38 protein-coding genes and 1 pseudogene are annotated in these 45,126 nt (G+C 73.1%); 22 read left to right on the plus strand and 17 right to left on the minus strand.

Features of this window, described 5'->3' with window-relative positions; all coding sequences use genetic code 11:
• Positions 1–119: 119 nt before the first annotated feature.
• Positions 120–1,394, minus strand: coding sequence for an extracellular solute-binding protein (locus ACFWVV_RS32665; RefSeq protein WP_384344987.1), 1,275 nt, complete (start codon positions 1,392–1,394; stop codon positions 120–122).
• Between the two features lie 339 nt (positions 1,395–1,733).
• Between ACFWVV_RS32665 and ACFWVV_RS32670 the strand changes: the two genes are divergently transcribed.
• From ACFWVV_RS32670 to ACFWVV_RS32680, 3 genes are all read left to right on the plus strand, one after another.
• On the plus strand, positions 1,734–2,753 hold the full coding sequence (locus ACFWVV_RS32670) for a LacI family DNA-binding transcriptional regulator (RefSeq protein ID WP_384344990.1): 1,020 nt from the start codon (positions 1,734–1,736) through the stop codon (positions 2,751–2,753).
• Positions 2,754–2,829: 76 nt separating this feature from the next.
• Positions 2,830–3,705 carry a phosphatase PAP2 family protein gene (locus ACFWVV_RS32675; protein WP_384344993.1) on the plus strand — a complete coding sequence of 292 codons (876 nt, stop codon included), beginning with the start codon at positions 2,830–2,832 and terminating at the stop codon, positions 3,703–3,705.
• A gap of 215 nt (positions 3,706–3,920) precedes the next feature.
• Positions 3,921–6,911: a bifunctional [glutamine synthetase] adenylyltransferase/[glutamine synthetase]-adenylyl-L-tyrosine phosphorylase gene (locus tag ACFWVV_RS32680; RefSeq protein ID WP_384344996.1), complete on the plus strand. Its 2,991-nt coding sequence runs from the start codon at positions 3,921–3,923 to the stop codon at positions 6,909–6,911.
• 91 nt (positions 6,912–7,002) lie between these two features.
• Here ACFWVV_RS32680 and ACFWVV_RS32685 read toward each other — a convergent pair whose 3' ends face one another.
• From ACFWVV_RS32685 to ACFWVV_RS32695, 3 genes are all read right to left on the minus strand, one after another.
• On the minus strand, positions 7,003–7,518 hold the full coding sequence (locus ACFWVV_RS32685) for a DinB family protein (RefSeq protein WP_384344998.1): 516 nt from the start codon (positions 7,516–7,518) through the stop codon (positions 7,003–7,005).
• A gap of 5 nt (positions 7,519–7,523) precedes the next feature.
• Positions 7,524–8,261: an SAM-dependent methyltransferase gene (locus ACFWVV_RS32690; protein WP_384345001.1), complete on the minus strand. Its 738-nt coding sequence runs from the start codon at positions 8,259–8,261 to the stop codon at positions 7,524–7,526.
• Positions 8,262–8,437: 176 nt separating this feature from the next.
• The gene (locus ACFWVV_RS32695) at positions 8,438–9,799 is read right to left on the minus strand and encodes a glutamine synthetase family protein (RefSeq protein ID WP_384345004.1); all 1,362 of its coding nucleotides are present in this window, start codon (positions 9,797–9,799) and stop codon (positions 8,438–8,440) included.
• Between the two features lie 311 nt (positions 9,800–10,110).
• Here ACFWVV_RS32695 and ACFWVV_RS32700 point away from each other — a divergent pair, with 311 nt between their 5' ends.
• The 3 genes from ACFWVV_RS32700 to ACFWVV_RS32710 all read left to right on the plus strand — a co-directional run bounded on the left by ACFWVV_RS32700 (position 10,111) and on the right by ACFWVV_RS32710 (position 11,844).
• On the plus strand, positions 10,111–10,437 hold the full coding sequence (locus ACFWVV_RS32700; protein ID WP_384345007.1) for a hypothetical protein: 327 nt from the start codon (positions 10,111–10,113) through the stop codon (positions 10,435–10,437).
• 73 nt (positions 10,438–10,510) lie between these two features.
• Positions 10,511–11,164 (plus strand): DUF3105 domain-containing protein, encoded by a 654-nt coding sequence (locus tag ACFWVV_RS32705; protein ID WP_384345010.1) that lies wholly within the window; start codon positions 10,511–10,513, stop codon positions 11,162–11,164.
• Positions 11,161–11,844, plus strand: coding sequence for a DUF305 domain-containing protein (locus tag ACFWVV_RS32710; RefSeq protein WP_384345013.1), 684 nt, complete (start codon positions 11,161–11,163; stop codon positions 11,842–11,844). The genes ACFWVV_RS32705 and ACFWVV_RS32710 overlap by 4 nt, the downstream gene beginning before the upstream one ends.
• A 64-nt stretch (positions 11,845–11,908) precedes the next feature.
• Here the strand turns inward: ACFWVV_RS32710 and ACFWVV_RS32715 are convergent, their stop codons facing one another.
• Positions 11,909–12,379, minus strand: a complete 471-nt coding sequence (locus ACFWVV_RS32715) for a DUF5990 family protein (RefSeq protein WP_384345016.1) — start codon at positions 12,377–12,379, stop codon at positions 11,909–11,911.
• Positions 12,380–12,457: 78 nt separating this feature from the next.
• Positions 12,458–13,366 (minus strand): alpha/beta fold hydrolase, encoded by a 909-nt coding sequence (locus ACFWVV_RS32720; RefSeq protein ID WP_384345019.1) that lies wholly within the window; start codon positions 13,364–13,366, stop codon positions 12,458–12,460.
• A gap of 935 nt (positions 13,367–14,301) precedes the next feature.
• Here ACFWVV_RS32720 and ACFWVV_RS32725 point away from each other — a divergent pair.
• Positions 14,302–15,957, plus strand: a complete 1,656-nt coding sequence (locus ACFWVV_RS32725) for a multicopper oxidase family protein (protein WP_384345022.1) — start codon at positions 14,302–14,304, stop codon at positions 15,955–15,957.
• Between the two features lie 163 nt (positions 15,958–16,120).
• Positions 16,121–17,107, plus strand: coding sequence for a DUF4190 domain-containing protein (locus tag ACFWVV_RS32730; protein WP_384345025.1), 987 nt, complete (start codon positions 16,121–16,123; stop codon positions 17,105–17,107).
• A 104-nt stretch (positions 17,108–17,211) separates the two neighbouring features.
• On the opposite strand, the gene ACFWVV_RS32735 is transcribed toward ACFWVV_RS32730, so the two are convergent.
• Positions 17,212–18,159, minus strand: coding sequence for an endonuclease/exonuclease/phosphatase family protein (locus ACFWVV_RS32735; RefSeq protein ID WP_384345126.1), 948 nt, complete (start codon positions 18,157–18,159; stop codon positions 17,212–17,214).
• A gap of 590 nt (positions 18,160–18,749) precedes the next feature.
• On the opposite strand from ACFWVV_RS32735, the gene panB reads away from it, so the two are divergent.
• From panB to ACFWVV_RS32750, 3 genes are all read left to right on the plus strand, one after another.
• Positions 18,750–19,670: a 3-methyl-2-oxobutanoate hydroxymethyltransferase gene (gene panB, locus ACFWVV_RS32740; RefSeq protein ID WP_384345027.1), complete on the plus strand. Its 921-nt coding sequence runs from the start codon at positions 18,750–18,752 to the stop codon at positions 19,668–19,670.
• Between the two features lie 215 nt (positions 19,671–19,885).
• Complete coding sequence (locus tag ACFWVV_RS32745) at positions 19,886–20,941, plus strand: ATP-binding cassette domain-containing protein (protein WP_384345030.1); 1,056 nt, start codon at positions 19,886–19,888, stop codon at positions 20,939–20,941.
• Positions 20,938–21,786, plus strand: coding sequence for an ABC transporter permease (locus ACFWVV_RS32750; protein ID WP_384345033.1), 849 nt, complete (start codon positions 20,938–20,940; stop codon positions 21,784–21,786). Before ACFWVV_RS32745 ends, ACFWVV_RS32750 begins: the two co-directional genes overlap by 4 nt.
• A 16-nt stretch (positions 21,787–21,802) precedes the next feature.
• Here ACFWVV_RS32750 and ACFWVV_RS32755 read toward each other — a convergent pair whose 3' ends face one another.
• Positions 21,803–25,294 carry a BTAD domain-containing putative transcriptional regulator gene (locus ACFWVV_RS32755; protein WP_384345036.1) on the minus strand — a complete coding sequence of 1,164 codons (3,492 nt, stop codon included), beginning with the start codon at positions 25,292–25,294 and terminating at the stop codon, positions 21,803–21,805.
• A 688-nt stretch (positions 25,295–25,982) separates the two neighbouring features.
• Here ACFWVV_RS32755 and ACFWVV_RS32760 point away from each other — a divergent pair.
• The gene (locus ACFWVV_RS32760) at positions 25,983–26,777 is read left to right on the plus strand and encodes a site-2 protease family protein (protein ID WP_384345039.1); all 795 of its coding nucleotides are present in this window, start codon (positions 25,983–25,985) and stop codon (positions 26,775–26,777) included.
• 43 nt (positions 26,778–26,820) lie between these two features.
• On the opposite strand, the gene ACFWVV_RS32765 is transcribed toward ACFWVV_RS32760, so the two are convergent.
• On the minus strand, positions 26,821–27,018 hold the full coding sequence (locus ACFWVV_RS32765) for a hypothetical protein (protein WP_384345042.1): 198 nt from the start codon (positions 27,016–27,018) through the stop codon (positions 26,821–26,823).
• A gap of 122 nt (positions 27,019–27,140) precedes the next feature.
• The gene (gene npdG, locus ACFWVV_RS32770; RefSeq protein WP_384345045.1) at positions 27,141–27,866 is read right to left on the minus strand and encodes an NADPH-dependent F420 reductase; all 726 of its coding nucleotides are present in this window, start codon (positions 27,864–27,866) and stop codon (positions 27,141–27,143) included.
• Between the two features lie 93 nt (positions 27,867–27,959).
• On the opposite strand from npdG, the gene ACFWVV_RS32775 reads away from it, so the two are divergent.
• Positions 27,960–28,697, plus strand: a complete 738-nt coding sequence (locus ACFWVV_RS32775) for a hypothetical protein (protein ID WP_384345048.1) — start codon at positions 27,960–27,962, stop codon at positions 28,695–28,697.
• 220 nt (positions 28,698–28,917) lie between these two features.
• Positions 28,918–30,231, plus strand: a complete 1,314-nt coding sequence (locus tag ACFWVV_RS32780; protein WP_384345051.1) for an MFS transporter — start codon at positions 28,918–28,920, stop codon at positions 30,229–30,231.
• Between the two features lie 196 nt (positions 30,232–30,427).
• On the opposite strand, the gene ACFWVV_RS32785 is transcribed toward ACFWVV_RS32780, so the two are convergent.
• Positions 30,428–30,661 (minus strand): hypothetical protein, encoded by a 234-nt coding sequence (locus ACFWVV_RS32785; protein WP_384345054.1) that lies wholly within the window; start codon positions 30,659–30,661, stop codon positions 30,428–30,430.
• Positions 30,662–30,749: 88 nt separating this feature from the next.
• Here ACFWVV_RS32785 and map point away from each other — a divergent pair, with 88 nt between their 5' ends.
• Together map and ACFWVV_RS32795 are read left to right on the plus strand one after the other, a co-directional pair.
• A complete protein-coding gene (map, locus tag ACFWVV_RS32790) occupies positions 30,750–31,607 on the plus strand; it encodes a type I methionyl aminopeptidase (protein ID WP_384345057.1) in 858 nt (285 codons plus the stop codon).
• Positions 31,608–31,769: 162 nt separating this feature from the next.
• The gene (locus ACFWVV_RS32795) at positions 31,770–32,420 is read left to right on the plus strand and encodes a heme oxygenase (biliverdin-producing) (protein WP_384345060.1); all 651 of its coding nucleotides are present in this window, start codon (positions 31,770–31,772) and stop codon (positions 32,418–32,420) included.
• A 77-nt stretch (positions 32,421–32,497) separates the two neighbouring features.
• Here the strand turns inward: ACFWVV_RS32795 and ACFWVV_RS32800 are convergent, their stop codons facing one another.
• Entirely contained in the window at positions 32,498–33,223 is a 726-nt protein-coding gene (locus tag ACFWVV_RS32800) for a PhzF family phenazine biosynthesis protein (protein ID WP_384345062.1), read from the minus strand.
• A 29-nt stretch (positions 33,224–33,252) separates the two neighbouring features.
• Between ACFWVV_RS32800 and ACFWVV_RS32805 the strand changes: the two are divergent.
• Positions 33,253–33,697, plus strand: a pseudogene (locus tag ACFWVV_RS32805) (hypothetical protein); the annotation flags it as partial.
• A gap of 39 nt (positions 33,698–33,736) precedes the next feature.
• Complete coding sequence (locus ACFWVV_RS32810) at positions 33,737–34,792, plus strand: hypothetical protein (RefSeq protein WP_384345065.1); 1,056 nt, start codon at positions 33,737–33,739, stop codon at positions 34,790–34,792.
• Positions 34,793–34,962: 170 nt separating this feature from the next.
• Here the strand turns inward: ACFWVV_RS32810 and ACFWVV_RS32815 are convergent, their stop codons facing one another.
• Complete coding sequence (locus ACFWVV_RS32815; RefSeq protein ID WP_384345068.1) at positions 34,963–35,769, minus strand: bifunctional DNA primase/polymerase; 807 nt, start codon at positions 35,767–35,769, stop codon at positions 34,963–34,965.
• 107 nt (positions 35,770–35,876) lie between these two features.
• The gene (locus tag ACFWVV_RS32820; RefSeq protein ID WP_384345070.1) at positions 35,877–36,491 is read right to left on the minus strand and encodes a TetR/AcrR family transcriptional regulator; all 615 of its coding nucleotides are present in this window, start codon (positions 36,489–36,491) and stop codon (positions 35,877–35,879) included.
• A 347-nt stretch (positions 36,492–36,838) separates the two neighbouring features.
• On the opposite strand from ACFWVV_RS32820, the gene ddaH reads away from it, so the two are divergent.
• Positions 36,839–37,663, plus strand: coding sequence for a dimethylargininase (ddaH, locus tag ACFWVV_RS32825; RefSeq protein WP_384345073.1), 825 nt, complete (start codon positions 36,839–36,841; stop codon positions 37,661–37,663).
• A gap of 13 nt (positions 37,664–37,676) precedes the next feature.
• On the opposite strand, the gene ACFWVV_RS32830 is transcribed toward ddaH, so the two are convergent.
• Positions 37,677–38,732 carry a small ribosomal subunit Rsm22 family protein gene (locus ACFWVV_RS32830; RefSeq protein ID WP_384345076.1) on the minus strand — a complete coding sequence of 352 codons (1,056 nt, stop codon included), beginning with the start codon at positions 38,730–38,732 and terminating at the stop codon, positions 37,677–37,679.
• 146 nt (positions 38,733–38,878) lie between these two features.
• Between ACFWVV_RS32830 and ACFWVV_RS32835 the strand changes: the two genes are divergently transcribed.
• Complete coding sequence (locus ACFWVV_RS32835) at positions 38,879–40,198, plus strand: hypothetical protein (protein WP_384345079.1); 1,320 nt, start codon at positions 38,879–38,881, stop codon at positions 40,196–40,198.
• Positions 40,199–40,289: 91 nt separating this feature from the next.
• The gene (locus ACFWVV_RS32840; protein ID WP_384345082.1) at positions 40,290–40,664 is read left to right on the plus strand and encodes a hypothetical protein; all 375 of its coding nucleotides are present in this window, start codon (positions 40,290–40,292) and stop codon (positions 40,662–40,664) included.
• Between the two features lie 110 nt (positions 40,665–40,774).
• Here the strand turns inward: ACFWVV_RS32840 and ACFWVV_RS32845 are convergent, their stop codons facing one another.
• Together ACFWVV_RS32845 and ACFWVV_RS32850 are read right to left on the minus strand one after the other, a co-directional pair.
• Positions 40,775–42,226: a Bcr/CflA family multidrug efflux MFS transporter gene (locus ACFWVV_RS32845; RefSeq protein ID WP_384345129.1), complete on the minus strand. Its 1,452-nt coding sequence runs from the start codon at positions 42,224–42,226 to the stop codon at positions 40,775–40,777.
• A gap of 159 nt (positions 42,227–42,385) precedes the next feature.
• Positions 42,386–44,041: an alkaline phosphatase D family protein gene (locus tag ACFWVV_RS32850; RefSeq protein WP_384345084.1), complete on the minus strand. Its 1,656-nt coding sequence runs from the start codon at positions 44,039–44,041 to the stop codon at positions 42,386–42,388.
• Between the two features lie 106 nt (positions 44,042–44,147).
• Here ACFWVV_RS32850 and ACFWVV_RS32855 point away from each other — a divergent pair, with 106 nt between their 5' ends.
• The gene (locus ACFWVV_RS32855) at positions 44,148–44,909 is read left to right on the plus strand and encodes an SDR family oxidoreductase (protein ID WP_384345086.1); all 762 of its coding nucleotides are present in this window, start codon (positions 44,148–44,150) and stop codon (positions 44,907–44,909) included.
• Positions 44,910–45,126 lie beyond the last annotated feature (217 nt).

The following is a 45,126-nucleotide window of genomic DNA, read 5'->3' on the forward strand; positions in this document are numbered from 1 at the left end:
GGGCCCCGCCCGTTCGTGGGTTGGTGCGGGGGGGCGGGCCCGGGCGGGGGGGGGGGTGCGCCCCCCCCCGCGCCCGGCGCCGCCGACCGGCTGGTGTCAGCAGCAGTCATCGGTGCTTCCTAGTTCCAGCCCTTGAGGAGCTTGCGGTACGACTCGCCGGTGGTCTTCACGCCCGCCTCGGGCGTGGTCTGGCCGGTGAGGACCTTGGTGTACTCGGTGACCAGCGGGGCGAACAGGCTGCCGGTCTCCGGGATCCACGGGCGCTCGACGGCCTTGTCGACGACCGGCTTGAAGAACGTGACGATCTCGTTCTTGGCGACCTCGGGCTGCGAGTAGACCGCGGTGCGGGTCGGGAGCAGGTTGAGCTCCTTGGTGACCTGCGCCTGTACCTCGGGCGAGGACATGTACTCGACGAAGGCGTAGGAGGCGTCCAGGTTCTTGGAGCCCGCGTACACGGCGAGGTTGTGGCCGCCCTGCGGGGCGCCCTGTCCGGCGGAACCGGCCGGGACCGGGGCGATGCCCAGGTTGGACTTGTCCTTGAACTGGTCACCGGCGTAGGTGTCGGCGATCGCCCACGGGCCGTTGATCATCATCGCGACGTCGCCGGACTTGAACGCCTTCTGCATGTTGTCGAAGCCGTCGGTGGCGTCGGTCCTGGCGGCCCCGGAGGTCACCAGGTCCTTGGCGACGTTCATCGCCTTGACGCCGGCCGGGCCGTCGATGGTGACCTTCTTGTTCTTGGCGTCGACCAGGTCGCCGCCCTCGCCGTAGAGGAAGGAGAGGAACCAGTACGCGTCGTCGCCGCGCAGGTACATGCCGGTCTTGCCGGTCTTCACCTTGATCTTCTTCGCGGCGGTCTTCAGCTCGTCGATGGTCTTCGGCACCTCGACGCCCGCGTCCTTGAGCATCTTCTTGTTGTAGAAGATGCCCATGGAGTCGATGACCTGCGGGACGGCGTAGGTCTTGTCCTTGTACTTCGTGGAGGCCGCGGCCTGCTTCAGGAAGTCGCCCTCGTTCTTCAGGGCGGTGGTGCCGTCCAGCGGGGCCAGGTAGCCGAGGTCCGCGAAGTCGGGGGTCCAGGCGACCTCGGCGCGGATCACGTCCGGGGCTCCGGCGCCGGCCTGTGCGGCGTTCTTGAACTTGTTCTGGGCGTCGCCGAAGGGCACGTTGACGTACTTGACGGCGACCTTGGGGTGCTTCTTCTTGAAGTCCTCGGCGATCTTCTTGAAGACCTTGTCCTCGCTGCCGACGGTGGAGGTGTCCCACCAGGTGACCTCGCCGGCGAGCTCGCCGCCCGAGCCCTTGGTCTGACCGCTGTCACTGTCGCCGCTGCACGCGGTCGCCGCGAGCGCCAGCGTCGCGACCAGGGCGGTGGCTGCTATGCCACGTCGCATCTGAACTCCTTCAACTGCCGTACCGCTCCGTCGCGGCGCCGGGTCGTCAGGAACGTAACAAGCCTGAAAGAAGTCCGAAAGAGTTTGCGTGAAATTTCTGCAAGGGGGGTCGATCGTTACGTCCGCGTGTCCTCCGGGTTGCCCTCCGCTCCCCTTGTCCCGCACGCCGGAGCCGTGACAGGGCGGCTGTACGGGGTGCGGCAGGGCGTTCGCAAGAAATTGCAAGACTGTCATTCCCGAGGAGGGATCCGGGTCCGCCGGACCCGGCGGCCGTCCCCCTTCCGGCCGAATCCTGCGCCTGGTGGGCAAGGGGACAGGAGCCCGGTAAGGTCCCACATCATGACCGCACGGCTAGCCGACATCGCAGCCCAGGCGGGGGTCAGCGAAGCGACGGTCAGCCGGGTCCTCAACGGCAAGCCGGGTGTTGCCTCGGCCACCCGCGAATCCGTACTCGCCGCTCTCGACGTCCTCGGGTACGAGCGACCGGTCCGGCTGCGCCGGCTCAGCGCCGGCCTCGTCGGGCTGATCACCCCCGAGCTGGAGAACCCGATCTTTCCCGCGCTCGCGCAGGTGATCGGCCAGGCCCTGACCCGCCAGGGCTACACCCCGGTGCTCGCCACCCAGACCCCGGGCGGCTCCACCGAGGACGAGCTCACGGAGATGCTCGTCGCCCGCGGCGTCTCCGGCATCATCTTCGTCTCCGGTCTCCACGCGGACACCACGGCGGACACGCAGCGCTACGAGCAGCTGCGCGCGCAGGGCGTTCCCTTCGTCCTGGTGGACGGGTTCTCGCCGAAGGTGCAGGCACCGTTCATCTCACCGGACGACCGCGCCGCGATGCGGCTCGCGGTCACCCACCTCGCGGCGCTGGGCCACACCCGGATAGGGCTGGCCGTCGGGCCGAAGCGGTTCGTGCCCGTGCTCCGCAAGATCGAGGGCTTCCGCGGCAGCATGCAGGAGCGGTTCGGGATGTCCGCCGAGGAGGCGGACGACCTCGTCCAGCATTCCCTCTACACCCTGGAGGGCGGCCAGGCGGCCGCCTCCGCGCTGATCGAGCGGGGCTGCACCGCGGTGGTCTGCGCCAGCGACATGATGGCGCTCGGGGCGATACGGGCGGCCCGCAGGCTGGGTCTCGAGGTGCCGCGCGACATCTCCGTGGTCGGCTTCGACGACTCCCCCCTCATCGCGTTCACCGACCCGCCGCTCACCACCATCCGCAAGCCGGTCACCGCAATGGGGCAGGCGGCGGTCCGGGCCCTGCTGGAAGAGGTCGGCGGGACGCCGGCCCCGCACAGCGAGTTCGTGTTCATGCCGGAACTGGTCGTACGGGGGTCAACCGCCTCAGGACCTCGTCCTTGAGGGGGACCCCGGCCCCCTCTCAAACCCCCCCCGAGGATGATCGGTGCAGGACAACGGTCTGGCAGACTTCCGTCCCATGGGTGAAGCGACCACGAGAACAGAGGCAGGCCGGAGCGCCGTCACCGCGTCACCCGAGGTGAGCGAGGAGGAGACGGCACCGGCCCGGCTCTCGCTCCTGCAGCGGATCCGGTCGCCGCGCAGGCCCCGGTTCTGGTTCGAGATCCTGCTGATCGCGGTCAGCTACTGGATCTATTCGCTCGTCCGCAACGCGGTGCCCGAGCAGAAGGCGAAGGCGCTCGCCAACGCCGACTGGATCTGGAAGACCGAGCAGCAGCTCGGGATCGCCGTGGAGAAGTCCGTCAATCACGCGATCGACTCCGTGACCTGGCTGATCGTCTCGATGAACTACTACTACGCGACGTTGCACTTCCTGGTCACGCTGGGTGTGCTGGTGTGGCTCTACCGGTGGCAGCCCGGCCGGTACGCGGCCTCCAGGACCATCCTCTTCGCCACCACGGGCGTCGCCCTGGTCGGCTACTACCTGTACCCGCTGGCCCCGCCCCGGCTGATGAACGGCGGCGGCTTCGTCGACACGGTGCTGGTCCACCACACCTGGGGCTCGATGGCCTCCGGCGACCTCAAGCACATGACGAACCAGTACGCGGCGATGCCCTCGATGCACATCGGGTGGTCGACCTGGTGCGGGCTGACGATCTTCTTCCTGGCGTCGGCGCCCTGGGCGCGGATCCTCGGGCTGCTGTACCCCACCCTGACCCTGGTCGTCATCGTCGCCACCGCGAACCACTTCTGGCTGGACGCCGTCGGCGGGATCATGTGCCTGGCCTTCGGGTACGCGGTCGCCTTCGCCTGGTACGGCTCGATGCCGCACCGGCTGCCGAAGCTGGTCGCCCCCGGTGGCAGGCCCCCGGGTCCGCTGCCCGCACGCGCCTGACCCCCACCGCCCCGTCCCCGTCCCGGCCGCCGAGCGCCCGCTGCCCGCACGCGCCTCCCCCCCCCGTCCCCGTCCCGGCCGCCGCGCGCCCACCCGCCGCGCGCGCCCGACCCCGCTCCCCTCGCGGCGGGCATGCCCGGGCGTGCGCGGCGGGCGGCGCCCCATAGGCTCGGTACGCGTACCGCACGTACCGAGCGAGAGGGCGGGGAACCGACATGACCGTGCCAGGCCGCCGCAGCAGCACTTTCACGCGTCTCATCCGGCACGGGTTCACCGACCCCTCCACCGCCGAGCGCCTCCTCGACGAGGAGGCGCTCGCCCCCGTCCGCCACGACCCGGTCCTGCTGGACGCCCTGGGTGCGACGGCCGACCCCGACCTCGCCCTGCTCGGGCTCCTGCGGCTGGCGGAGGCCCAGCCGAGCGACGAGGAACGCCAGGACCTCCTGCGCACCCTCGTCTCCGCGAAGCCGTTCCGCGACCGGCTGCTGGGCGTCATGGGCGCCTCCGAGGCACTCGCCGACCACCTCGCCCGGCACCCCGGTGACTGGCACGCGCTGCTCACGTACGAGGCCGCCGACCTGCATCCCGGGGTGGCGGAGTTCGAGCACGGGCTGTCCGGCGCCGACGACCCGGTGACCCTGCGCGTCGCCTACCGCAGGTGCCTGCTGTCGATCGCGGCCCGCGACGTGTGCGGCAGCACCGATGTGGCCCGCACGGCGGCCGAGCTCGCCGACCTCGCGACGGCCACCCTGCGCGCCGCCCTCGCGATCGCCCGCCGGGCCGCCCCCGACGACGACGCGATCTGCCGGCTCGCGGTGATCGCGATGGGCAAGTGCGGCGGTCACGAGCTGAACTACATCTCCGACGTCGACGTCATCTTCGTCGGGGAGGCCGCCGACGGCGCCGACGAGGAGAAGGCGGTACGGGCCGCGACCCGGCTCGCCTCGCACCTGATGCGGATCTGCTCGGAGACCACCGTCGAGGGCACCATCTGGCCGGTGGACGCCAACCTCCGCCCCGAGGGGCGCAACGGCCCCCTGGTCCGCACCCTCTCCAGCCACCTCGCGTACTACCAGCGCTGGGCCAAGACCTGGGAGTTCCAGGCCCTGCTGAAGGCCCGCCCGGTGGCCGGCGACCTCGCCCTCGGCGAGGAGTACGTCGCGGCCCTCTCGCCCCTGGTGTGGCAGGCCGCCGAGCGGGAGAACTTCGTGCCCGACGTGCAGCGGATGCGCCGCCGGGTGGTCGACAACATCCCGCCCGGGCAGCTGGAGCGCGAGCTGAAGCTGGGCCCCGGCGGGCTGCGGGACGTCGAGTTCGCCGTACAGCTGCTCCAGCTGGTGCACGGGCGCAGCGACGCGACGCTGCACAGCGGCAGCACGCTGGAGGCCCTGCGGGCGCTGGCCGACGGGGGGTACGTCGGCCGGGCGGACGCCGCCCAGCTCGACGAGGCGTACCGCTTCCTGCGGCAGATGGAGCACCGCATCCAGCTGTACCGGATGCGCCGCACCCACCTGGTGCCGGAGTCCCAGGCGGATCTGCGCAGGCTGGGGCGTTCGCTCGGGCTGCGCGGCGAGCCGGTCACCGAGCTGCAGAGCGTCTGGAAGCGGCACGCCTCGGTCGTCCGGCGGCTGCACGAGAAGCTCTTCTACCGGCCGCTGCTGGACGCCGTCGCCCAGCTGTCTCCCGGCGAGATCAGGCTGAGCCCGCGCGCGGCCGGCCAGCGTCTGGAGGCGCTCGGGTACGCGGACCCGGTCGGCGCGCTGCGGCACCTGGAGGCGCTGTCCTCGGGGGTCACCCGCAAGGCGGCCATCCAGCGCACCCTGCTGCCGGTGCTGCTGGGCTGGTTCGCGGACTCCGCCGACCCGGACGCGGGACTGCTGGGCTTCCGCAAGGTGTCGGACGCGCTCGGCAAGACCCCGTGGTACCTGCGGCTGCTGCGGGACGAGGGGGCGGCGGCGGAGAACCTCGCCCGGGTGCTCTCCGCCGGGCGGCTCGCCCCCGACCTGCTGCTGCGCGCCCCGGAGGCGGTGGCGATCCTCGGCGATCCCAAGGGGCTCAACCCGCGCGGCCGCGAGCACCTGGAGCAGGAGGTGCTGGCCGCGGTCGGGCGCGCGGACGGGGCCGAGGCGGCGGTGGCGGCGGCGCGCGGGGTACGGCGCAGGGAGCTGTTCCGCACCACCGCCGCCGACATCATCGGCAGTTACGGCACGGAGGAGAGCCCCGCCGAGTCCGACCCGGGGGCACTGGTGGACCGGGTCGGCGACGCGGTGACGGCGCTGAACGCGGCGGCCGTGGCGGGTGCGCTGCGGGCGGCGGTCCGCGAGCAGTGGGGCGACGAGCTGCCCACCCGGTTCGCGGTGATCGGCATGGGCCGTTTCGGCGGGCACGAACTGGGCTACGGCTCCGACGCGGACGTGCTGTTCGTGCACGAGCCGCGCGAGGGCGTGGACGAGCAGGAGGCCGCCCTGGCCGCCAACAAGGTGGTCACCGAGATGCGCAGGCTGCTCCAGCTGCCCACCGCGGACCCGCCGCTGCTGATCGACGCGGATTTGCGCCCGGAGGGCAAGAGCGGACCGCTGGTGCGCACCCTGAACTCCTACGGCGCCTATTACCGGCGCTGGTCGCTGGTCTGGGAGAGCCAGGCGCTGCTGCGGGCGTACCCGATGGCGGGCGATGTGGACCTCGGGCAGCGCTTCATCGAGCTGGTGGACCCGCTGCGGTACCCGATGGAGGGCCTCGGCGAGGACGCGGTCCGGGAGATCCGGCGGCTCAAGGCCCGGATGGAGTCGGAGCGGATGCCGCGCGGCGCGGACGCGACCCTGCACACGAAGCTGGGCCGGGGCGGGCTGAGCGACGTGGAGTGGACGGTGCAGCTGCTGCAGATGCAGCACGGCTGGGCGGAGCCGGGCCTGCGCACCACCCGGACCCGGGAGGCGCTGGCCGCCGCGCACGCGGCGGGCCTGATCCCGACGGAGGAGGCGGCCATCCTCGACGAGGCCTGGGTGCTGGCCACCCGGGTGCGCAACGGCGTGATGCTGGTGCGCGGCCGGGCCGGCGACACCTTCCCCTCGGACGGCCGCGAGCTCGCTGCCATGGGCCGCTACCTGGGGTACGACACCGGCCATGTCGGCGACATGCTGGACGACTACCGCCGCATCACCCGCCGCGCCCGCGCCGTCATGGAGGAACTCTTCTACGGGGCGTGAGGGGTGCGGTGCGTATTGCGGGGGGCGCGGTGCGTATTGCGGGGGGGGTGCTGCCCGTGGAGGGCTCCGGCGCGGTCTGCCGGAGCCGGTGCTAGGCCCCGACCACGCCGTCGATGCCCTCGCGCAGGAAGTCCGCGTGGCCGTTGTGCCGGGCGTACTCATGCAGGAGGTGCAGCATCACCAGCCGCAGCGACACGTCCTCCTCCCACCGGGGGACATAGCCGGTGACGTCCAGGGATGCCGCTTCCCGTTCGATGCGGCGGGAGTGCTCGACCTCCGCCTCCCACGCGGCGAACGCCTCCGCCCGGGTCGAGCCCGACGCGTCGTACGCCTCCTGGAAGTCGCCCTTGTCCGACCAGACGAACGGCAGGTCCAGCTCCTGGTTGATGACGCGCCTGAACCAGGTCCGCTCGACCTCCGCCATGTGCCGCACCAGGCCCAGCAGGGTCAGCGTCGAAGGCGCCGACGACTGCCGCCGCAACTCCTCGTCGGTCAGCCCCTCGCACTTCATGGCGAGGGTGGCCCGGTGGAACTCCAGGAAACCGCGCAGGGTCTCGCGTTCACCGCCGCGCAGTGGCGGGGCCGGGCGCCGGTCGCCGGTGTCCACGGAGCTCAGCCTTCCGTGCGGCGCAGGACGAGGGTGTGGAAGCCGAAGCTGTCGCGGTAGCCGCGCAGCCATTCGGTGCGGTGGACGGCGGACAGGGCGAGCGCGTCCGCGCTGTCCGGGTCCTCGGGGTGGTCCAGGGCCCAGGCGGCCAGCGAGCCCGTCCAGTTCCACTCGTAGTCGTCGAGCTCGTGCCGGGTGGAGAGGTGGCCGTAGACCGGGGTCCAGCCGGCGCCGGTGATGCGGTCGACGGTGTCGGCCAGGTTGTCGTACTCCCCCAGCATCTCGACGGCCTCGGGCGAGGGCGCCGTCAGCCAGTAGGCGTCGCCGATGACGACGCGGCCGCCGCGCGCGAGGTACTGGTGCACCCGCTCCAGCGTCGCCGGCAGGCCGCCGAAGGCGTGCGAGGCGCCGGAGCTGATGATGACGTCGAAGGGCGCGTCCGGCACGAAGGCGGCGGCGTCCGCTTCCAGAAGGGTCAGCCGGTCGCCGACGCCCCGCGCGTCGGCCTGCGCGCGGGCCTCGGCGAGCGCGTTCGCCGCGATGTCGACGCCCACGGCGGTGGTGGCGGGGTGCGCCTCGAGGGCGCGGATCAGCCACTCGGCCTGTCCGCAGCCGAGGTCGAGTATCCGCTCGCCGCCCCGGTCGAGGGCGCGCGCGAGCACGCGGTCGAGGGAGGACTCGTCGAGCGGCGAGGAGATGGGGTGGTGTGCGTGAGCCAGCTGCGAGGCACGGGAACGGTCCATGATCCGCACCCTGCCAGCGAATTGACCCCCTCGCATCCGAATTAGCGCCCACCCCATCGCCCCCGCCCACCCCATCGCCCCCGCCCGCCCCAGGGCCCCGCGGGTCCGGCCGCACCGCGCGGCTGCGGTGACAGCGGAACCGCGCGCGCAGCACCCGCGGGGACAGTGCTACGGCACTACAGCACCGGCAGGTTCTTCCGCAGCTCGAAGGCGGTGACCTCGCTGCGGTACTCCTCCCACTCCTGCTTCTTGTTGCGCAGGAAGAAGTCGAAGACGTGCTCGCCGAGGGTTTCGGCGACCAGTTCGCTGCGTTCCATCAGGTCGATCGCCTCGCCGAGGTTCTGCGGGAGGGGTTCGATGCCCATGGCGCGGCGTTCTGCGTCCGAGAGCGCCCACACGTCGTCGTCGGCGCCCGGCGGGAGTTCGTAGCCCTCCTCGATGCCCTTGAGGCCGGCGGCGAGCAGCACCGCGTACGTGAGGTAGGGGTTGGCGCCGGAGTCGATGGAGCGGACCTCGACGCGCGAGGAGCCGGTCTTGCCGGGCTTGTACATCGGCACCCGGATGAGAGCGGAACGGTTGTTGTGGCCCCAGCAGATGTACGAGGGGGCCTCGCCGCCGGAGCCCGCCGTGCGGGCCGAGCCGCCCCAGATGCGCTTGTAGGAGTTGACCCACTGGTTGGTGACGGCGGAGATCTCTGCGGCGTGCTTGAGCAGGCCGGCGATGAAGGAGCGGCCCACCTTGGACAGCTGGTACTCGGCACCCGACTCGTAGAAGGCGTTGCGGTCGCCCTCGAAGAGGGAGAGGTGGGTGTGCATGCCCGAGCCGGGGAACTCCGAGAACGGCTTGGGCATGAAGGTGGCCTGGACGCCCTGTTCCAGTGCGACCTGCTTCATGACCAGGCGGAACGTCATGATGTTGTCGGCCGTGGAGAGCGCGTCGGCGTAGCGCAGGTCGATCTCCTGCTGGCCGGGGGCGCCCTCGTGGTGGCTGAACTCGACCGAGATGCCCATGGATTCGAGCATGGTGATCGCCTGGCGGCGGAAGTCCATGCCGACGTTCTGCGGGGTGTGGTCGAAGTAGCCGGAGTTGTCGGCGGGGACGGGCTTGGATCCGTCCAGCGGCTTGTCCTTGAGAAGGAAGAACTCGATCTCGGGATGGGTGTAGAAGGTGAAGCCGAGGTCGGAGGTCTTGTTCAGGATGCGCTTGAGTACGTAGCGGGGGTCGGCGAAGGACGGCGAGCCGTCCGGCATCAGGATGTCGCAGAACATCCGGGCCGTGCCGGGGGCTTCCGCGCGCCACGGGAGGATCTGGAAGGTGCTGGGGTCCGGCTTGGCGATCATGTCGGACTCGTAGACCCGGGCGAACCCCTCGATGGCGGAGCCGTCGAAGCCGATGCCCTCGTCGAAGGCCTGCTCCAGCTCGGCCGGCGCCACGGCGACCGATTTCAGGAAGCCCAGCACATCGGTGAACCACAGGCGTACGAAGCGGATGTCCCGCTCCTCCAACGTACGGAGCACGAATTCCTGCTGCTTGTCCATTTTCACTTCCCTTTTGCTGGTCAGGCCGCCTGCTCCCACGCCTCGGGACACACTGGGGGCTCCCAGCATCCCACCACACGGTTTCGGGCAGGTTGCGTACCGCCCCTCGTCGCGGCGCCGCGGGTGTGCGGCGTGCTGGTCACGGGCCCGGTGAGAGGTTCCGTCCGGTTGCCTGGTGACGTACGGCGAGGGGGCCGTTACGATCCCCCCTCATGGGGGGCTTACGGCACACCCGCAACAGTCGCATCAGGCGCCACGGGCACCTGGGGCGCATTGCGCGCACCACGGGCATCGCGCGCGTCAGGCGTGGCGTGGCGCTCCTGTGTGCCTCGGCCGCCCTCTTCGGCGCGCTCCTGGTCTGCCTGGGGCCGGTTGCCGCCCTGGCCGACGGCGGGCCGCACACCGCGGCACCTTCCCCGGCCGTCGCCTACAACTGCCCCTATGAGCAGGGGCATTGCGGTGTCCTCGCGCATCTGGCCCCCGCGATACTGACCGCGCCGCCGCAGGATGCCCCGCCGGGTGCGCTCGCGCTCCCGGTACGGCGGGAGGAGGCCGCCGGGCCTGCTGGGGTGCGGCGCGGCGGCGAGGCCCGGGCCCGCGCGCCGGGGCGGCATGTGCTTCAGGTGCTGCGGAGGTAGGAGAGGTTCCCGTGCGCCGGGCTCCCGCTCTCCCTTTCCTGACCTCCGTTTCACGTTAAGGATGCTGCCACTCATGTCTGCCACCACTTCCCGCAAGGCCCGGATAGAGGAGATGCGGCGCGCCGAGAAGGCCCGCGAGCGCCGCAACAAGCTGATCGCCCTGGTCACCGGCGGTGCCGTGCTCGCCGGGCTGATCGGCTTCGGGGCGTACGTCTTCATGAAGGAGTCCGACAAGAAGGACTCCGAGGCCGCCGCGGCGAAGGCCCCCATCAGGGACGAGAAGGTCTGGGACGCCAAGAAGCTGGGCCGCAAGCACGTCACCAAGGAGGTCGGCTACCCGATGACCCCGCCGGTCGGCGGCGACCACCACCAGGCCTGGATGAACTGTCAGGGCGACGTCTACGCGAAGCCGGTCCCCAACAAGCACGCCGTCCACTCGCTGGAGCACGGCGCGGTCTGGGTGACCTACAACGACAAGGCGCCCAAGGGCGAGATCGACAAGCTGGCGAAGAAGGTGGCGAAGACCCAGTACTCGCTGATGAGCCCGGTGAAGGAGCAGGCCGGGGCGATCATGCTGAGCGCGTGGGGCAAGCAGGTCACGGTGACCGGCGCGGACGACCCGCGGGTCAATCAGTTCTTCACCCGGTACGTGATGGGCCCGCAGACCCCCGAGCCGGGAGCGGCCTGCTCGAACGGCCTGACGCTGGACACGGTGGGCCAGGAGTGAGCCGGTCCCTGTGGAGCGCCGTGGGGGCCGTGGTGTTCGCCCTGGTGGTGGCGGTGGGCGCGGTGGTCGTGACCCGGGCGGCCTCCGCACCGGCGCCCGGCACCTCGGACGTGTCGCCCGCCGCGTCCAGCACGTCCGCGGTGCCCGGCGGGAGTTCGGCGGACGCCGGGTTCGCCAGGGACATGGCGGCCCATCACCAGCAGGCCGTGGAGATGTCGTTCGTCGTACGGGACCGGACGCGCGACGCGGACGTACGGCGCCTCGCGTACGACATCGCCAATACTCAGGCCAATCAGCGCGGCATGCTGCTGGGCTGGCTGGACCTGTGGGGCCTGCCGAAGATCGCGTCTCCCGACGTGCCCGCGATGGGGTGGATGGGGCACGCGGACCACGCGGGTGTCCCGGAGCCGAAGGAGGACGGGCTGATGCCGGGCATGGCGACCCGGGCGGAGCTGGCGGCGCTGGGCCGGGCAAGCGGGAAGCAGGCCGAGATCCAGTACCTGCGGCTGATGACCACCCACCACCGGGGCGGGGTGGCGATGGCGCAGGGCTGCGCCAAGCTGTGCACGGTGCCGGCGGAGCGGGCCCTCGCGCAGGGGATGGCCGACGCGCAGCAGTCCGAACTGGACCTGATGGACACCATGCTGAAGGAGCGGGGCGCCGGGGGCGGCGAACGGTAGGGCTGCTGTCCGGGGTGGGGTGAAGGGCGTCCGGGGCCGCCCGCGCACCGGTGGTGCGTGCGTGTCATCCGTCCGCTCCCGCCTCCCAGGTGATGCGGGGCGGGCGGACCGCCGCGCACAGCGGTCCGCCCCGGTCGTCGGTGAGGCCGAACCGGCCCACCGCCGTGCCGCCTGCGAGCAGCCCGGCGGGCAGGTCGGCGAAGAAGACCTTGGCCCGGCGGAACATGGCGAACTCCCCGCCCTTCGGCAGCTCGCCCCAGGTCAGGTAGAAGAAGCGCTCCCCGGGTCGCCCCTGCACGAACGGGCCCCTGAAGTCCGGCTCTCCGTCCCGCCCGGTCACCACCTGGACGGGCAGGTCCCACCGCGCCCCGGCCGCGTCGCCCGGCACCGGATGGTAGGGCTCGCGGCCTCGCTGCACCGCCACGTGCACGTCCCTGAACTCCTCGAAGGCGCGCCCGGGCAGGTCGGTGCCGATGATCCGCACCGTCAGCGAGGTCGGCTCCGCCGTTTCCTTCGGTCCCTTGTGGTGAGTCATGGCTCCATGGCACCACGCGGGTCGGACAATCGCCCGTGAGCAGGCACGACGTTGCGTGCCAAGCGGCGGGAGCACCCGTCACGCGGTCCGCAGTACCGCCGCCGCGACCGCGTCAGGACAGTCCAGCATCACCAAGTGCCCGGCGGGAGCGACGGGTTCGAAGCGGGCGTCGAGCAGGTCCGCCAGATCGCGCTGGCGCTCCAGCCACCGTACGGAGAACCGGCCCGGATGCCCGTCGTACCCGGGCACGACGGTGACCGGGGCTCCGGCGGGGAGCGGGTGGGTGGCGCGCAGCGCGTTGAGTTCGGCGGCCACCGCCCGGTAGTGGGTGTTCTCCAGGAGTGCCCCGTCGAGCACCCGCGCCGTGCGGTAGGTGCGGCGTACCAGCGCGGAGGGGGCCGGATCGGCGGCCCCGCCCGCGCGGGAGGCGCGGACCACCGCCCGCCGGGTCGCGGGGCCCAGCGCGGCCGGTGCCCCGGCCGCGGTCAGCACGGCCGCCAGGCCCCGGGCGAGCGCCGTACGGACGGCGGGCGCCGCGGGCACGCGCGCGTGGGGCTCGACGCTGGAGTCCAGCAGTACCACCCCCGCGGTGCGCTCCGGGTGGATCCTGGCGAACGCCTCCGCGTGGAATCCGGCGATCGAGTGGCCGACGACGGTGACGGGGCCCGCGGCAACGCCGTCCCGTACGAGCGCGTCGAGCAGGGCGGCGATGCGGTGCGCCTCGCCCGCCGCGGTGGGCGGGACGACGGCGGGCGCCGAGAGGCCGTGGCCCGGCCGGTCGAACCTGACCACCGTGCGGTGCGGTGCGAGCAGCCGCACCACGGGATCCCAGTCGAACCAGCTCATCGCGAGCCCCGCGCTCAGCACGCACACCGGGCCGGCGCCCTCGACGACCACGTGGTGCACGACCCCGCCGATCCTCACGAACCGCCCCCTGTCCTGGTCCGCCCCCGCATTCCTGCCTGCTCCTGCACGCGCATCCGTCATGGGGACAGCCTCTCTCGCGCCCCACCGACCGCGCGAGCACCGCCGATCGGATCGCCACCAGCACCCGGGTACGGGCCCTTCTTATCGAATGCATACCCGGTGGGGGTAAGGTGCCGGGCATGGTGACCGACGGGCGGGGCGCATGGGGCGGGCGGCTGCTGCTGCTCGCGGCGCTCCTGTTCGGCATCGTCACGATGCATACGCTCGGGCACCCCGCGGAGCAGCACCGGACCGGCGCCTCCGGCGCGCACGCGAGCGCCGACGCGGCCGCGAGCGACGCCGCCACCACTCCCCGCACACACCTCGCGCCCCACGCGCCTCCCCCGCCCGCCGCACCCTTCGGGGCCCACGCACTCCCCGCGCACCACGCACCCCTCGCGCCCCTCGCGCCCGCCGCACTCTCCGGGACCCACACACTCCCCACGCACCACGCACTCCCCGAGCGCCACCCCCTCCCCGCGCCTCACGCACCTCCTCCCCCCGGCACGGCCCACCAGGCCCCGCACCCGGCGTCCGTCACCGCCTCCGGCGCCACCTCCCCCGGGGGCTCCCCGCACGGCATGGATCCCCTGTCCGTGTGTCTCGCCGTGCTCGGCGCGTTCGGGGTCGTCCTGCTGGGGGCGTGGCTGGTGGTGTGCCGCGGGGCGGTGGTCCGGGACCTGGCGCGGGTCCTGCGCGGGGCGTCGCTGCGGGCCCTGTGGCCCCCTCCGGAGCCGCCCGGATCGGTTCTCGCCCGGCTGTCGGTCTGCGGATCTAGGAGCGGACCCCCGAGGGGACACCACCGCTCCGGGCACGCGTGCGCCCTGCGCATCTCTTGTGCGCACGCGCCCTGCCGCCTACGCACCTTGCCTCGCACGCGCTCACGCGCCGTCGCGCGGCCGCACGCGCGCGTGCCCGCACTCCGTCACCGACACCACCACACGAGGACGTTTCCCATGCGTACCCCCACCACGCGCCGCACCCTGCTCGGCGCCGCCGTCGCCGCCGCGGGCACCGGCTTCCTGACCGCCTGCTCCGGCTCGTCCGAACCCTCCGCCTCCGGCCATGCGGGCACGGACGCAAGGGACCACTCCGGCGGGAACTCCGCGGGCACCCGGCCCGGCGGCAGCGGCGCGCCCGCCCCCGCCGGCTACATCGCCCCGCAGGACCCCGAGGTCGCCGCCGCAGAGAAGGCCCGCGGCACAGGACCGGTCCGCGAGGTCGAGCTGACCGCCACCCCCGCCACCCTGGACCTCGGCGGCGGTACGACCGTCAGGTCCTGGGCGTACGGCGACACCCTGCCGGGCAAGGAGGTGCGGGTGACGGCGGGCGACACTCTCGCCCTGACCCTCGCCAACCACCTCCCCGCCGCCACCTCCCTGCACTGGCACGGGCTGGCCCTGCGCAACGACATGGACGGCGTGCCGGGCCTGACGCAGCAGGAGATCAGGCCGGGCGCCGAGTTCGCCTACCGGTTCGCGGTGCCGCACCCGGGCACGTACTGGTTCCACCCGCACTCGGGCGTGCAGCAGGACCGGGGCCTGTACACGCCGCTGATCGTCGAGGACCCGAAGGAGCCGCTGAAGTACGACAAGGAGTGGGTCGTCGTCCTGGACGACTGGGTCGACGGCGTCCAGGGCTCCACCCCGGAGGCGGTACTGGCCGAACTGAGCCGGGGCATGGGCGGCATGGACCACGGGAGCGGCGGCAATGGGGGCGGCGGTCACGAGGGCCACTCGATGCCCGCCCCCGCGCGGACGGAGCCTGCCCCCGGGGGCCCCTCGCGCATGCTGATGGGCGCCACCAGCGACCTCCTGGGCCCCGACGCGGGCGACGTCGCGTACCCGCACTACCTGATCAACGGCCGTACCCCGCAGGCCCCTTCCACGTACCGCGCCAGGCCCGGTGACCGGATCCGCATCCGGCTCATCAACGCGGGCGGCGACACCGCCTTCCGCGTCGCGCTCGGCGGACACCGGATGACGGTCACCCACACCGACGGCTTCCCCGTCCGGCACGCGACGACGGACGCGCTGCTGCTCGGCATGGGCGAGCGGTACGACGTCCTGATCACCGCGGGTGACGGGGTCTTCCCGCTCACCGCGGTCGCCGAGGGCAAGAAGCAGGCGGCGCTGGCGCTGCTGCGCACCGGTGGCGGCGGCGCGCCCGCCGCCTCCGTACGCCCGAGGGAACTGACCGGGAAACTGCTGACGGCGCAGCAGCTGACCGCGCACGAGTCGGTCGCCCTGCGGGTCCGCGAGCCGGACCGGACGGTACGGATCAAGCTGACCGGCGGAATGGCCGCGTACGACTGGGCGTTCGACGGGAAGCCGTACGCGGCGGACCAACGGCACCCGGTGAAGTCGGGCGAGCGGGTCAGGCTCGACTTCACCAACGCGACGACGATGTGGCATCCGCTGCACCTGCACGGGCACACCTTCGCCCTGGCGGGCGGCGCGAAGGGCGCGCGCAAGGACACCGCGGTCATCCTGCCGGGCGGCCGCCTCACGGTGGACTTCGACGCCGACAACCCGGGCCTGTGGATGATCCACTGCCACAACGTCTACCACTCGGAGGCCGGGATGATGACGGTGCTGGGCTACCGGCGCTGAGCGGGCCCGCGGGGGCGGGGCGGGAGGGCCGTGGCGTCCGGCCGCCCCGCCCCCGGCGGGCGGTGAAAACGGGGTAAGGCGCCGGTGAAGATCCTGTTAGGGTCGCGGCACCACGGGTCGAATACACATTCGCACTGCCCGGTTCGCCGAAGGACACCACCGTATGACCACGCCCGCCCCGCCCCCCGAATCCAACCCCTGGGCACCGCCGGCGGAGGGCGGGCACCGGACGCCGCCCGGCACCCCGCACACCGACCCGTACCCCCACCCGATGGGTCCGCCGCCGGGCGCGCCGCAGGGTTCCTACGGGTATCCGCTCCCCCACCAGGGCGACTACGGCCTGCCGTTCGCACCGCCCCCGCCCGCACCGAGCAACGGCATGGGGATCACCGCGCTGACCCTCGGCATGGTCAGCACGGTCCTCGGCATGCTGGTCTTCCTCTTCTGGGCGACCTGGCTGCCGGGCGTACTGGCTCTGGTCTTCGGCATCGTCGGGCTGCGCCAGGTGAAGCGGGGCAGGGCCACCAACAAGGGCGTCGCCGTGTCCGGCGTGATCCTCGGCATCGCGGGCCTGCTGCTTTCGGGCGCCGGCGGCTACTTCGCCGTCACCAAGTACCGGGAGATCGAGAACCGGGTGACGGAGCGGCAGGCGGCCGACGACGCACGGCCGTACGGCAGGCCCACCGAGGGCGGCGAGGGCCGGGGGGCGGACGCCGCACCCCCTCTGCCGACCCCCGAGCCGTCTCCGGAGCCGAAGATCATGCCGCTCGGGAAGACCTTCACCTACGCGGACGGCATCAAGATCACCGTGAGCGCCCCGAAGGCCTTCGCTCCCAGCCGGTACGCCCGCCACCTGCTCAAGCCGGGCAACCGCGCGTACTACCTGAAGATCACCATCGTGAACGGCAGCCAGGAACGGCTCTCCCCGCTCTCGTACCCGCAGATCACGGACGAGGAGGGAACCGAGGTGGAGACCATGTTCGACACCGACTACGTGTCGCACTTCGCCCGGACCGTCCTGCCCGGCAAGCAGTCCAGCTCCCTGCACGCCTTCCAGGTGCCCAGGAACGCGCCCACGGAGCTCCAGCTGGAATATGCCCCGGACTACTCCGAACACACGGCTCAGATCTGGACGGGAACGGTCAAGTAGGGACCCGCCGCTCCCGCAGAATCCGGTCGCGGCGCGGTCCGGCGCCGGGCGGTCCGGCACCGGGCGGTCCGGCGCCGGCCCCCGCCGGACCGCGCCGCGAAACGCTAGAACTTCACCCGCGCCGCGACCGGCAGGTGGTCGCTCGCCGTCTCCGGCAGCGTCCACGAGGACACCGGTTCCACGCCCTTGACCATGATCTGGTCGATGCGGGCCATCGGGAAGGAGGCGGGCCAGCTGAAGCCGAAGCCGTCGCCCGCCGCGCCCTGGGTGGAGCGCATCTGGGCGGTGATGCCGTTGAGGGCGCGGTCGTTCATGGTGCCGTTGAGGTCGCCGAGCAGCACGACCCGCTGGAGCGGCTCGCGGGCGATGGCCTCACCGAGGGCGTCGGCGCTGTCGTCGCGCTGACCCGCGGTGAAGCCCGCGTTGAGCTTGACCCGTACGGACGGCATGTGGGCGACGTACACCGCGACGTCGCCCCGGGGCGTGGCCACCGTGGCGCGCAGCGCGCGTGCCCAGCCGAGCTTGATGTCGACCTTGCGGGTGTCGGTCAGCGGGTACTTGCTCCACACGCCGACGGTGCCCTGCACCGAGTGGTACTTGTACGTGCCGCGCATGGCCCGCTCGTACCCGGTGAGGTGGTCGCCGGCGATCTCCTCCAGGGCGACGACGTCCGCACCGGATGCGGCGAGGACACGGACGGTGCCCTCGGGGTCGTTGTTCCCGGCGTTGACGTTGTGGGTGGCCACGGTGAGGTCGCCGCCCGGGGACGCCTTGTCGGTGTAGAGCCCGCCGAAGAGGTTGAGCCAGACGGCGGCCGGGAGGATCAGCGCGACCAGGGCGATGGCCGAGCGGCGCAGCAGTGCGCACAGCAGCAGCACCGGGACCGCGAGGCCGAACCAGGGCAGGAACGTCTCGGTGAGGCTGCCGAGGTTGCCGATGGCGTTGGGGATCTGCGCGTGGAACATCATCACCAACGCGACCAGGACGGCGAGGACCGCGAGGAAGCTGCCCCGCCGCCAGATCCGGCGGTCGCCGCGCCAGCCGGCGGTCAGCCGGCTGAAACGCGAGCCGCCCGCCGAGCCGGAGCCGGAGCCGGTGCCGGAACCAGACTCACGGGCAGGTCCGAAGCCGGAGCCGGCAGCGGACCCGGATCCAGACCCACGGGCAGGTCCGAAGCCGGAACCGGAAGCAGGACCGTAAGCGGGACCGGCGTCGGAACCGGACCCCGGGCCCGCAGAACCGGACCCCGGGCCCGCAGAACCGGAGCCAGAAGGGCCGCTCCTGGAGGGCTCTGCCTGGGATCCGTCGTTCCCGGTGTCCGGCCTGTACGCCTGCGCCATACCGCTGTCCTCACTCGCCTTGCTCGCTCACCGCCCGCCCCGCCCCCTTGACCCTAGGCGATGACCGGCGTCCCACTCCGCCGCCATCCGGAACGGCCGTACTGCCTCAAGGACGGCGTGCTCCCGCGGCGGGTTCCTGAGGAGCGGTCCACCCCGCCCTCTGTGACGAAACGCGCACAAAAGGGCAGGTGGGGAAGGTGTCGTGGCACCCCACTACCGCGGGGCTGCCGGGGATGCCACCATGGAGGTGGTCCGGAGACGCCGTAAGGGCGCTTCGAGATGACGAAGGAGCCGTTTCAGCCATGACTCTTCAGGCTGCCAAGAACGCTGCCCAGAACCCGGATTCCGCCGGGTCGCCCCCCGCCGCGAGCGCGCCGCCCGCCGCCGCGAGCCGGGACCCCAAGTCGCTCTACGGAGGCACCGGCGCCCGCCGGATCACCGTCCACCAGATCGCCGCCGCCAAGGAGCGCGGCGAGAAGTGGCCCATGCTCACCGCGTACGACGCGATGACGGCGTCCGTGTTCGACGAGGCCGGCGTGCCGGTGCTGCTCGTCGGGGACTCCATGGGCAACTGCCACCTCGGGTACGAGACCACCGTGCCGGTCACCATGGACGAGATGGCCTTCCTGTCGGCCGCCGTCGTACGGGGCACCACGCGGGCGATGGTCGTCGCGGACCTGCCGTTCGGCTCGTACCAGGAGGGCCCGGTACAGGCCCTGCGCAACGCCACCCGGCTGATCAAGGAGTCGGGTGTCGGCGCGGTCAAGCTGGAGGGCGGCGAGCGCTCGCTGCCGCAGACCGAGCTGCTGGTCGCCTCCGGCATCCCGGTGATGTCCCACCTGGGGCTGACCCCGCAGTCGGTGAACACGCTCGGCTACCGCGTGCAGGGCCGCGGCGACGAAGCGGCCCACCAGCTGCTGCGGGACGCCAAGGCCGCCGAGAACGCGGGCGCCTTCGCGCTGGTGCTGGAGCTGGTGCCTGCGGAGCTCGCCGCCGAGGTCACCCGCAGCCTGTCCATCCCGACCATCGGCATCGGCGCGGGCCCCGACACCGACGCGCAGGTCCTGGTCTACACCGACATGGTGGGGCTGACCGGCGGCAAGGTGCCGCGCTTCACCAAGCAGTACGCGAACCTGCGCCAGACGCTCGGGGACGCGGCGAAGGCGTTCTCGGAGGAGGTCTCGGGCGGCACGTTCCCGCGCGAGGAGCACACCTTCCACTAGTACCCCGGCCCGTCCGCGCACCCCGGGCGGGCCACCGGCCACCACCCGCAGGACCGACGGCCCGCCGGCTTCCCCCACGGCGGGCCGTCGGCGTGTGCGCGGGCGGGCGCGGCAGCCCGGCGGACCCGGCCCGTCGGCGTTCTGTCGGTGAGCTGTCGGCCGGCGGCCGCCGCCCCAGCGGGACTGTAGGCCGGTTGTCAGTGGTGTCTGATCCCATGAGGGACATGACGCGATACGACAAGAAGCCGGGCGGCGCAGGCAGCCCCGCCATCCAGGTACGAGGCCTGGTGAAGCACTACGGCGAGACCAAGGCACTGGACGGTGTGGACCTGGACGTCAGCGAGGGCACGGTCCTCGGTGTCCTGGGCCCCAACGGCGCGGGCAAGACCACGCTGGTGCGCTGCCTCTCCACGCTCATCCGTCCCGACTCCGGCACCGCGACGGTCGCCGGGTTCGACGTGGTGCGCCAGCCGAGGCAGCTGCGCCGCACGATAGGCCTGACCGGGCAGTACGCCTCGGTCGACGAGAAGCTCTCCGGCTGGGAGAACCTCTACATGATCGGGCGGCTGCTCGATCTGTCCCGCAAGGACTCCCGCAAGCGCGCGGACGAGCTCCTGGAGCGGTTCTCGCTGACCGAGGCGGCGAAGAAGGCGGCGGCCACGTACTCCGGCGGCATGCGGCGCCGGCTCGACCTGGCGGCGTCCATGATCGGGCAGCCCGCCGTGCTCTATCTGGACGAGCCGACGACCGGCCTCGACCCCCGCACCCGCAACGAGGTGTGGGCGGAGGTGCAGCGGATGGTCGGCGAGGGCGTCACCGTGCTGCTGACCACGCAGTACATGGAGGAGGCAGAGCAGCTGGCCAGCGAGCTGACCGTGATCGACCGGGGCAAGGTCGTCGCGGAGGGCAAGGTGGACGAGCTGAAGGCGAAGGTCGGCGGGCGGACGCTGCAGATCCGTCCCTCCGACCCGGCCCGGCTGGGCGCCATGGCGGACACCCTGACCGAGGCGGGCCTCGACGGCATCGCGGGCGCACAGGCCCGGGTCGACGAGGGGCTGTTGTACGTCCCGATTCTCAGCGACGAGCAACTGACCGCCGTGGTCGGCCTGTTGGGGGCACGGGGATTCGCCATCGCGGACATCGGCACCCATCTGCCCAGCCTGGACGAGGTGTTCCTGGCGATCACGGGCGAGAAGAGCAGCGAGGCGGACGCCGAGTCGGACGCGCAGGGTCAGGACCGGGTCATGGACAAGGAAGAGGTTGCGGCATGAGTACGGCCACCCTGAACAAGCCGTCGCCGGATGCGCGGCAGGTCCGCCCGGCGGCCGCCGCCGACGAGGGCCGGATCGGTCTGCGGGCCAATCTGCGCCACATCAGCGCGCTCGCCCGGCGCAACGCGCTGCAGATCAAACGGGACCCGGAGTCGATGTTCGACGTCCTGCTGATGCCGATCATCTTCACCCTGCTGTTCACCTTCGTCTTCGGCGGTGCGGCGTTCGGCAAGGACAACCTCGACGCCTACGTCAGCTACCTGGCCCCCGGCCTGATGGCGATGATGGGTCTGAACGTGTCGATGGCGGTCGGCACCGGTGTCAACGAGGACTTCAAGAAGGGGGTCATGGACCGGTTCAGGACCATGCCCATCGCCCGGTCCTCGGTGCTCATCGCGAAGATCGTCGTAGAGATCGGCCGGATGCTCGTCGCCTTCGCGGTGCTGCTGATCGTCAGCATGATCCTGGGCATGTCCATCGAGACGTCCCCGCTCCACGTCCTGGCGGCGGTCGGCCTGTCGATGCTCTTCGGCGCCTCGCTGATGTGGGTGTTCATCCTGATCGGTCTGACCGTCCCGACGGCGCAGGCCGTGCAGGGAGTGGCGATGCTGGTGCTGATGCCGCTCCAGTTCGGCTCGTCGATCTTCACGCCGACGTCGACGATGCCGGACTGGCTGCAGAGCTTCACCGACTACAACCCGCTGTCCAACCTGGCGGACGCGGCACGCGGCCTGTTCCTCGGCGGTCCGATCGCCACCGATGTGTGGATGGTGCTGGGCTGGTCGGCGTTGATCACCCTGGCCACCGCACCGCTGGCGATCTCCAGGTTCCGCAACAAGACGTGACGTCGCCGCCGGGGCGCTAGCCCCGCTGTCCTTCCCGCTGGTTCCGGTACTGATCGCGTCGTGCGTACACGAGGGCGGTGGCCTCCTCCAAGGTGAGGCCGCCGCCCTCGGCGTACGCGCACGCGTAGGCGGCGTCGCCCAGGACGGCGCGGGCGGGGCGGGCCGCGAGGTCCCGGCATCCGGCCTCGTGCGCGTTGACGAAGTGCGCTACGGGAAGGGACTCCTGGTACGCCCCGAGCAGCCGGGCCGCGTCCGTGGCAAGGGACGTGTCCGGCCGCCCGTCCTCCGCTCCCGCGAGTCCGGCCAGCGAGCCCGCCACCACCATCAGCTGCACGGCAGGCATGTGAGGGGCCACCATTCTCGACAAGGAGTCCTCGGACCGCTCCAGCGCGCGTGCGCCCAGGACGAGTCCTTCTCCGTACGCCCCCTCCAGGTTGGCCACCCAGGCGAGCAGTCCGAGCGAGACGCCGTCGAAGATGAACAGAGTGCCGGAGTCTCCCTCGTTGAAGTCTGCTCGCAGCAGCGTGAGTTGCTCGCGGGCCTCCCGCAGGCGGCCGGTGCGGCCGAGCCGGACGCCGAGGATCAACCGGGCGGCCGCCCTCGCCTCCAGGCCAGGTGCTTCCGCCTCGTCGAGGATCTCGCGCAGCAAGGATTCGCCCTCCGCGCCGCCCTCGCCCTCGCCGAATTCGACGAGTGCGCCGCCCAGCCGGGCGCGCAGCAGCCTGGCCTGGCCGTGCGCCTGAAGCTGCTCCGCGAGGCCGATGGCGGCGCGGTAGGCGTCGGCGGCACGGGCGTACTCCCCCATGCGTTCGTACGCCTCGCCGCGTGCGGAGAGCGACTCGGCGGCCCCCCAGGCGTCGCCGAGCCGCTGGAAGATCTCCAGGCTCTCGCCGGCGTCCCTCAGGGCGTCGCCTGCCCACGCGGTGTGGTTGGCGGAAATGTTGGCGCGCATCTCGAGGGCGAAGGCCAGCTCCCACGCGTAACCGAAGTCGCGGCAGGCCCGGACGGTCGCGTCGACGGCTTCCTGCAGCTGCTCGCTCCGGTCGCCGGACATGATCAGCGCCATCAGCCACAGCGAGCCGGGGGTGCGGCAGGTCTGCGGCAGTCCGGGGCGGTAGGTGGCGACGACCCTGCGCAGCCATGCCTTGGACTCCGGGCTGAACCAGGTGTCCACGTGGTGGTTCATGTTGACCAGGTGGAGCATCCTCAGGCCGCGCCTGGCCTCCTGGAGCACCTCGGGGCGCATCGGCGGAGGCGCGTCGGTGCAGCGTTCGAAGACGGCGGGGGCGGGTTCGACCGGCTCGTCGAACGGGTCGGCGCTCAGCGCCATGGTGGCGGACGTCCAGTACCTCGCGTCGGCGCGCAGGTCGCGGCACTGCCAGTACCAGGCGAGGGAGTGCACCAGGCAGAGCGCCTCCTGCTCGTCCTCGGCGGCGAGCGCGCGGCGCAGGGCGGTGCGCAGGTTCTCGTACTCGCGCTGGAAGCGGGCGACCCACAGGAGCTGGTCGCGGCCGCGCAGCAACGGGTCGCCGAGGCGCGCGAACTCGCGGAAGTGGACCAGGTGGCGGCGCTCGGTGGCCGCGCGTGCGCCGGACTCGGCGAGGCGGGCGGCGGCGTACTCCGCGACGGTCTCCAGGAGGTGGTAGCGCATCTGGCCGTCCGTGTCGTCCGGTGTGGCGACGACCAGCGACTTGTCGACGAGCGAGCCGAGCAGGCCGAACGCGTCGGGGCCGCAGACGGCTTCGGCGGCGGCCAGGTCGCAGCCGCCCGCGAAGGCCGAAAGGGCGGCCAGCACCTGGCGTTCGGCTCCCTCCAGGAGGTCCCACGACCAGTCGACGACCGCGCGCAGGGTCTGCTGGCGCGGCAGTACGGTGCGGGATCCCGCGGTGAGCAGGCGGAACCTGTCGTCCAGCCGGTCGGCGATCTGACGCGGGGTGAGCATCCGCAGCCGGGCGGCGGCGAGTTCGATGGCGAGCGGCAGCCCGTCCAGGCGGCGGCAGATCTCGACGGCGGCCTCCCGGTCGTCGTCGACGCGGAAGCCGGGCCTGGCGGCGGCCCCGCGCTCGGCGAGGAGCTGGAGCGCGAAGGGTTCGGGCAGCGGTTCCACCGGGCGCACCAACTCCCCAGGCACGCCCAGGGGTTCGCGGCTGGTGGCGAGGACGGTCAGCCCGGGGCAGTGCGCGAGGAGGTGTTCGGCGAGGTGCGCGGCGGCGCCCACCACGTGCTCGCAGTTGTCGAGCAGGATCAGCATCCGGCGGTGCGCGCAGTGCTCGACGAGGAGGGCGAGAGGGTCGTCGCCGTGCCGGGCCGCGGCCCGGAACTCCTCGGCACCCGCGCCGCGCAGGACGGTGTCGCGGGCGCCGAGGGCGGTGAGGGCGGCTCCGGGGACGTTCTCCGGGTCGTCGACGGGGGCGAGTTCGACCATCCAGATGCCGTCGGGCCAGGGGGTGGAGCCCGGCGCGGCGCCCGCTCCGGCCCGGGCGGCCTCGGCGGCTTCCGCGGCCCCGGCGGTCTCGGCGGCTTCGGCGGCTTCCTGGGAGAGGCGGGTCTTGCCTGCGCCGCCGGGGCCGAGGAGGGTCACCAGGCGGGCCTGCGCGAGGTCGCCCCGGATGGCGTCGAGGTCGGCCTCGCGTCCGACGAAGGAGGTGAGGCGGGTGCGGAGGTTGCCACTGTGGGAGGCGGGGTGGAGGGCGGGTGCCGGCGAGGGGAGCGGGCTCAGGTCGGCGGCCGGGTCCGGGGTCGGTTCCGGGGCCGGTTCTGGGGCCGGGACCGGGTCCGGGGCGAGCAACCGGGCGTGCAGGGAGCGCAGTTCGGCGGACGGGTCGGTGCCGAGGCGGTCGGCCAGATGGGCGCGTACCTCCTCGTACGCGACCAGGGCATCGGCGGTACGGCCGGTGGCGTGCAGGGCGCGCAGCCGCAGTGCCTGGAGGGGTTCGTCCAGGGGGTGCTCCGCGCAGAGGGCGGTCAGCTCGGGCAGTGCCTCGGCGGCCGCTCCGAGGGCCAGGGACGCGCCCAGCCCGGCGCGCCGGGCGTCGAGCAGGCGGGCGTCCCAGCGGGCCGAGTCGGCACTGCGGGCGGGCAGGTCGGCCAGGGCGGGGCCGCCGCCTGCCCGCCACAGGGCGACGGCGTCGTCCAGCAGGGAGACGGCCTTCGTGGGGTCGCCCTCGGCGGCGGCCCGCAGGCCTTCGGCGGTGAGGTGCTCGAAACGGTGCAGGTCGATGTCGTCCCGGGCGGCGGCGAGTACGTAGCCGCCGTCGGCGGACGTGACGGCGTCGCGGCCGATGCTTTTGCGCAGCCGGGCGACCAGGGCCTGGACGGCTCCCGGGACGTCGGCGGGGGCGGTGTCCGGGTCGGCCCAGAGTTCGTCGGCGAGGGCGGCCACGGAGAGGTGGCGGCCGGGGCGCAGGGCGAGCGCGGTGAGGAGTGCGCGCAGGCGGGGGCCGCCGAGGGGGACGGGGGTGCCGTCGTCGCGGAGGGCTCGGGCGGGGCCGAGGATCTGATAGCGCACCCACCCATTGTCCCTGCCCTGCGGCACCCTTCCGGCGGCGCGTTGCCTGCCGGGGCACGGGTGCCGCGCCGCCTCCCGTGGGCACAGGGGCCGCCCCCCTGGGGCGCGGGGGTCCCCCCTGCTCGAGCGAAGCCGAGAGCTTGGGGGAGGGTGGGCACGGGGGGCGGCCCCCGACCCCGCATCACTTACTGGGTCCCGGCCCACCCCGGGCAGCCGGAGTGGCATGCCACTTGCACAGGGCAAAGCGGTGCGGTGCGGGCCGGAGGTGGCGCGGGGCTCAAGGGTTCGGCTCCGCCGGGGCCGCCCCCTTGCCCGCCCGTCCCGCCCCCGGGGGGCGGCCCCGCCGCCCAAGGGGACGGGGTAATCAGGGGGCGGCCCGGCCGCCCAAGGGGGCGGGGGGGGTAGGGGTGTGGGCGGCACCGCCGACCAAGGGCGCGGCGGTAATCAGGCCGGTCCGCCGCCCAAGGGGGCTGGAGTAAGGCGGCGGGCAGGGAGGGCGGGAACCTCTGGGTTGGGGTGGGGCGTTGAGGGGGGTGTCGGGCGGGTACGGTCGGGTCCGGGTGACGGGCCAGTGCCCGGGTGCCGGGTGCCGGGTGCCGGGTCGGTGCCCGGGGGTCGGCCGTACGCCCCGTACCCCGTCCCCGCGTGCCGCCCCCGCCGCTCACCGTCCGTCCCAGGAGTCGCTCACATGACCACCGCCATCAGCCGCAGGGACCGCCGTGTCAGCCCGGTCTTTCTCGGCATCGTCGCCGTCATGGCGGTCGCGGGCTGGGCCGTCTGGACGGACTTCGCTGCCTCCCCGGGCATCGCGGTGTTCCTGTTCGTGACCGCCGCCTGGGTCGTCTCGCTGTGTCTGCACGAGTACGCGCACGCCCGCACCGCCCTGCACAGCGGCGACATCACCATCGGCGCCAAGGGCTATCTGACGCTCAATCCGCTCAAGTACACGCACGCCCTGCTCAGCATCGTGCTGCCGATCGTCTTCGTGATCATGGGCGGGATCGGCCTCCCCGGCGGTGCCGTCTTCATCGAGCGGGGCCGTATCCAGGGCCGCTGGAAGCACAGTCTGATCTCGGCGGCGGGACCGCTCACCAACGTCGTGTTCGCCGTCATCTGCACAGCGCCGTTCTGGCTGGGCGCCCTGGACGGCGTCCCGGCGGCGTTCCGTTACGCCCTCGGTTTCCTGGCGCTGCTCCAGGTGTCCGCGGCGATCCTGAACTTCCTGCCGGTTCCGGGACTCGACGGGTACGGGGTGATCGAGCCCTGGCTCTCGTACAGGATCCGGCGGCAGGTCGAACCGTACGCGCCCTTCGGGCTGCTGTTCGTGTTCGCACTGCTGTGGGTGCCGAGCGTGAACCGGGTGTTCTTCGACGTGATCTACGCGCTCACCAGTGGCCTCGGGGTGGACGAGGTGGCGAGCTACTGCGGGCGCGACCTGTTCCAGTTCTGGCAGGAGACGAACCCGCTCTGCGAGGTCCGCTAGACCGCTCGGCCTCAGGCCCCGGGGTCCGCCTGACCTCCGGGCCTCAGGCCCGGGCGGCGGAGGCGTCCCGTTCCGCCTTCTCGGCCTTCGCCCTGCGCAGGTAGAACCACGCCATGTTCGACGAGACGCCGGCCAGCAGGATCCACACGATCCCCAGCAGGTTGCCCGCGACGAAGGAGACCACCGCGGCGGCGACCGACAGGGCGCAGACGACGAGGGCGTACAGAGCGAGGCGGGGCATGGGGGACGGCTCCTGTCCAGGTTGACCGGGGGTGTACTGCCCGTCCAGGTCGACGGGGGTGCTGCCCGTCCAGGTTGACGGGGGGGTGCTGCCCGTCCAGTGTCCCCCATGCCCGGATCGCCTTATACGTCGGTCACGCGCAGACCCGCGTGGGCCTTGTACCTGCGGTTCGCCGAGATCAGGTTGGCGACGAGCGACTCCACCTGGTGGGCGTTGCGCAGCCGGCCCGCGAAGACGCCGCGCATGCCGGGGATGCGGGCGGCCAGCGCCTGTACAAGGTCGGTGTCCGCGCGCACCTCGCCGAGCACCATCACATCGGTGTCGATCTCCTCGACCGCCGGGTCCTGCAGGAGGACGGCCGAGAGGTGGTGGAAGGCGGCGGTGACCCGCGAGTCCGGGAGGAGCGCCGCGGCCTGCTCGGCGGCACTGCCCTCCTCCGGCTTCAGCGCGTACGCACCTTTCTTGTCAAAGCCGAGCGGGTTGACGCAGTCGATCACGAGCTTGCCCGCCAGTTCGCCGCGCAGCGCTTCGAGGGTCTTGGCGTGGCCGTCCCACGGCACCGCGACGATCACGATGTCGCTGCGCCGTGCGCACTCGGCGTTGTCGGCGCCCTCGACGCCGAGGCCCAGCTCCTCGGCCGCCGACACGGCGCGCTCGGCGGCCCGCGAGCCGATGATCACCTTCTGGCCCGCCCTGGCCAGACGGTAGGCGAGGCCGCGGCCCTGGTCCCCCGTACCGCCGAGGACGCCGACGACGAGGCCGGACACGTCGGGCAGGTCCCAGGGGTCCTTGACCGGCTTGGGGGCGGGGGCGGCGGCGCCCGTGGTGCTGTCTGTGGTGGAAGTCATGCGCCGACCCTACTTCCCGGTAGACCGCTCGTCCGGGTGAGCCCGCGCCCGTCCCGCGTACACGCCCCGGCCGCACCGGGCAGGCTGCGGCCCATGGATGCCGTGAGGGTCGCACTGCTGCGGGAAGTCCTGGCCGGTACGGAGTGGCTGGGGGCGACGCGGAGATTCGCCGGGGTGCTGCGTGCGTCGGTGGTGCCGCAGGACAGCGGGCTGCTGCTGGTGGGGACGCGGCGGTACGAACCGTGGCACCTGGCGGCGCACCTGCTGGACGAGGCGGCCTGGTCGGGACTGCCCGCGCTGGCACCCACCCTCGTACGGCACCGGGTGCGCGCGGACGACCCGGCACACCTGTCGACGGGCCTGGGCAGGCTGACGACGGCAGGCCGGGGCCAGACGCTGCTGGTGGTGGCTCCGGGCGAGGGAGACACGGACGCGGACGCGGAGACGGCTCCAGGGGCGGGCCGGCCCGCGGGTGAGGCCGCGCGTCCCGGCCCGGGTGCGGGTACGAGTGCGGGCGGGCACACGGACCCGGCCGCAGGCACGGGTGCCGACGAGGTGCTGCTGGAGCGGATCAGCGACGTGCGGCGCGCCGGGGCCACAGTTCTCGCCCTCACCGCGGACGCCGACCGCGACGGCGAACTGGGCTCCCTGGCACACGAGTTGCTCGCCGTGCCGGGCGGCGGGGCGGTCGACCTGGACACGGTGCAGCACCTGGTGAGCGCGGCGGCCGGGGAGAACGTACTGCCGGGCCCGCGGGGCGGACGCCGGTTCCGCGACCGGCTCTCCCGCCTGGCGGACCGGCTGACCGCCCCTCCCCCGGAGCGCTGGTAGCGGGCGAGGTCCACGCAGCGCCCCGCACCTGAGGCCTGGGCGGCCGCGCCGGAGGACCGGACGGCACCTCCGCCGAAGGACCGGACGGCACCGTCGCCGAAGGACCCGGGCGCCCCCACCGAGGGCCGGGCGGCACCTCCGCCGGAGGACCGGGCGGCACCGAAGCCCCCGGCGATAACAAGTTGCACAGTTCACTCAAATCCGCGCAGCATGACCCTTCGTGCCTCCCAAATCCGCCAGGTTCTCGCCGGCATCCGTACTGCCCGACCTCTCCCCCTGGCGCTCGTCCGCCGACTTCCGGTTGCTCTGGGTCCAGGGCCTGGTGGCGTTCTTCGGCAGTTCCATGGCTCTCGTCGCGTTGCCGCTGCAGATCGCCCAGCTCACCGACTCGCCGCTCGCCGTGGGAGCGATCGGGGCGGTCGAACTGGTTCCGCTGATCGTCTTCGGGCTCTACGGCGGGGCACTCGCCGACGCGTCCGACCGGAAGCGGATCATCCTGCTCACCGAGGCAGGGCTCGGCGTGCTCGCCGCCGTGCTCCTGGTGAACTCGCTGCTCCCGCAGCCCATGCTGTGGCCGCTGTACATCGTCGCCGCCGGTGTCGCCGCCCTCGCCGGGCTCCAGCGCCCCGCCCTGGACTCCCTGATGGCGCGGATCGTCCCGCACGACCAGCTCACCGCTGCCGCCGCCCTCAACGGCCTGCGCTGGCAGGTCGGGGCAATCGCCGGTCCCGCCCTCGCGGGTGTCGTCGTCGCGACCGCGGGCACGCCGACCGCGTACACGGTCACCGTCGTCGGGTTCGCCGCGTCGGTGCTGATGTGCCTGCGGCTCTCCCCCGCCCCGCCGGTGCGGCACGCGGAGAAGCCGTCGCTGCGCGGCATAGCGGAGGGGGCGCGCTACGCGTGGAGCAAGCCGGTGCTGCTCGGGACGTACGCGATCGATTTGGCCGCCATGTTCTTCGCGTTCCCGAACGCGGTCTTCCCGTTCCTGGCGACGGCCCTGCACGCGGAATGGGCACTCGGGCTGATGTACGCGGCGATGCCGCTGGGCGCCTGTCTGGTCGGGGTGACCAGCGGGTGGGCGTCGAAGGTACGGCGGCACGGGCGGCTCGTCGTGCTCGGTGCGACCGGCTGGGGCCTGGCCATGACGGCCGCCGGCCTCACCTCGAACGTCTGGCTGGTGCTCCTGTGCATCGTCCTGGCGGGCGGCGGCGACATGATCAGCGGTCTGGGCCGCTCGACCATCTGGAACCAGACCATCCCCGAGGAGCTGCGCGGCCGGCTCGCGGGCATCGAGATCCTCTCGTACAGCTGCGGGCCCCAGCTCGGCCAGGTCAGGTCGGGGGCGACCGCGGGGTGGACGGGTGCGCGGGGGGCCGTGTGGAGCGGGGGTGCGGCGTGCGTGGTGGCGGTGGGGCTGCTGGCCGCCGTGCTGCCGAAGCTGCTGTCGTACGACTCGGAGACGGACGAGGACGCGTGTTTGCGGCGGGCGCAGCGGGAGGTGGAGGGGGCGGGGGAGTCGCTGTCGGCTCCGTAGTGCCGTGCCCCTCCGGGGCGAGGGGTCGGGAGGCCGACGGGGGCGGGCGCGGGGCCGGGGTGGGGCGGGGCGCAGGGGTGCGGCTCCGCCGGGGGCCGCCCCCTTGCCCGCCCGTTCCGCCCCCGGGGGGCGGCCCCCGCCGCCCAAGGGGCCTGGGGGGTGGGGCGGCCCCCGCCGCCCAAGGGGCCTGGGGGGATCAGGGGGTGGGGTCCTGGGGGGAGCCGGGTTTGTCGTGCCACTTGGGGTCGTTCTCCCACTCCAGGTTGCGCTCGCGGGCCGTGTCCATGGCGTGCTGCGCCTCCTGCTGGGTGGCGTACGGGCCGAAGCGGTCCTTGGAGGGGCACTGCGGGCCCTCCTCGACCGTCTTGTGCTCCAGGCAGTAGAACCACTCGCCGGGCTTGCCGGTGGTGCGTCGTTTGAACAGGGCCATCGCTCTCGTCTCCTCGCTCGGTACCGCTGATGCGCTGCGTCGTTTCTGCCGCCATAGTGCCCCCACAGTGCTGACTACACTCGTCGGCATGTCTGGCCAGTCGCTGCTCGTACCAGGGGAGCTCTCTCCCACCCGTTCCGTCCCCGGCAACATCCGGCGCCCCGAGTACGTCGGGAAACCCGCGCCCACGCCGTACACAGGGCCCGAGGTCCAGGACTCCGACACCGTCGAGCGGATGCGTATCGCGGGCCGCATCGCCGCGCAGGCGATGGAGGAGGCCGCCAAGCACATCGCACCCGGTGTGACCACCGACGAGCTCGACCGGGTCGCGCACGAGTTCATGGTGGACCACGGCGCCTACCCCTCGACCCTTGGCTACAAGGGCTATCCGAAGTCGCTGTGCAGCTCGGTCAACGAGGTCATCTGCCACGGCATCCCCGACTCCACCGTGCTGCGCGACGGCGACATCGTGAACCTCGACGTCACCGCGTACATCAACGGCGTGCACGGCGACAACAACGCCACCTACCTCTGCGGCGACGTCGACGAGGAGTCGCGCCTGCTCGTCGAGCGCACCCGGGAATCCCTCAACCGTGCCATCAAGGCGGTCAAGCCGGGCCGTCAGATCAACGTCATCGGCCGGGTCATCGAGTCGTACGCCAAGCGTTTCGGCTACGGCGTGGTCCGCGACTTCACCGGACACGGCATCAACACGTCCTTCCACTCCGGCCTGATCGTGCCGCACTACGACAGCCCGCACGCCACGACCGTGATGCAGCCCGGCATGACGTTCACCATCGAGCCGATGCTGACGCTCGGCACGCACGAGTACGACATGTGGGAGGACGGCTGGACGGTCGTCACCAAGGACCGCAGGCGCACGGCTCAGTTCGAGCACACGCTGGTGGTGACGGACACCGGGGCGGACATCCTCACGCTGCCGTAACCGGGGGCGGGGCGGACCGCGGGGCGTGCGGAGGTTTTTACCGACAGCACGTCGGGAACATGTTGACTTAGGTAATCCTAAGCAACGAAGATCGGTGGTGGCAGGTGTCAGCGCTGCCACCACCGCTCTCTTTCCGGCCCCTTCTGTCCCTGGAGGTCCGCTTTGGGCACCAATTTCTCCACCCAGATCCGTGAGGCCTCGCACGAGCAGCACACGGAGGCGGAGACCTCGACGTTCATGAGCGACCTCCTCGGCGGCAAGCTGGGCGTGGAGGCGTACGCGCGCTACACGGAGCAGCTGTGGTTCGTGTACAAGGCCCTTGAGGACGCTGCCGACGCGCTGCGCGAGGACCCGGTGGCGGGTCCGTTCATACAGCCCGAGCTGATGCGCGTCGCGGAGCTGGAGCGCGACCTGGCGCACCTGCGGGGCGAGAACTGGCGTCAGGACCTGGCCCCGCTCCCCGCCACCGAGGCGTACGCGGCCCGCGTCACCGAGTGCGCGGCCACCTGGCCCGGCGGGTACGTCGCCCACCACTACACCCGCTACCTCGGCGACCTCTCCGGCGGCCAGATCATCCGCGACAGGGCGGAGAAGGCCTGGGGCTTCGCACGCAAGGGCGACGGCGTGCGCTTCTACGTCTTCGAGCAGGTCTCCAACCCGGCCGCTTTCAAGCGGGGTTACCGGGAGCTGCTGGACGGCATCGCGGCGGACGAGCTGGAGAAGAAGCGCATCATCGACGAGTGCAAGCGGGCGTTCGACTTCAACGGGGCGGTGTTCCGGGAGCTGGGCGGGGAGTTCCCGCTCAGTGCGTAAATCCTGGTATGGCGGCGTGGCGGCGTGACGGCGTGACGGCGTGACGGATCGTCGAGGTGGGAGCAAGTACGTCGGTATCAGGGGGTCCACGCCGGGACGGTGTGGACCCCCTGCCGTGCGGGTGCTGCGGGCGCGGACGCGGGCGCGTGGCCCGGTGGGGTGAAGCGGACGCGGCCGCCGAGCTCGACGAGGCCGCCGGGGCCCGGCGCGGTGAGGAGCTGGGAGCCCCTGCCCTGGGTGATGTTGAGGGCGCGGCCGAGTTCGGCGGTGAGCAGGAGCGCGGCGGCACCGGTCGCCTCGTCCTCAGCGATGCGGTCGTCGCGGCGGAGGAATCCCCGGGCGCGCACCCGTCCCGCGGCCTCGTCCTCCCAGGCCCAGGCGTACAGCCGGCCCCCGCCCGGCGGCGGGGCGGGCAGTGCGTCGACCTCGGCCGGGGTGGCGCAACGGCGCAAGGTGTACGGGGGTGCCCACTCGGGGCGGACGGTGATCCAGCTGAACTCGCCGTCCTGGCGCGCGAAGACGTCGCCCACGGGCAGTTCCAGGACCTCGACGTCGAGGAGCCAGGCGACGCCGACGAGGGGGTGTCCGGCGAAGGGGAGGCGGGTGGTGGGGGTGCGGATGTCGACGACACCGCGCTCGGGGTCGTCGACGAACACGGTCTCGCTGTCACCGAGTCGCCGCGCCAGCTCCTGGCGCTCCGCCGGATCGGGGTGCGTCCGGGAGGCGTCCCGTACGACACCGAGGGTGTTGCCGTGGGTGCCGTGGGGGCCGCAGAAGACTTGGAGGAGGTCTAGGTCGTTCACGGCCGCATTGAAGCACGGGCGTGGGGCGGGGTGGCGCCCACATCCCGGACTCCGCGGCCCGGGTACTGGCACAGCGCGAGCCGGTGCTCCTGCTCGCCGAGCCGACCGCGGCGCTCGGCCTGCGCCACCAGGAGCCGGTGCCGCGGATCTGCCGCGCGTGGGCGGCGGCCGGGGACGCGGTCGTCGTCGTCCTGCACGACCCCGGTCCCGGCTTCGGCCTCGGTCCCGGTCCCGGCCTCGGTCCCGGCCTCGGTCCCGGCCTCGGTCCCACTCCCGGTCTCGCCGGGGCGTACGCGGACCGGGTCGCCGTCCTCCACGGGGGGGGTGGCTCGCACCGTGCGGGCGGCCCGCGGAGCTGTTCGGCGAGGAGCTGCCGAGCCCGTGTACCGGCAGCCGGTCGAGGTCCTTCCGCACCCGCGGACCGGGGATCCGCTGGTGCTCCCCCGGCGGACCGTGCCGCACGGGCCCCGGTAGGGTTCCGGTCGTCGGCGACCGTGACACAGAAGGCGACCCATGGGCAGGCTGAGCACAGTGCGGACCGAGCGGCGCCCGGGACTGCGGCCGAAGCGGCGTCCGGGACGGCGGACGGCGGCCCTGGTGGCGGCGGGCGTGCTGGTGCTGACGGCGAGCGGGTGCGTGACGGTGCACGGGGAGCTCGCGGTCGTCCCGGCGGCGACCAGGGCTGAGGCCGCCCGCGCCCTCGAGGACTTCACTGCCGCCTACAACAGGGCGGACAAGGCGTACGATCCGGCTCTGTCCGCGCAGCAGGTCACCGGCGCGCTGGGCGCCATCAACCAGGCCGGACTGAAGGCCCGCAGCAAGCAGAGCCCCGGCGGCAACCCGCGGCACCGGGAGCTCGAACTGGGCGACACCCGGTTCCTGATACCGAAGAAGGCGGGCTGGCCGCGCTGGTTCGTCGCCGACGCCGACAGCAACCGGGACACCGACGGCGGGCGCGCCGACAGCCGCTGGCTGATCGTCTTCGTACGGGGCGGCGCGCAGGAACACTGGAAGGCCTCCCACCTGCTGACGCTCGCGCCCGGCGAGGTGCCCCGGTTCGCGCAGGACGCCGACGGCTGGGCGAAACCGGCGGACGGGGCCTCGTTGGCGGCCTCCCCGCGGGAACTGAGCCCGGCGTACGCCTCGTACCTCCAGAACAGGGGGAAGGCCGGGCGGCCGGCCCCGGTGAACTTCGCGCCGGGCCGGGACACCACCCTGTGGCTGGCCTCCCGGCAGCGGGCCTCGCAGCGCATCGGCCGGTCCATGCAGTACCTCGACCAGCAGCTGGACACGGGTGCGTTCGCCCCGGTGGCTCTGGCCACCGAGGACGGCGGCGCGTTCGTCTTCTTCGCCACCCGCCACTTCGAGAAGCAGACCGCCGCGCGCGGGGTGCCGCTGCTCGATCTCAACGAGGACGTCGAAGCCCTGCTGACCGGCACCGCCAGGTCGTCGCTGACCAAGGAGCGGGTGTCGAGCCAGGTGGCGAGGGTTCCGGGGAAGGGTGCGCCCGGGGCGGCGGTGGAGCTGGAGTCGCGGGTGCAGGGACTGGTCGCGGCCACCGGGTCGTGATGCGGCCGACAAGGCGTACCCGGCCTGGGCGCGGGGCCCGGTCGCGGCCACCGGGTCGTGATGCCGGGCGCACCGGGTTCTCACGCCGGTGGCAGGGCCGTACCCGCGCCCGCTGCCCGGCGGACGGCGGACGGCGGACGGCGGACGGCGGACGGCGGAGCCCGGTGGGGTCAGCGGCCGACCGGCCAGGCCACCGCGTGCGGGTCGTGGTCGGCGTCGGAGGCCTGGCCTGAGGCGTACCTGGCGCAGGCGTCGGTGAGCGTTTCGAGGAGGGTCAGCGGGTCGGGCAGCTGGTGTTCGAGGCCGCGCACCCAGTGCACGTCCAGGTCACCGGGGAGCCTGGCCGGCGGGACCAGGACGTAGCTGCCTCGGCAGTGCCAGCGCAGACCCGGGTGCTCGTCCATGGTCTCCGGATGGCAGTCCAGCTCGCACGGCCACCACTCGTCCTCGTCCTCGGGGGTGCCCCGGGTCGCGGTGAAGAACAGCATGCGGGCGTCCGCGCCGCTGCCGCCCTCGCCGAAGACGGCCACCGGGCCGACCTCGATCTCCGCGTCCAGCAGCCGCTGAAACGCGACGCGACCGGCCTCCAGCGGAACGTCGAGGACGTCGTGGACCATGCCGGTCGCGGTGATGAAGTTGGCCTGCGGCTGGGTGGTCGCCCATCGGTCGATCTGCGCGCGGTCGGTGGTCGACTGGGTCTGCCAGGCGAAGGACACCGGATGGCGGGCGGGCGTCGGACAGCCGACGCGGTCGCAGGAACAGCGGTAGCCGGCGGGATACGCGGCCGGGGAGAGCGGCAGTCCCGCCCCGGCGGCGGCGCGCAGCAGTTCCAGGCGGTCGGCCCCGGCGTCCACCACGGGTTTGCTCCCGGAACGGCGGCGCAGCCACTGTGCGATCCGGCCCTTGGCCCCGAACGGTCCGGACGTCTCGGCCGCTCCGGACGACTCGCGCCCCGCTGCTTCGCTCCCCGCGCCCATCTGGCTCCTCACCCTCAACCTCGGCCCCCGGCGGACTCCACCATGCTCGCACCATCCTGCGCCCCGGGGGGCCGGTGTCCGTATCCGGGGTGGGTGAGATACCTCGCTCAGCGCGGGGCGAGGCCGCCCAGGGCGTAGTCGACGAGGCGGTCGGCGTACGCGTGGGTGAGGGGTCCGGTGCGCAGCAACCAGCGCCCGGACAGAGGTCCGGTGAACAGTTCCACGGCGGTTTCCAGGTCCAGGTCCTGGCGCAGTTCGCCCCGGTCGCGGGCGACGGCCAGGCGGTCGGCGTACAGCTGGAGGGAGGGGCGGAGCAGCTTCTCGACGTACTGGGCGCACAGGTGGGCGTCGACGATGCCCTCGGCGGCCAGGGCGCGGGTGGGCAGGTCGTACTTGGGATCGACGAGTTCGTCGACGGTCGCGCGCAGGACGAACCGGAGGTCGGCGGCGAGATCACCGGTGTCGGGGATGGCCGCCCCGGCCTCGCCGACCGCCTCGGCGGCCTGCTCGCCCAGGTCGACGAAGGCCTCCAGGAGGACGGCGGCCTTGGAGGGCCACCAGCGGTAGATGGTCTGCTTGCCGACGCCGGCGCGGGCGGCGATGCCCTCGATGGTGGTCTTCGGGTACCCCGCCTCGACGACGAGGGCGAGAGCGGCGTCGTAGATCGCCCGCTTGGAACGCTCGCTGCGCCGCGAGGAGTCGGGGGCCCTGGTCTCTGTCATCCCCACAATCTACCAGCCTACGAGACGCGGCGTCTCGCCCCACGGTGTACGGGGCCGCCCGAGCCACCCGGGGCGCGGGGCCCGCCGGGGGGCGCCGATCCCGCCGGGGGCGTCGCCGGGGACGCGGAGCCCGCCGGGGGCGTCGCCGGGGGCGCGGAGCCCGCCGGGGGCGCACGCCGCGCCAGGGGTGCGGATCCCGCCAGGGCGCCCGCACACGCGCCCGCGCAAACGCCGACTCCCGTACCGTGAACCACCCTTTCGGTGCACAGCGGAACTCCTCTTCACGCCCGACCATGGGCACCAGGCAGGGCCCACGCCCTGCCTCCTCCCCTGCGAAGGAGCCCTCATTGAGCCGACCCATTCGTGACGCAGCGCCCCGCCGCTATCTGATGTGCCCCCCGGAGCACTTCAGGGTCACGTACTCCATCAATCCCTGGATGGACCCCAGCAAGCCGGTCGAGCTGCCGCTCGCCCTCGCGCAGTGGGAAGACCTGCGCGACCGCTATCTCTCGCTCGGCCACACCGTCGAACTGCTCGACCCCCGCCCCGGCCTCCCCGACATGGTCTTCGCCGCGAACGGCGCCACCGTCGTCGACGGACGCGTCCTGGGAGCCCGCTTCGCCTACGCCGAACGCACCCCGGAGGCCGAGGCGCACCGCGAGTGGTTCGCCGCGCACGGCTTCGCGGACGTGCGCGAACCGGAACACGTCAACGAGGGCGAGGGCGACTTCGCCGTCACCGCCTCCTGGGTGCTGGCCGGCCGCGGCTTCCGCTCGACCTCGGCCGCCCACGACGAGGCGCAGGAGTTCTTCGGCCGCCCGGTGATCGGCCTGGATCTCGTCGACCCCCGCTACTACCACCTGGACACGGCGCTCGCCGTGCTGGACGACCGCGCCGACGAGGTCATGTACTACCCGGGCGCCTTCTCCCCCGGCAGCCGGGCCGTCCTCGCCCGTCTCTTCCCCGGCGCGCTGATCGCCGAGGAGGCGGACGCGGCGGCGCTCGGCCTGAACGCGGTGAGCGACGGCCGCCACGTCCTGCTGCCGCAGGCGGCCGTCGGCCTGTACGGGCCCCTGCGCGAGCGGGGTTTCGAGCCGATCGGCATGGACCTGGGCGAGCTGTTCAAGGGCGGCGGCAGCGTCAAGTGCTGCACCCAGGAGCTGCGGGGCTAGGGCCCCGTACGCCTCACGCGGGGTCCGCGGGCGGGGGCGGCCACTCGTCGCCCCAGTCCGTGTCCCTGGCCGCGCGGTACAGGTCGCCGTGGCGCTTCTTGGAGACGTTCTCGCCGGCCTGTCCGCCGTCGGCCCGGCACAGTTCGAGCATGACCAGACCCTTGCGGATCTGGGGCCTGCGCACCACGCGGGCCCCCACCGCGACGGCGCCCACCTCGGGTTCGCGCACCGCGACGACGTAGCTGAACTTCTCGTCCTCGTAGGGCAGCGAGCCGCCCTTGACCTGGCGGTGCAGCGAGGAGCGGCTGACCCGGGCGGAGAAGTGGCACCAGTCGGTGCCCGCCGCGTCCAGCGGGCAGGCGGCGCTGTGCGGGCAGGGGGCCGCGATGTGCAGCCCGGCGGCGATCAGCCGGTCGCGGGCGGCCAGCACCCGCCGGTACCCGTCGGGGGTGCCGGGCTCCACGATCACCACGGCACCGGTCGCGGCGCGGGCCGCCTCGTCGACGAGGGTGTCCCGGTCCGCCTCCGTCAGCTCCTTGAGGACGTAGGAGACAGTCACCAGAGCGGTGCTTTCGATGCGGAGCGCCGTGCCGATCCGGGCGCGCTGCCACACCACGTTCCGCAGCGCCGGCACCCCGGAGGCCTCCGCCAGCTCGCGTCCCAGGGCCAGCGCGGGCTCCGCCCAGTCCAGGACGGTGCTCCGCTGCGTCCCCCACGCCTGGGAGACCGCCCAGCTCGCGGCCCCGGTCCCGCCCCCGACGTCCGTGTGCGTCGCCGGCACCCAGTGCGGCGCGGCCTGCCGCAGCGCTCCGAGCGCGGCCCTCACCGCCTCGAAGGTCGCGGGCATCCGGTACGCCGCGTAGGCGGCCACGTCGGAGCGGTCGCGCAGCACCGGGGCGTCGGTCGGGGTGATTCCCCGGTAGCTGGCGATCAGCCGGTCGACGGCCTGCGTGGCCTGCTTGGGCGGCAGCCCGTCGAGCAGTCCGGCCAGCGCGCCGCGCAGCACGTCCGAGGTGACGGCGGAGGCGGCGTGCGGGCCCGCGGCCGGGGCGGGGAGGGGGGTGTTCACCGAGAAAGTGTAGGGCTTGGCCGGTGGCCCCGGCGGGTCGGACCCACGGGCCCAAAAGGGGCATCGGTGAACTGCTGCGCATCATGGGGCAGTTGCATACGCTGACAGCGTTGGTCATTTCTGGGGCAGGGCGCCGGGGGTAGATCGTGGGACAGCGGATCGTGCGCATGGCGCTGGTGGCCGGAGGGGGCGTTCTCGCCCTGGTCCTCCTGCTGGCCACCTGCGGGGGCGGCGGGAAGGACGGGTCGGACCGGGGCGGGGACGGTGAGCAGCCCCCGAGGGCCGCCGCACCCGCCCCGCCCGCCACTCCCCGGCTGCTCGCCCCCGCCGCGTACGACAGCACCAGGGGGTGGCGGATCGTCGGCGGCTCCGCGGAGTACGCGCTCTCCCAGGAGCCCGCCCTGGTCGCGCACGTGGAGCGCTCCGGCACCGACCGCTTCGTGCTGCGGGCGTACGACGCGCGGACCGGAAGGGCCGTCTGGACGGGCAGGCCGTGGCGCTCGCTGTCCGACCCCGCCCACTTCCCCCGGCTGCTCACCGTCACCAAGGGCGACCGCCGCTTCTTCGTCACCTGGTCGTACGGGAAGGTGAGCGGCGCCGACGCGCTGTCCACCGGGGACTCGGTGCTCGCCCTCGACATGTACGACGCCCGCGACGGCAGCCAGCAGCACGCCGAGCTGCCCTGGCCGGGCGTCCCGGTGGTCTCCGGCACCGGCCCCGGCGTCCTCGTCACCGACGGGGCGGCCACCGCGACCGTGGTGGACCCGGTGACCGGGCGGCCCACCCCGTACTCCCCGCAGGACCTGGGCGCCCCGAAGGGCTGCGGGAACTGCCGGGTGCGCACCGAGGTGCGGGGCCTGACCGCCAAGGGGCTGCTGGTCGGCGGGCGCACCGAGTTCTGGGTGAAGGGCGGCTGGTACAGCAGGTCCGTGGCGCCCGCGGGCACCGACCCGGCGTCCGGGCTGCCCACCTCGGTGACGGCCACCGGGCAGATCCTGGCGAAGTGGCAGAAGAAGAAGCCGGACGGCTGGGACAGGTGGGCGGTGCACGACGCGCGCACCGGCAAGGTGCTGGCCTCGGCCGACTGCCGCAAGCCCGCCCTGGAACCGGGCGAGTATCCCCGGGCGGTGACCGCGCCCGGCGGCCACTACCTGGTCGCGGGCAACCTGGCCTTCGACCTCCGTCGCCCGGCGCCCAAGGGGGCGAAGACCGGGCACTGCCTCCAGGAGGAGGAGGGCAGCAGGGCGGTCACGCTGACCTCGGTCACCGACGACGGCATCGCCTACGGCACCACCAGCCCCACCTCGGCGGCCGGCACCCCGGTCGAGGTCCCGCTGGCCACCGCCGTGCCCGTCGCGCTCGCGGACACCGCGCGGCTGCCGGAGGCGGAGGTGGCGGGCACGGGCCTGTTCCGCTGGACGGACCGGCAGGACCGCCCGTACCTGATCGGCTACCCGCGCCGCTGAGGCGCCCCCGCGCCCGTGCGTCACCCCTGCCGTGGGAGACGTCCCTGCCGGTCCACTGGCGCACGGGCGCGAACTCGGCCACTCTGAGCGGATGTTGTTGCCGAGTGCACACGCGCAGACCGAACTGATCGAAGTAGTCCGCATCAACCCGGACGCGAACGACCCGCTGCCGAAGGTGTTGGCGGGCGAGGACCTGGCGATCTGGGACGCCGACCAGGCCCGTGAAGTGTTCGCCCTGGTCAAGGAGTTGCCGGGAAGCCAGCCCGGCCAGACGTTCCTGCCGGGCTGGGGGGTACGGGTGCACGGCGAGCGCGGACTGCTCTTCGAGATCGCCTTCTCCTACGACTGCCACGCGGCCCGGGTGTGGGGGCCTGCCGTCCCGCACAAGCAGGAGGGCATCTACAGCTTCGACCCGGACAGCGCTCCGGCCCTCGAACTGCTGCGCCGCTTCAGGGAGAGCGGGTAGGGACGGCGGCCGCCGCCGCCCGGGTCGGTGCCCCGGGCGGGGGCCGCGCTCGTCTGCTCGCCGCGGGTCCGTGTCCCGTGCGCGGGGGCCGCACGCGCCGCTTGCCGCGGTTACGCGTCCGAGGTCCGCTGCCAGGGGCGGCACAGCCCGGCGAAGCAGCCGATGGCGAGGAGCGCGCAGGCCAGCTGCACGACCGCCATCGGGACCGCCGTGGCCTCACCCGCGATGCCCACCAGTGGTGAGGCGACCGCGCCGATCAGGAACGAGGACGTACCCAGCAGCGCGGAGGCGGAACCGGCCGCGTGCGGGGTGCGCATCAGGGCCTGGGTGTTGGTGCTCGGCATGATCAGACCCATCGCCGACATCAGCACGAAGAGACCCGCCGCGACCGGCCACAGCCCGACCTTGCCGAAGACCCCGGCCGTCATCAGCAGCAGCGCCGTGGCGGCGAACGTGATGACGACGAGGCCGAACGCGAGGACCTTGTCGAGGCGGACCCGGCCCGCCAGGAGCTTGCCGTTGATCTGGCCGACGACGATCAGCCCGACCGAGTTGACGCCGAAGAGCAGGCTGAAGGTCTGCGGGGACGCCCCGTAGATCTCCTGGACGACGAACGGCGAGGCGGAGATGTACGCGAACAGGACGGCGAAGGCGAGCCCGCCGGTGAGCATGTAGCCGGTGAACACCCGGTCGGCGAGCAGGTCCCTCATGGTGCGCAGGGCCGCGCCCACCCCGCCGGTGTGCCGCCGCTCCTCGGGCAGCGTCTCGTGCAGCCACTTCCACACCACGAGGGTCAGGACCACGCCGACGCCGGTCAGGACGTAGAAGACTCCGCGCCAGTCCGTGACGCGCAGCACCTGGCCGCCGATCAGGGGGGCGATGACCGGGGCCACACCCGAGATCAGCATCAGGGTGGAGAAGAAGCGGGCCATCTCCACGCCGTCGTACAGGTCGCGGACCACCGCCCGCGCGATGACGATGCCCGCGGCGCCCGCCAGGCCCTGGAGGAGGCGGAAGGCGATGAGGAGCTCGGCGTTCGGGGCCAGTGCGCAGATGGCGGTGGCCAGCACGTAGATCACCATGCCGACGAGCAGCGGGCGGCGGCGGCCCAGTTTGTCGCTGAGCGGTCCGACGACGAGCTGGCCGAGCGCCATGCCCGCGAGGCAGGCGGTCAGGGTGAGCTGGACGGTCGCGGCCGGGGCGTGCAGCGCGTCGGTGACCTCCGGCAGGGCCGGGAGGTACATGTCCATGGAGAGCGGCGGGAGGGCGGTGAGGCCGCCGAGGACGAGGGTGGCCAGGAGGCCGACGCGGCGGGCGGCGGGCGCACCGGGCTCGGCCGGCGCGGCGGGTCCGGCGGACACGGCCTCCGCGGGTACGGCGGACATGATTCCGGCAGACCCGGTTCCGGTGGACACGGCCTGGGCGGGCCCGGCGGGTACGGCGGACACGGTTCCGGCCGTGGCGTCGGTCGCGGACTCCGCCGCCGCCATGGCCTCCGCGCCCGCCACGGGTATGTGCTCCCGCCCCGCCGATCCTGCTGACTGCTGGCCGCGCTCCGGCATCATCGCTCCCATTTCGTTGAATTCCGACCTATGTTCTCAGCTCTTCCGGAGTGGACGGAACAGCCTTTTGGCCCGGGCGGGAGCGGCGGAGGGCCCGGGCGCGGGCTCGGACTGGGGCTCGGGCGGAAGCGGCGGCCCGCACGCCGGGTCGGATGGGCGCTACACGGGCTCCAGTCCGGGGTTCCCCGCCTCGGTGACGTACGAGGCGGCGGTGGTGACCGGAGCCCCGGGCGTGCTGACCGCGACGACGGTCCGGAAGTCCACCCGCGCCTGCTGTGCGGTGAGCGCGACCAGGGCGTAGCCGCGGCGCCCGTTGTAGTGCCGCAGGTGCGGGTTGGCGCCGGTGAGGGTCTCCCAGTTGGCGGGTTTGTCGGCGCCGTCCTTGCCGCTGCTGATGGAGGTGGTGACGATCTCGGTGCCGACGGTCCGCGAGAGCGGGTCGCGGAAGTCCCGCTTGATGTCGAGCCCGTAGGAGACGTGCACGTCTCCCGTGAGCACCAGCAGGTTCTTCACCCCCGCGGACTCGGCCCCGGCGAGGATCCGCTCGCGGGAGGCCGGGTAGCCGTCCCAGGAGTCCATGCTGAGCTTGAAGCCGGGGGTGGCCCGGTCGCGCCGCTCGGAGAAGGTCACCTGCTGCGGGACGACGTTCCACACCGGCCGCGGCCCCTGCCGCCAGCCGTCGGTCAGCCACCGCTCCTGGGCGGCCCCGGTCATGGTGCGCCGCGGGTCCTGCGACTCGGGCCCCGGCACCTGCCAGCCGTCGCCGTACGCCTGGTCGGAGCGGTACTGGCGGGTGTCCAGGATGTCGAACTGGGCGAGCCGCCCGAACCGCAGCCGCCGGTAGAGCCGCATGTCCGCGCCGGTGGGGCGCTGCGGGGCGCGCAGCGGCTGGTTCTCCCAGTACGCCCGGTAGGCGGCGGCGCGGCGCAGCAGGAACTCCTCCGGCGGTACGTCGTTCTCGGGGGTGCCGCCCGCGTAGTTGTTCTCGGTCTCGTGGTCGTCCCAGGTGACCACGAAGGGGTGCGCGGCGTGGGCGGCGCGCAGGTCCGGGTCCGTCTTGTAGAGGGCGTACCGCAGCCGGTAGTCCTCCAGGGTGACGGTCTCGCGGTTGAAGTGGGCGGGCAGCCGCCGGTCGGTGTACTGGCGGGCGCCGCCGGTGGCGTTGACGGCGTACTCGTAGAGGTAGTCGCCGAGGTGGAGCACGGCGTCGACGTCCTCGCCCGCGAGGTGCCGGTACGCGGTGTAGTACCCGTCGTGGTACGCCTGGCAGGACACCACCCCGAGCCGCAGCTCGCCGGCCCGCGCGCCGGGGGCGGGGGCGGTGCGGGTCCGTCCGGCGGGGCTGACCCACTTGCCCGCACGGAAGCGGTAGTGCAGGACCCGGTCCGGGCCGAGCCCCTCCACCTCCACGTGCACGCTGTGGTGGAACTCCGGGTGCGCGAGGGCGGTGCCGCGCCGCACCACCCGCCGGAAGCGCTCGTCGTGCGCGATCTCCCACTCCACCCGTACCCGGCTCTTCGGCAGTCCGCTGTCCGTCTCGTACGGTCTGGGGGCGAGCCGGGTCCACAGCAGGACGGACCCGGGCCGGGGGTCGCCGGAGGCCACGCCCAGGGTGAAGGGGTCCTCGGTGAGGCGTTTTGCGTCGAAGTCGCCGACGGAGGCCGCGTGGGCCTCGGCACCGCCGGGCAGGTTGGTGGCGAAGGCGAGGGCGGCGGCTGCTCCGGTGAGGGTGAGGAAGCGGCGCCGGCCGTGGGTCAAGTGACGTGCCGCGGCGCGGAGTTCGGGTGCGTGCTGGGGTGCTGCGGGGGCTGTCATGGACGCAGTCCAGCGGCCGGGAACGGCACCTGGTTGTCGCGTACACGTCCACCACATGGCGGACAGGTGATCTCCTGCCGGGCCGCTCTGGCTACTCTCCCCCTCCATGAACACTCAAGCGCGGAACGCGGTGGTGACGGGAGCGGGCTCGGGGATCGGCCGGGCGGTGGCGGTGGAACTGGCCGCGGCCGGCTGGACGGTGGCCCTGGCGGGGCGCCGCAGGGAGCCCCTGGAGGAGACGGCGGCGCTGGCGGCGGAGGCGGGCGGCAGCGCTCTGCCGGTGGTGACGGACGTGTCCTCCCCCACCGAGGTGGACGCCCTCTTCCGCACGGTGCGCGACACGTACGGCCGCCTCGACCTGCTCTTCAACAACGCGGGCACCTTCGGCCCCGGGGGCGTCGCGACCGAGGACCTCTCCTACGAGGACTGGCAGTCGGTCGTGAACGTCAACGTCACCGGAGCCTTCCTCTGCGCGCAGGGCGCCTACCGCCTGATGAAGTCCCAGTCCCCGCAGGGGGGCCGCATCATCAACAACGGCTCCCTCTCCGCCCACACCCCGCGCCCGCACTCGGTCGCCTACACCACCACCAAGCACGCGATGACCGGCCTCACCAAGTCCCTCTCCCTGGACGGCCGCCCGTACGGCATCGCGGTCGGCCAGATCGACATCGGCAACGCGGCCACGGACATGACCCGGCGCATGCGCAGCGGCATCCTGCAGGCGAACGGGGAGACGGCGGTGGAGCCGGTGATGGACGTATGGGAGGTGGCCCGCACGGTCCGCCACATGGCGGAACTGCCGTTGGAGGCCAACGTGCAGTTCGCTACGGTCCTGGCCACCACGATGCCCTACACGGGCCGCGGCTGACCTCATGGAACGGCATGCGGACCGGGGCCACCCGTACCCCTGCCCCGTAGCCCGCGGCGGCGGGGCCGATTACCGCCGTCCCCTTGGCCAGCGGGGCCGCCCCCGCACCCCTCCGCCAGCCCCCTTGGGCGGCGGGGCCGCCCCCCGGGGGCGCGGGGGTCCCCCCTGCTCGAGCGAAGCCGAGAGCTTGGGGGAGGGCGGGCAAGGGGGCGGCCCC

It is taken from the genome of Streptomyces sp. NPDC058663 (assembly GCF_042716745.1).
GTDB lineage: Bacteria > Actinomycetota > Actinomycetes > Streptomycetales > Streptomycetaceae > Streptomyces.

Bases quoted from the DNA above. Each gene is read 5' to 3' on its own strand.
- ACFWVV_RS32730 (WP_384345025.1), top strand. From the start codon at position 16,121: ATGACCACGCCCGCCCCGCCCCCCGAATCCAACCCCTGGGCACCGCCG.
- ACFWVV_RS32720 (WP_384345019.1), bottom strand. From the start codon at position 13,366: ATGACGGATGCGCGTGCAGGAGCAGGCAGGAATGCGGGGGCGGACCAG.
- ACFWVV_RS32760 (WP_384345039.1), top strand. From the start codon at position 25,983: ATGACCACCGCCATCAGCCGCAGGGACCGCCGTGTCAGCCCGGTCTTT.
- ACFWVV_RS32820 (WP_384345070.1), bottom strand. From the start codon at position 36,491: ATGACAGAGACCAGGGCCCCCGACTCCTCGCGGCGCAGCGAGCGTTCC.
- ACFWVV_RS32840 (WP_384345082.1), top strand. From the start codon at position 40,290: ATGTTGTTGCCGAGTGCACACGCGCAGACCGAACTGATCGAAGTAGTC.
- ACFWVV_RS32815 (WP_384345068.1), bottom strand. From the start codon at position 35,769: ATGGGCGCGGGGAGCGAAGCAGCGGGGCGCGAGTCGTCCGGAGCGGCC.
- ACFWVV_RS32680 (WP_384344996.1), top strand. From the start codon at position 3,921: ATGACCGTGCCAGGCCGCCGCAGCAGCACTTTCACGCGTCTCATCCGG.
- ACFWVV_RS32695 (WP_384345004.1), bottom strand. From the start codon at position 9,799: ATGGACAAGCAGCAGGAATTCGTGCTCCGTACGTTGGAGGAGCGGGAC.
- ACFWVV_RS32810 (WP_384345065.1), top strand. From the start codon at position 33,737: ATGGGCAGGCTGAGCACAGTGCGGACCGAGCGGCGCCCGGGACTGCGG.
- ACFWVV_RS32785 (WP_384345054.1), bottom strand. From the start codon at position 30,661: ATGGCCCTGTTCAAACGACGCACCACCGGCAAGCCCGGCGAGTGGTTC.
- ACFWVV_RS32745 (WP_384345030.1), top strand. From the start codon at position 19,886: ATGAGGGACATGACGCGATACGACAAGAAGCCGGGCGGCGCAGGCAGC.
- panB (WP_384345027.1), top strand. From the start codon at position 18,750: ATGACTCTTCAGGCTGCCAAGAACGCTGCCCAGAACCCGGATTCCGCC.
- ACFWVV_RS32845 (WP_384345129.1), bottom strand. From the start codon at position 42,226: ATGCCGGAGCGCGGCCAGCAGTCAGCAGGATCGGCGGGGCGGGAGCAC.
- ACFWVV_RS32675 (WP_384344993.1), top strand. From the start codon at position 2,830: ATGGGTGAAGCGACCACGAGAACAGAGGCAGGCCGGAGCGCCGTCACC.
- npdG (WP_384345045.1), bottom strand. From the start codon at position 27,866: ATGACTTCCACCACAGACAGCACCACGGGCGCCGCCGCCCCCGCCCCC.
- ACFWVV_RS32775 (WP_384345048.1), top strand. From the start codon at position 27,960: ATGGATGCCGTGAGGGTCGCACTGCTGCGGGAAGTCCTGGCCGGTACG.
- ACFWVV_RS32705 (WP_384345010.1), top strand. From the start codon at position 10,511: ATGTCTGCCACCACTTCCCGCAAGGCCCGGATAGAGGAGATGCGGCGC.
- ACFWVV_RS32665 (WP_384344987.1), bottom strand. From the start codon at position 1,394: ATGCGACGTGGCATAGCAGCCACCGCCCTGGTCGCGACGCTGGCGCTC.
- ACFWVV_RS32855 (WP_384345086.1), top strand. From the start codon at position 44,148: ATGAACACTCAAGCGCGGAACGCGGTGGTGACGGGAGCGGGCTCGGGG.
- ACFWVV_RS32750 (WP_384345033.1), top strand. From the start codon at position 20,938: ATGAGTACGGCCACCCTGAACAAGCCGTCGCCGGATGCGCGGCAGGTC.
- ACFWVV_RS32690 (WP_384345001.1), bottom strand. From the start codon at position 8,261: ATGGACCGTTCCCGTGCCTCGCAGCTGGCTCACGCACACCACCCCATC.
- ACFWVV_RS32725 (WP_384345022.1), top strand. From the start codon at position 14,302: ATGCGTACCCCCACCACGCGCCGCACCCTGCTCGGCGCCGCCGTCGCC.
- ACFWVV_RS32715 (WP_384345016.1), bottom strand. From the start codon at position 12,379: ATGACTCACCACAAGGGACCGAAGGAAACGGCGGAGCCGACCTCGCTG.
- ACFWVV_RS32765 (WP_384345042.1), bottom strand. From the start codon at position 27,018: ATGCCCCGCCTCGCTCTGTACGCCCTCGTCGTCTGCGCCCTGTCGGTC.
- map (WP_384345057.1), top strand. From the start codon at position 30,750: ATGTCTGGCCAGTCGCTGCTCGTACCAGGGGAGCTCTCTCCCACCCGT.
- ACFWVV_RS32850 (WP_384345084.1), bottom strand. From the start codon at position 44,041: ATGACAGCCCCCGCAGCACCCCAGCACGCACCCGAACTCCGCGCCGCG.
- ACFWVV_RS32670 (WP_384344990.1), top strand. From the start codon at position 1,734: ATGACCGCACGGCTAGCCGACATCGCAGCCCAGGCGGGGGTCAGCGAA.